General features: G+C 66.0%; 53 protein-coding genes (1 of these 53 only partly in view). 31 read left to right on the top strand and 22 right to left on the bottom strand.

The window, feature by feature from the left end; translation table 11 throughout:
- The 3 genes from AC30QB_RS23115 to AC30QB_RS23105 all read left to right on the top strand — a co-directional run.
- Positions 1-312, top strand: the 3' portion of a protein-coding gene (locus tag AC30QB_RS23115) for a TRAP transporter small permease (protein WP_489548637.1). 198 nt of this gene lie to the left of the window's left edge; the window shows 312 of its 510 coding nt (coding positions 199-510); the start codon falls outside the window, past its left edge; the stop codon is at positions 310-312.
- Entirely contained in the window at positions 305-1,606 is a 1,302-nt protein-coding gene (locus AC30QB_RS23110) for a TRAP transporter large permease (protein WP_489548634.1), read from the top strand. Before AC30QB_RS23115 ends, AC30QB_RS23110 begins: the two co-directional genes overlap by 8 nt.
- 121 nt (positions 1,607-1,727) lie before the next feature.
- Positions 1,728-4,280 carry a GspE/PulE family protein gene (locus AC30QB_RS23105; RefSeq protein ID WP_489548633.1) on the top strand — a complete coding sequence of 851 codons (2,553 nt, stop codon included), beginning with the start codon at positions 1,728-1,730 and terminating at the stop codon, positions 4,278-4,280.
- Between the two features lie 4 nt (positions 4,281-4,284).
- On the opposite strand, the gene AC30QB_RS23100 is transcribed toward AC30QB_RS23105, so the two are convergent.
- The 4 genes from AC30QB_RS23100 to AC30QB_RS23085 are packed head-to-tail and all read right to left on the bottom strand — an operon-like array spanning position 4,285 to position 8,573.
- On the bottom strand, positions 4,285-4,809 hold the full coding sequence (locus AC30QB_RS23100; protein WP_489548632.1) for a GNAT family N-acetyltransferase: 525 nt from the start codon (positions 4,807-4,809) through the stop codon (positions 4,285-4,287).
- 21 nt (positions 4,810-4,830) lie between these two features.
- Positions 4,831-6,831 (bottom strand): LTA synthase family protein, encoded by a 2,001-nt coding sequence (locus tag AC30QB_RS23095; RefSeq protein ID WP_489548631.1) that lies wholly within the window; start codon positions 6,829-6,831, stop codon positions 4,831-4,833.
- Positions 6,832-6,834: 3 nt separating this feature from the next.
- Entirely contained in the window at positions 6,835-7,473 is a 639-nt protein-coding gene (locus tag AC30QB_RS23090; RefSeq protein WP_489548630.1) for a hypothetical protein, read from the bottom strand.
- Positions 7,470-8,573: an exo-alpha-sialidase gene (locus AC30QB_RS23085; protein ID WP_489548629.1), complete on the bottom strand. Its 1,104-nt coding sequence runs from the start codon at positions 8,571-8,573 to the stop codon at positions 7,470-7,472. The genes AC30QB_RS23090 and AC30QB_RS23085 overlap by 4 nt, the downstream gene beginning before the upstream one ends.
- Before the next feature lie 186 nt (positions 8,574-8,759).
- On the opposite strand from AC30QB_RS23085, the gene AC30QB_RS23080 reads away from it, so the two are divergent.
- The 6 genes from AC30QB_RS23080 (at position 8,760) to AC30QB_RS23055 (ending at position 14,384) form a co-directional block, all read left to right on the top strand.
- Positions 8,760-9,974, top strand: a complete 1,215-nt coding sequence (locus AC30QB_RS23080) for a sigma-54-dependent Fis family transcriptional regulator (protein WP_489548628.1) — start codon at positions 8,760-8,762, stop codon at positions 9,972-9,974.
- Between the two features lie 52 nt (positions 9,975-10,026).
- On the top strand, positions 10,027-10,659 hold the full coding sequence (locus AC30QB_RS23075) for a paraquat-inducible protein A (protein WP_489548627.1): 633 nt from the start codon (positions 10,027-10,029) through the stop codon (positions 10,657-10,659).
- A complete protein-coding gene (locus AC30QB_RS23070; protein ID WP_489548626.1) occupies positions 10,656-11,372 on the top strand; it encodes a paraquat-inducible protein A in 717 nt (238 codons plus the stop codon). Before AC30QB_RS23075 ends, AC30QB_RS23070 begins: the two co-directional genes overlap by 4 nt.
- Complete coding sequence (locus tag AC30QB_RS23065) at positions 11,365-13,023, top strand: PqiB family protein (protein ID WP_489548625.1); 1,659 nt, start codon at positions 11,365-11,367, stop codon at positions 13,021-13,023. The genes AC30QB_RS23070 and AC30QB_RS23065 overlap by 8 nt, the downstream gene beginning before the upstream one ends.
- 3 nt (positions 13,024-13,026) lie before the next feature.
- The gene (locus AC30QB_RS23060) at positions 13,027-13,614 is read left to right on the top strand and encodes a PqiC family protein (protein WP_489548624.1); all 588 of its coding nucleotides are present in this window, start codon (positions 13,027-13,029) and stop codon (positions 13,612-13,614) included.
- Positions 13,615-13,700: 86 nt separating this feature from the next.
- Positions 13,701-14,384 carry a glutathione S-transferase gene (locus tag AC30QB_RS23055; protein ID WP_489548623.1) on the top strand — a complete coding sequence of 228 codons (684 nt, stop codon included), beginning with the start codon at positions 13,701-13,703 and terminating at the stop codon, positions 14,382-14,384.
- Positions 14,385-14,838: 454 nt separating this feature from the next.
- Here AC30QB_RS23055 and AC30QB_RS23050 read toward each other — a convergent pair whose 3' ends face one another.
- Entirely contained in the window at positions 14,839-15,936 is a 1,098-nt protein-coding gene (locus tag AC30QB_RS23050) for a substrate-binding domain-containing protein (RefSeq protein WP_489548622.1), read from the bottom strand.
- Positions 15,937-16,107: 171 nt separating this feature from the next.
- Between AC30QB_RS23050 and AC30QB_RS23045 the strand changes: the two genes are divergently transcribed.
- Genes AC30QB_RS23045 through AC30QB_RS23015 form a run of 7 tightly spaced genes read left to right on the top strand, consistent with a single transcriptional unit; the run spans position 16,108 to position 24,121 of the window.
- Positions 16,108-17,778 (top strand): OFA family MFS transporter, encoded by a 1,671-nt coding sequence (locus tag AC30QB_RS23045; RefSeq protein WP_489548621.1) that lies wholly within the window; start codon positions 16,108-16,110, stop codon positions 17,776-17,778.
- 10 nt (positions 17,779-17,788) lie between these two features.
- Positions 17,789-18,277, top strand: a complete 489-nt coding sequence (locus tag AC30QB_RS23040; protein ID WP_489548620.1) for a formate dehydrogenase subunit gamma — start codon at positions 17,789-17,791, stop codon at positions 18,275-18,277.
- Positions 18,274-19,830, top strand: a complete 1,557-nt coding sequence (locus AC30QB_RS23035) for a formate dehydrogenase beta subunit (protein ID WP_489548619.1) — start codon at positions 18,274-18,276, stop codon at positions 19,828-19,830. The genes AC30QB_RS23040 and AC30QB_RS23035 overlap by 4 nt, the downstream gene beginning before the upstream one ends.
- Before the next feature lie 10 nt (positions 19,831-19,840).
- Entirely contained in the window at positions 19,841-22,714 is a 2,874-nt protein-coding gene (fdhF, locus tag AC30QB_RS23030) for a formate dehydrogenase subunit alpha (RefSeq protein ID WP_489548618.1), read from the top strand.
- Between the two features lie 4 nt (positions 22,715-22,718).
- A complete protein-coding gene (locus AC30QB_RS23025; protein WP_489548617.1) occupies positions 22,719-22,943 on the top strand; it encodes a formate dehydrogenase subunit delta in 225 nt (74 codons plus the stop codon).
- Positions 22,944-22,947: 4 nt separating this feature from the next.
- A complete protein-coding gene (fdhD, locus tag AC30QB_RS23020; protein ID WP_489548616.1) occupies positions 22,948-23,736 on the top strand; it encodes a formate dehydrogenase accessory sulfurtransferase FdhD in 789 nt (262 codons plus the stop codon).
- Positions 23,737-23,740: 4 nt separating this feature from the next.
- A complete protein-coding gene (locus tag AC30QB_RS23015) occupies positions 23,741-24,121 on the top strand; it encodes a hypothetical protein (protein WP_489548615.1) in 381 nt (126 codons plus the stop codon).
- Between the two features lie 26 nt (positions 24,122-24,147).
- On the opposite strand, the gene AC30QB_RS23010 is transcribed toward AC30QB_RS23015, so the two are convergent.
- The 3 genes from AC30QB_RS23010 to AC30QB_RS23000 all read right to left on the bottom strand — a co-directional run bounded on the left by AC30QB_RS23010 (position 24,148) and on the right by AC30QB_RS23000 (position 29,256).
- Positions 24,148-26,886 carry a CHASE domain-containing protein gene (locus AC30QB_RS23010; RefSeq protein ID WP_489548614.1) on the bottom strand — a complete coding sequence of 913 codons (2,739 nt, stop codon included), beginning with the start codon at positions 26,884-26,886 and terminating at the stop codon, positions 24,148-24,150.
- Positions 26,887-27,051: 165 nt separating this feature from the next.
- A complete protein-coding gene (senA, locus tag AC30QB_RS23005; protein WP_489548613.1) occupies positions 27,052-28,275 on the bottom strand; it encodes a selenoneine synthase SenA in 1,224 nt (407 codons plus the stop codon).
- 48 nt (positions 28,276-28,323) lie between these two features.
- Positions 28,324-29,256, bottom strand: coding sequence for a LysR family transcriptional regulator (locus AC30QB_RS23000; RefSeq protein ID WP_489548612.1), 933 nt, complete (start codon positions 29,254-29,256; stop codon positions 28,324-28,326).
- A 170-nt stretch (positions 29,257-29,426) separates the two neighbouring features.
- On the opposite strand from AC30QB_RS23000, the gene AC30QB_RS22995 reads away from it, so the two are divergent.
- Positions 29,427-29,771: a putative quinol monooxygenase gene (locus AC30QB_RS22995; protein WP_489548611.1), complete on the top strand. Its 345-nt coding sequence runs from the start codon at positions 29,427-29,429 to the stop codon at positions 29,769-29,771.
- 12 nt (positions 29,772-29,783) lie between these two features.
- Here AC30QB_RS22995 and AC30QB_RS22990 read toward each other — a convergent pair whose 3' ends face one another.
- Both AC30QB_RS22990 and AC30QB_RS22985 read right to left on the bottom strand, forming a co-directional pair.
- On the bottom strand, positions 29,784-30,503 hold the full coding sequence (locus AC30QB_RS22990; RefSeq protein WP_489548610.1) for a CTP synthase C-terminal region-related (seleno)protein: 720 nt from the start codon (positions 30,501-30,503) through the stop codon (positions 29,784-29,786).
- A complete protein-coding gene (locus tag AC30QB_RS22985; RefSeq protein ID WP_489548609.1) occupies positions 30,500-30,913 on the bottom strand; it encodes a GFA family protein in 414 nt (137 codons plus the stop codon). Before AC30QB_RS22985 ends, AC30QB_RS22990 begins: the two co-directional genes overlap by 4 nt.
- Before the next feature lie 185 nt (positions 30,914-31,098).
- On the opposite strand from AC30QB_RS22985, the gene AC30QB_RS22980 reads away from it, so the two are divergent.
- The 5 genes from AC30QB_RS22980 (at position 31,099) to AC30QB_RS22960 (ending at position 35,832) form a co-directional block, all read left to right on the top strand.
- Positions 31,099-32,328 carry a DNA polymerase Y family protein gene (locus tag AC30QB_RS22980; protein ID WP_489548608.1) on the top strand — a complete coding sequence of 410 codons (1,230 nt, stop codon included), beginning with the start codon at positions 31,099-31,101 and terminating at the stop codon, positions 32,326-32,328.
- Positions 32,329-32,457: 129 nt separating this feature from the next.
- Positions 32,458-33,387 (top strand): DUF3034 family protein, encoded by a 930-nt coding sequence (locus AC30QB_RS22975; RefSeq protein WP_489548607.1) that lies wholly within the window; start codon positions 32,458-32,460, stop codon positions 33,385-33,387.
- Positions 33,388-33,400: 13 nt separating this feature from the next.
- Positions 33,401-33,841 carry a group I truncated hemoglobin gene (locus tag AC30QB_RS22970; RefSeq protein ID WP_489548606.1) on the top strand — a complete coding sequence of 147 codons (441 nt, stop codon included), beginning with the start codon at positions 33,401-33,403 and terminating at the stop codon, positions 33,839-33,841.
- A gap of 43 nt (positions 33,842-33,884) precedes the next feature.
- Positions 33,885-34,589, top strand: a complete 705-nt coding sequence (locus tag AC30QB_RS22965) for a cupredoxin domain-containing protein (RefSeq protein WP_489548605.1) — start codon at positions 33,885-33,887, stop codon at positions 34,587-34,589.
- 91 nt (positions 34,590-34,680) lie between these two features.
- Positions 34,681-35,832, top strand: a complete 1,152-nt coding sequence (locus tag AC30QB_RS22960) for an alpha-hydroxy acid oxidase (protein ID WP_489548604.1) — start codon at positions 34,681-34,683, stop codon at positions 35,830-35,832.
- 63 nt (positions 35,833-35,895) lie between these two features.
- Here AC30QB_RS22960 and AC30QB_RS22955 read toward each other — a convergent pair whose 3' ends face one another.
- Positions 35,896-36,795 (bottom strand): LysR family transcriptional regulator, encoded by a 900-nt coding sequence (locus AC30QB_RS22955; protein ID WP_489548603.1) that lies wholly within the window; start codon positions 36,793-36,795, stop codon positions 35,896-35,898.
- Between the two features lie 99 nt (positions 36,796-36,894).
- On the opposite strand from AC30QB_RS22955, the gene AC30QB_RS22950 reads away from it, so the two are divergent.
- Genes AC30QB_RS22950 through AC30QB_RS22940 form a run of 3 tightly spaced genes read left to right on the top strand, consistent with a single transcriptional unit; the run spans position 36,895 to position 38,471 of the window.
- Positions 36,895-37,536: an NAD(P)-dependent oxidoreductase gene (locus tag AC30QB_RS22950; protein WP_489548602.1), complete on the top strand. Its 642-nt coding sequence runs from the start codon at positions 36,895-36,897 to the stop codon at positions 37,534-37,536.
- 4 nt (positions 37,537-37,540) lie between these two features.
- The gene (locus AC30QB_RS22945) at positions 37,541-38,188 is read left to right on the top strand and encodes a DsbA family protein (RefSeq protein ID WP_489548601.1); all 648 of its coding nucleotides are present in this window, start codon (positions 37,541-37,543) and stop codon (positions 38,186-38,188) included.
- Between the two features lie 7 nt (positions 38,189-38,195).
- Positions 38,196-38,471 (top strand): hypothetical protein, encoded by a 276-nt coding sequence (locus AC30QB_RS22940; protein ID WP_489548600.1) that lies wholly within the window; start codon positions 38,196-38,198, stop codon positions 38,469-38,471.
- Positions 38,472-38,548: 77 nt separating this feature from the next.
- Here AC30QB_RS22940 and AC30QB_RS22935 read toward each other — a convergent pair whose 3' ends face one another.
- On the bottom strand, positions 38,549-39,412 hold the full coding sequence (locus AC30QB_RS22935) for a fumarylacetoacetate hydrolase family protein (RefSeq protein ID WP_489548599.1): 864 nt from the start codon (positions 39,410-39,412) through the stop codon (positions 38,549-38,551).
- Positions 39,413-39,437: 25 nt separating this feature from the next.
- Positions 39,438-40,205, bottom strand: coding sequence for an SDR family oxidoreductase (locus AC30QB_RS22930; RefSeq protein ID WP_489548598.1), 768 nt, complete (start codon positions 40,203-40,205; stop codon positions 39,438-39,440).
- 164 nt (positions 40,206-40,369) lie between these two features.
- Between AC30QB_RS22930 and AC30QB_RS22925 the strand changes: the two genes are divergently transcribed.
- The 5 genes from AC30QB_RS22925 to AC30QB_RS22905 are packed head-to-tail and all read left to right on the top strand — an operon-like array spanning position 40,370 to position 45,018.
- Complete coding sequence (locus AC30QB_RS22925; protein WP_489548597.1) at positions 40,370-41,062, top strand: FadR/GntR family transcriptional regulator; 693 nt, start codon at positions 40,370-40,372, stop codon at positions 41,060-41,062.
- On the top strand, positions 41,059-41,634 hold the full coding sequence (locus AC30QB_RS22920; RefSeq protein ID WP_489548596.1) for a TRAP transporter small permease: 576 nt from the start codon (positions 41,059-41,061) through the stop codon (positions 41,632-41,634). The genes AC30QB_RS22925 and AC30QB_RS22920 overlap by 4 nt, the downstream gene beginning before the upstream one ends.
- Positions 41,631-43,034: a TRAP transporter large permease gene (locus AC30QB_RS22915; protein WP_489548595.1), complete on the top strand. Its 1,404-nt coding sequence runs from the start codon at positions 41,631-41,633 to the stop codon at positions 43,032-43,034. Before AC30QB_RS22920 ends, AC30QB_RS22915 begins: the two co-directional genes overlap by 4 nt.
- Positions 43,035-43,084: 50 nt before the next feature.
- Positions 43,085-44,068 (top strand): sialic acid TRAP transporter substrate-binding protein SiaP, encoded by a 984-nt coding sequence (locus AC30QB_RS22910; protein WP_489548594.1) that lies wholly within the window; start codon positions 43,085-43,087, stop codon positions 44,066-44,068.
- A gap of 14 nt (positions 44,069-44,082) precedes the next feature.
- Positions 44,083-45,018 carry a sugar kinase gene (locus tag AC30QB_RS22905; protein ID WP_489548593.1) on the top strand — a complete coding sequence of 312 codons (936 nt, stop codon included), beginning with the start codon at positions 44,083-44,085 and terminating at the stop codon, positions 45,016-45,018.
- A 157-nt stretch (positions 45,019-45,175) separates the two neighbouring features.
- Here the strand turns inward: AC30QB_RS22905 and AC30QB_RS22900 are convergent, their stop codons facing one another.
- The 9 genes from AC30QB_RS22900 to AC30QB_RS22860 all read right to left on the bottom strand — a co-directional run bounded on the left by AC30QB_RS22900 (position 45,176) and on the right by AC30QB_RS22860 (position 54,708).
- Positions 45,176-46,705: a UxaA family hydrolase gene (locus AC30QB_RS22900; protein WP_489548592.1), complete on the bottom strand. Its 1,530-nt coding sequence runs from the start codon at positions 46,703-46,705 to the stop codon at positions 45,176-45,178.
- 30 nt (positions 46,706-46,735) lie between these two features.
- On the bottom strand, positions 46,736-47,866 hold the full coding sequence (locus AC30QB_RS22895; protein WP_489548636.1) for a mannitol dehydrogenase family protein: 1,131 nt from the start codon (positions 47,864-47,866) through the stop codon (positions 46,736-46,738).
- 8 nt (positions 47,867-47,874) lie between these two features.
- Positions 47,875-48,885 carry a zinc-binding alcohol dehydrogenase family protein gene (locus AC30QB_RS22890; protein ID WP_489548591.1) on the bottom strand — a complete coding sequence of 337 codons (1,011 nt, stop codon included), beginning with the start codon at positions 48,883-48,885 and terminating at the stop codon, positions 47,875-47,877.
- Positions 48,886-48,898: 13 nt separating this feature from the next.
- A complete protein-coding gene (locus AC30QB_RS22885; protein WP_489548590.1) occupies positions 48,899-49,228 on the bottom strand; it encodes an L-rhamnose mutarotase in 330 nt (109 codons plus the stop codon).
- Between the two features lie 20 nt (positions 49,229-49,248).
- Positions 49,249-50,088, bottom strand: coding sequence for an amidohydrolase family protein (locus tag AC30QB_RS22880; protein WP_489548589.1), 840 nt, complete (start codon positions 50,086-50,088; stop codon positions 49,249-49,251).
- Between the two features lies 1 nt (position 50,089).
- On the bottom strand, positions 50,090-51,115 hold the full coding sequence (locus AC30QB_RS22875; RefSeq protein ID WP_489548588.1) for an aldo/keto reductase: 1,026 nt from the start codon (positions 51,113-51,115) through the stop codon (positions 50,090-50,092).
- 35 nt (positions 51,116-51,150) lie between these two features.
- Entirely contained in the window at positions 51,151-52,107 is a 957-nt protein-coding gene (locus AC30QB_RS22870; RefSeq protein WP_489548587.1) for an ABC transporter substrate-binding protein, read from the bottom strand.
- 74 nt (positions 52,108-52,181) lie between these two features.
- On the bottom strand, positions 52,182-53,165 hold the full coding sequence (locus AC30QB_RS22865) for an ABC transporter permease (RefSeq protein ID WP_489548586.1): 984 nt from the start codon (positions 53,163-53,165) through the stop codon (positions 52,182-52,184).
- Between the two features lie 16 nt (positions 53,166-53,181).
- Positions 53,182-54,708 (bottom strand): sugar ABC transporter ATP-binding protein, encoded by a 1,527-nt coding sequence (locus AC30QB_RS22860; protein WP_489548585.1) that lies wholly within the window; start codon positions 54,706-54,708, stop codon positions 53,182-53,184.
- A gap of 271 nt (positions 54,709-54,979) precedes the next feature.
- Between AC30QB_RS22860 and AC30QB_RS22855 the strand changes: the two genes are divergently transcribed.
- On the top strand, positions 54,980-55,693 hold the full coding sequence (locus AC30QB_RS22855; protein WP_489548584.1) for a FadR/GntR family transcriptional regulator: 714 nt from the start codon (positions 54,980-54,982) through the stop codon (positions 55,691-55,693).
- The last annotated feature ends 77 nt before the right edge of the window (positions 55,694-55,770 follow it).

Here is a 55,770-nt window from a genome sequence, read left to right as displayed (position 1 = left end):
GAGCACATCCGCGTCACCCTGCTATTGGGCGGGTTGCAAGGCCGCTGGCGGCGCGCACTGGAGATCTGGGCGCTTGCCGCAGCGAGCCTGCTGGCGCTGCTCTTCGCGGGCTACAGCTGCAAACTCGCCTGGCAGTCTCGGGTGTTCAACGACATCTCCACCGGCATCGACGCCACGCCCCTGTGGATACCCCAGATCGGCATGGTGGTCGGCACTGTGGTGCTGGCCATCGCCTTCATCGACGAGTTGGTGCTAGAGCTGCGCGGCCTGCGCCAACACGTCAGCCTCGAAGAAGCGCTGCGCAATGAATGACCTGGCCATCACCGCGCTGCTGATCGTCTCGCTGTTTCTCATACTCGGCAGCGGCGTGTGGATAGGGCTCACGCTCTCCGGCGTGGCCTGGATAGGCATGCAGCTCTTCAGCTCTCGCCCCGCCGGTGACGCCATGGCCGTCACCATCTGGGGCGCGGCGTCGAGCTGGACACTCACCGCCCTGCCCCTCTTCATCTGGATGGGCGAGATCTTGTTTCGCACACGTCTGAGCCAAGACATGTTCCGCGGCCTGGCCCCGTGGGTGCAGCGCCTGCCCGGGCGCTTGCTGCATGTGAACGTGGTGGGCTGCGTGATCTTCGCGGCGGTGTCGGGCTCCAGCGCCGCCACCTGCGCCACCATCGGCAAAATGAGCCTGCCCGAGCTCAGGCGGCGTGGCTACCCCGACGCCATCTCGCTGGGTTCGCTGGCCGGCGCGGGCACGCTGGGGCTGTTGATCCCGCCCTCGATCATCATGATCGTCTACGGTGTGTCGGCCGATGTGTCGATCTCGCAGCTCTTCATTGCCGGCGTGCTGCCGGGCCTGCTGCTTGCGGCCATTTTCTCGGGCTACATCGCGCTGTGGGCGCTGCGCCACCCTCACCTCGTGCCACCGGCCGACCCCGCCACCAGCCTGCGTGAAAAACTGCAGGCCTCGCGCGGCCTGCTCCCGGTGGTGCTGCTGATCGCCGCGGTGCTGGGCTCCATCTACAGCGGCGTGGCCACCGCCACCGAGGCGGCGGCACTGGGCGTGCTGGGCTCGCTCATCATCTCGGCCGTGCAAGGCTCCCTCACCTGGCAGACCTTCAAAGAGGCGTTGATGGGCGGCACCCGCCTGTACTGCATGATCGCGCTCATCCTCGCGGGGGCCGCATTTCTCACGCTGGCCATGGGCTACATCGGTCTGCCCCGTCATCTGGCCGAATGGATAGGCTCGCTGGGGCTGTCGAAGTTCCAGCTGATCGTCGCACTCACCCTGTTCTACGTGCTGCTGGGGTGTTTCCTCGACGGCATCTCGATGGTGGTGCTCACCATCGGCGTGATCTTGCCCACCATCCAGAAGGCCGGCATCGACCCGTTGTGGTTCGGCGTCTTCGTCGTGGTGGTGGTCGAGATGGCCCAGGTGACGCCCCCGGTGGGCTTCAACCTCTTCGTGCTTCAGGGCATGAGCGGTCGCGACATCGGCTACATCGCCCGTTCCACGCTGCCCTTTTTCGGCTTGATGGTGGTGACCGTGCTGCTGCTGTACTTCTTCCCGCAGATCGTCACCTTCCTGCCCCTGCACATGAAGGCCTGAACAGGCCCGCCATGGCCCTGCAATTCGGGCCATCCGCCAAAGAGTGCCTCCCTACCATGAACCCGCGGAAAAGCGTTCCGCGCTTCGCCACGCGTGCGCCCCCCGCGCCCAGGGAAAAATCATGTCTGATCTGTCCGATTTCGTGAACATGGATTTCGCCACCGATGCCGCGGCGCAATTGCTGCGCGTCGAGCCGGTCGAGAAAACCCGCCACGCCCCCTTCCACTGGCCCACGCCCCCCTTCGCGGCCTACCCCGATGCGGTGGAGCAAAGCCAGGCTCAAGGCTGCGAGTTCGTCGGCACCAACGGCAAGGCCGTCGCCGGCCGCCTGATCTTCTTCGTGCCCGAAGACCAGCTGGCCCACGTGCAGGTGCCGCCCGCGCGCACCACCATGCCGCTGCGCTTCAACCAGTTTCGCTCGCTGCGCGTGATGGAGCCGCTCAAGCCCATCACCACCACCTTGCTCACCCACGAGAAGCACGCGCTGATGCTGGAGCAGCGCCCGCGCAGCAGCTACCGCGTGGTGCTGCCCGAAGGCGCGCAGATGGAGGGCAACACCATCGGCCACGTTGAAAACGCACACGGCCTCTTCCTCTTCCCGCCGGTCGACGACAAGGGCGCGGTGCAGCGCCTGTTCGTGCCCCGCGGCGGCTACACGTCGTACGAGATCGGCCCGCGCATCGGCGAGCTGCTGGTGCAGCAAAACGCCGCCACGCCCCAGCAAATCGAGCAGGCGGCCGGGGTGCAGAAACAGATGCGCGACCAGAAGCTGGGCGACATCTTGCTGCTGCGCCAGGTGGTCACGCCTGAGCAGTTGCTCGCCGCCATCGAAAAACAGGCGCGCATGCCCATGGTGCGCATAGGCGAAGCCCTCACCTCGCTGGGCATGGTCACCAACGAGCAGCTGCAAGACGCGCTAGGCCAACAACAGCAAGACCGCAGCGTGCCGTTGGGCGAGCTGCTGGTGCGCATGGGCATCGTCTCGCGCGAAGACCTGCAAACGGCCTTGGCCCGCAAGATGGGCTACCCGCTGGTCAACCTTGAGGCCTTCCCCTTCGAAGACGACGCCATACGCAAGCTGCCCTATTCGGTGGCAGTGCGTGTGCAAGTGATGCCGCTGATGATCCGCGAGGGCCGCCTGGTGATCGCGATGGACGACCCTGTGCGCCGCCGCGCCATCGTCGACGAGATCGAGTTCATCACGCAGGTGAAGTGCGTGGCCGTGCTGGCCCAGTGCGCCAGCCTGGAAGACGTGCTCTTCAAGGCCTACGAGAAAATTGGCGCCGCTAGCATTCAGAAGTTCAACGCAGTCAACGCGGCCGACCCGATTCCTTTTGAGCTGCATGACACCGACAAGCTGGTCGAAACCTTGGAGAAGGAAGACAACGATGCCTTCTCGGTGGAAGACGACCGCCAGATCGAGCAGTCTGACAATTCGCTGGTGAAGCTGATCAACAACATGATCATCGACGCGCACAAAGACGGCGTGTCAGACATCCACATCGAGAGCTACCCGGGGCGCGACAAAATCAAGGTGCGCTTTCGCAAAGACGGCCTGCTGCGCACCCACCTGGAGCTGCCGCCCAACTACCGCAACGCCATGATCGCGCGCATCAAGATCATGTGCGACCTCGACATCTCCGAGCGCCGCAAGCCCCAAGACGGCAAGATCAACTTTGCCAAGTTTTCGCCGCAGCACAAGATCGAGCTGCGCGTGGCCACCATCCCGACCAACAACAGCCTCGAAGACGTGGTGATGCGCATCTTGGCCTCGGCCAAGCCCATTCCGGTCGACAACCTGGGGCTCTCGCCGTACAACATCAAGCACCTGAAAGAGGCGATGGAACGCCCCTACGGCCTGGTGCTGTGTGTGGGCCCCACGGGCTCGGGCAAGACCACCACGCTGCACTCGGCACTGAGCCACATCAACGTGCCCGAACGCAAGATCTGGACGGCCGAAGACCCGATTGAAATCACCCAACCCGGCCTGCGCCAGGTGCAGGTCAACCCGAAGATCGATTGGACGTTTGCGAAAGCGCTGCGCGCCTTCCTGCGCGCCGACCCCGACGTGATCATGGTCGGCGAAATGCGCGACGAAGAGACCGCGCAGATGGGTGTCGAAGCCTCGCTCACCGGCCACCTGGTGCTGAGCACATTGCACACCAACAGCGCACCCGAGACCGTGACGCGCCTGCTCGACATGGGCATGGACCCGTTCAACTTTGCCGACTCGCTCTTGTGCGTGCTCGCCCAGCGCCTGGTGCGCCGCCTGTGCAACCACTGCCGCCAGTCACGCCTGGCGACCGAAGACGAGGTGAACGAGCTGCTCGACGACTACCTGCACGTGTGCCCGAGCGAGCACCCCGACTTCAAACGCGACACGCTGCACGCCGACTGGACCACGCGCTTCGGCTCGCAAGGCGCGCTGCGCATGCACCACAGCCCCGGCTGCGACCACTGCGGCCAGACCGGCCACCGTGGCCGCGCCGGCCTGCATGAGCTGATGGTCGTGTCACGCGAGGTGCGCCGGCTGATCCAGACCGGCTCACGCGCCGAAGAGTTGCAGCGCACCGCCATGCTCGAAGGCATGCGCACGCTGCGCCAAGACGGCATCGAGAAGGTGCTGCAGGGTGTGACCAGCCTGGCTGAAGTGCGGGCCACCAGCAACGTGTGAGGGCTCAGCCTGGGGAGGCTTCGTCGCCCCAGGCGTAGACCCAGGTCTCACGCGTTTCACCAGCCAACGCACGGCGGTCTTCCAGCCGCATGCCGGCGTGCACGAGCAGGCGCTGCGAGGCAATGTTGTCGGGCGAGGTGATGGCCAGCACGCGCTTGAAACCCAATACCTCCTGCCCATGCTGCAGGCAGCCCAGCACCGCTTCCACCGCGTAGCCCAGGCCACGGTAAGCCGGCAGGAACGCATAGCCCACGTCAACCTCGGGCAAGGTGTCACGCTTGATGAAGCCGCACAGGCCGATGGGCTGTGGGTCGTCGCGGCGCAGCACCGCCCAGAAACCATAGCCCTGGCGTTGGTAGCCGTCGACCAGACGCGTGGCGATCCACTGGCGCGCATCGTCGTTGCTTTGTATCCCGCGATCCCCGATGTGGCGCAGCCAGCCTGGGTCGTTGAGCAGCTCATGAATGAAGGCCGCGTCACCTTCGTCGAAGCAGCGCAGCACCAGGCGCTCGGTTTGCAAGAAGGTCATCAGCGCAGCGCTCCTCGGTGGTCAATTTCTGAAGCGGGGATTGTGCGTCTGCAGGTAAAGCGCTGCATTGCCATAGGCGGCAGGAAAGCGCCCCCAAGCCTCGACCCGCTGCGCCAGCTCGGGCGGCAGCGGCTTTTTCGCCAGCAGGTTGGTCATGGGCTGCGCCGACAAGATGTCGTAGGCCGCAAGCGGCTTGCGGTCGGCGAGCAGGTACTGGTCCACCAGCACCCCCGCCTCGCCGGGCCCGGTGAACTGGAACTCGAAGGCCACGCGCGTGGCGTCGAAGCGCGCATCGAGCAGGTCGCGCCCGAGTGTCGTGTTCCTGTAGCCGATGCCCACCAGCGATGCCAGCGTGGGCAGCACGTCGACCTGCTGCGCCCAGCTGTCCACCCGACGCGGCGCCACGCGGCCCGGCGCGTAAATCAGCAAGGGCGTGTGGCCTTGGGTGATCGCCAGGTCTTGCCAGGCACGCGGCAGGTGCGGGCCGGTCGCGCCGATGATGCCGTGGTCGCCGATGAAGGCGAACACCGTGTTCTTGAAGTAGGCCTCTTGCCGCGCGCGCAGCATGAACTGGCCTATGCACCAGTCGAGGTAGGCGAAGGCGCGGTACTCGTCATTCGAGATGAAGCCCTGCGCCTTCAGCTCGGCCTCGGTGGGCGCGGGCGGGTTGAAGGCCTGCTTGTCTTCGTCGGGGATGGTGTACGGCCGGTGGTTGCCACTGGTCTGTATGTACGCGAAGAAGGGCTGCTTCTGCTCGCGGAACACCTGGTTGGCTTCGAAGAAAACATTCTTATCGGACACGCCCCACACGTCGACCGAAGGCGATTTGTAGCGGCCCTCTTCATAGATGTCTATGCCGTCGATGTTGCCCGAGAGCACGCCCCGCACATTGGCCCACGAGGTGCTGCCGCCGATGAAGTAGAACTTCTGGTAGCCCTTGAACTCGTTGATGATGCTGTGCTGGTTGGCTGCCGCAGGGTTGCGCGAGGCGGTGGACTCGCGCGACACATCGGGCATGCCGGTCACCATGGCAAAGACGCCGCGCGCCGTGTGGGCGTGGGCGCTCATCATGCGTGTGAACAACAGGCCGTCTCTGGCCAGCGCATCGAACGACGGCGTGGCCCCGAGTGGGTTGCCCAGCGCGCCGGTTTTGTGACCGGCAAACGATTCGAGCTGCACCAGCACCACGTTGAGCGGCTGTGCGCCAGGCCGGGGCGGCACGGTGCGCAGGAACGAGATCGGCTCGCCGGGCTTCAGCGCCGGCAGGCCGACGAAAGCGCGTATGGCGTCAGCATCGGGGCGCATCTGCGCGTCGTCGAGCCGCTGCACGCGGAAGGTCCAGGTGTCGTACAGGCTGTGCAAAGGGTTCAAGGCGAGCGACTGCAAGAAGGTGTTGGGCAGCTCGGCCGCATCGCTCCAGCGCAGCGGGTATTGCGAGAACTTGCCATGCACCACGAACACCGCCAGCAGCACGACCACGGCCTCGGCCCCACGCGCCGGCCAGGGTCGAGCGGCCCGCACGCGAAGGGCCCAAGCCCACAGTGAGCCAAAGAGCGCGTGGCACAGCAGCAGCCACAGCGCAAAGCCGATGGTGATCCACACCACCGGGTAGGTTTGCCACACCATGCCAGTGGCCTCGCCCGCGTCGCGTGCCAGCGAGAACACCACGGCCGACAGGCGCTGCGCCAGGTAGGCGTAGTGGCCGGCGTCGAAGATCACCGCTGCGCCCCAGACGGCCGCCGCCAGCATCCAGCACGCCCACCACAAGCCGCGCCACCTTGGCGGGCGCAACCGCGGGCCCAGCCAGGGCAAGGCACCCAGCAGCCACACCAAGAGCACGCTGACCAGCGCCACTCGTGCATCGAAACGGGCCCCCAGCCACAAGGCACTCCAGGCATTCGATATCGGCATGCCCGCAGGTGCAAACCAGAGCCCAAACGCCATGCGCGAGAGCGTGCCGGCGATGAACAGCACGCCGGCCATGGCCAATGCGAGACGAAGGTGAGGTCGGATAGGCAGCATGGATCAGGTCGTTTGGAAACGGGCATTGACCCAGCGCCACGCGGCTGCGCGTGCGACACGTGTCAACAGGCTGAAGAGCGCCCACAGCCACAACAGAGGGTCAAGCAGTGCGTCGAAAATGTTGCCAGTGGGCAACCGGCACAGGGCGAACACCATCAGCGCGAGTACCACCGCCCACGCCACGCCTTGATGCCGCCCCTGCGCCACGAACAGCACCGTCACCATGCCGAGCAGCAGGCCGGCAAGCGCTGCCCCTGGCCCGAAACCGCGCGCATACAGACCGAGGCTGAGCCAACCGGTGCTGTCGAGGTAGAGCATTGCGCCCGCCAGCAACAGCATCAGTGCCAGGCCGACCGGCAGCACGCGCTCAGCCTCTGCCTGCCTGCCTTTCGTCCAGATGGACATGGCACAACACGCCACCAGCAGCGCACTCGGGAAGTGAAACGCCAGGCCCAACCAATACGACGGTGATGCCGGCCCAGGCAAGGCGCAGGCGGCAAAGGCCAGCAACACCCAGGCCGTTGCCCAGCGCGTGGCGAAGGGTCGCCTCAGCGCGATCAGGCCCACGCCGCACGCCGCGAGCACCATGCTCCAGGCGAAGTGCACATACAAGACCTGCAGGCCCAGCGACGGCAGGCTCATGGCGTGGCCTCTGCGTACTGAATGTCGTAGACGTGGTGCGCGATGGCGCGGCGCTGTTGCGTGTAGGTCACGTGCAATTGCTGCCCCACTTGCAGCACGCTGGGGTAGGAAAACTCGTCGCCTGACTCGCCGCGCCGCACATCCAAGCCCGGCGTCCAGTTTTGCGCATCGAGCGAGGTGGACAAGCGCAGCCACTGCCGCGGCGAGCCGCCGCCGGGCACAGCGTCGTTGTGCAGCAGCACGAAACCACCGCCTGCAAGCCGCAGGCCGGCGACCGAGCTGTCGTGGTTGGCCAAAGCCGACGGCGGCAGCGCTTGCCAGCTGAGGCCGGCGTCGTGGCTCACCGCCTGCTGCACGCGGTGGTCGGGGCCGATGTCGCGCATCACGGCGCGCAGCTCGGTGCTTGAGATGGGCAAGAGCGCTGGCTGCAGCGCCGTCACCGACCGGCCGATGCGCTGCACCCAGCGCGGCTCGCCCTGCGCGTCGAAAGAGATGACCAAGGGGTACTTGTGCCCCAGCTCGAAGTAGGCAGGCAACAGCCAGCCGCCGTCGGCCAGTGCGACCGGCTGGGTGCGCACCAACACGCTGGTGTTCAAGAGCGGTGTGAGCGGCAGCACGCGCTGCGGCGTGAAATGCTGGCCTGCATCGTCGGACACCAGTTGCACCACCCGCGCAGCGGCCCAGCCGCCCAGGCCGGTGGCCACCACATAGAGATGCACCCGCCCATCGGCGGCCACCCACAACGCAGGGTTGCCGATGCGCCGCACGCCCATGTGGAGGGCACGGCCCAGCATCGAACGGTCAGCGACAACGTGCGGATCGCTCCAGCGGCCCTGGTGCCAACGTGCCATGTACAGCTTCACGTCAGGCGCGCTTTCGCGTTGTCCGGCCCACCACGAGGCCAGCACGTCACCATCGGGCAGAGCGGCCAGCGCGCTGGCATGCGCCGCGGGCACACCGGCGGGCATGGGGATGGTGGTGCTGCTGCGCGGGATGAGCGTGAAGCTGCGCGCGGCAGTGACCCCCACGCTGAGGGGCACGGCCGCAGCCGTCGCGGCCGCTGACCAGCGCCGCCACTCGGCACCTGCACTGATGACCAAGCAGGCTGCTGCCAGTAACCATGCTCTGGAAAACCCGCCCGATCGCTTCAACACCGTGCCTTTTCGCCCCTATGGAAACGGCGCCATTGTGACAGCGGCCCGACGCCAAACTGACGCAGAATGGCGCGGCCCGGCCCCGGGCCGGATGCAGTCGCCCGCACCCTGGCCGCAAGACAAGGAGACTCCATGGACAGCAGTCGATACGCTCCGACCTCAGTGGCCGCCAACGCGCGGCCCTTCGAGATCGCGCATGGGCCAGACCACCTGCTGGCCATCGAGCAGTCGCACCAGCGCTGCCGTGCCATGGGGCTGCGCGAAAACACCATCCCCGAGCTCAACCCCGTCTCGGCCCACGGGGCGCGCCAGGCACGCGAGCAACACCAGCGCCTGTTCGAGCACGCCACGCCGGTAATGGAAATGCTGTGCGAGCAGATCCTCTTCACCAAGAGCATCGTGGCGCTGGCCGACGCCCAGGGCAACACGCTGCAGGTGATTGGCGACGACGGCTTCCTGGAGCGCGTGCAGCAGGTGGCGCTGTCGCCGGGGGTGAACTGGGCCGAGTCGACCAAGGGCACCAACGCCGTGGGCACCGCGCTCTTCACGGAAGCGCCCACGCTGGTTCATGCCAATGAGCACTTCCTGACGGCCAACCGCTTTCTCACCTGCTCGGCGTCACCCATCTTCGACCACACCGGGCAGATGATGGGCGTGCTCGACGTGAGCGGGCATCAGCTCTCGTACCACCCGCACACGCTGGCAATGGTGAGCATGGCCGCCCGCATGATCGAAAACCACTGGTTCAGCGACAAGTTTCGCAATGGCCTGCGCCTGCACTTCCACCGCCGGCCCGAGATGCTCGGCACCATGCGCGAAGCCATGATCGCGCTGTCGCCGGAAGGCAGCATCCTTGGCGCCAACCGCAGTGCGCTCGAGCACCTGGGCCTGAACATGTCGTCACTGCGCAACCTGGGCCTGGAGGCGGTGTTCGGCATCAGCGTGGGCAGCATCGCCGACCACTGCCGCCGCCGCGCCGACGAGCCCATGTGCCTGTACCCGCAACAGGGCGATGCCATTGGAGAGTTGCTCTACGCGCGCCCCCACTTGAACTGGCCGACCTTCTGGCCCACCGTCTCGGTGGCCACAGGCGTTGCGGTGCCGCAAGCGAGTGAGCCCGTGGCGGTGGTGCGCCCCGCCATGCCGCTCCAGCCGGCAACGCAGGCCATGCCCGAGCCCCAACCGCCCAGCACCACCTTGCAGGAACAGGAAATGGCCGCCATCCGCAGCGCGGTGAGTTCGGCCGGCGGCAACATCTCGCGCGCCGCCCGCCAGCTGGGGGTGGCGCGCAACACCATCTACCGCAAGCTGCGCGCCGCCGACGCAACCGCCGACACCGCCAGCTGACCAGGGCTTGCCCTAAGATGGCCGCTCACCCGTCGCCGAGGATGATGAGCGCATGACCGAGCCCGTGCTGGTGGCACGCCCCGACCTGGTGGTTTGCAATGAATGCGACGCTGTGCATGAGCGCGTGGAGCTGCTACGCGGCACCGTGGCGCGCTGCACACGTTGCAACGCCCTCATGGGCCGGGGCCACGTATTTCGCATGCAGGCTTTGCTGGCCTTCGCACTCGCCGCGCTGATGCTGATCGTGATCGGCAACAGCGCGCCCATCGTCACCCTCGACCTGGGTGGCGTGCTGAACCGGGCCACGCTGCCCGAGTCGATCCGCTACACCTGGCAAAGCGGACAGCCCCTGGTGGCGTTGGTCACGGCGGCCACGGCGCTGGTGTTTCCGCTCGTTTTCACGCTGCTGCGCATCTACGTGCTGCTGTCACTCTTTCGCGGGCGGGTGCCACCCGCCTTCGTGCCGGCCATGCGCGTGCTCGATTTCGTCACCCGCTGGAGCATGGTCGAGGTGTTCATGATGGGCACGCTGGTGGCCGTGGTGCGCGGCGCCAGCCTCACCAGCGCCACACCCGGCGTCGGCCTCTTTGCCTATGCCGCTCTGACCCTGCTGCTCACGTCGATCACCGCCGCCGGCACCCACGCCATGTGGAAGCTGAGCAGCACGCTCGGGCCCAGCCGATGAGCGAGGCGAGCCCCGACGTTGCCGTGCTGAGCGGCACACCGCCTGGTGGGCAAACCAGCGCACAGACGACCGGCATAGAGACCGGTGCGCAGCGAGGCCTGCTGAGCTGCCGCACCTGCGGCCGCGTGTCGCAGCTGGCCCGCCCCTCCGCCGCCGACGCGCCGCTGCGCTGCCCACGCTGCGCCACGCCACTCAACCACCGGCGCCCGGCCAGCCTGGAGCGCACCTGGGCCTACACCGGCGCGGCGATGCTGCTTTATGTGCCAGCCAACCTGTTGCCCATCATGTCGACCACCAGCGTGTTCGGCGACACGCAGCACACCATCCTCGGTGGCATCGAAGAGCTGCGCGCCAACGGCGACTGGGTGCTGGCCTTGATCGTGTTCGTCGCCAGCATCGTCGTGCCCTTGCTGAAGATCGGCGCCCTGCTCCTGCTCGCCACCTCGGCGCAGGTCGGTTCACGCTGGAAACAACTGGAGCGCGCACAGCTGTATCGCATGATCGAAGCGGTGGGACACTGGTCCATGCTCGATGTGTTCGTCGTGGTGCTGCTGGTCGGCATGATCCGCTTTGGCGCCTTTGGCGGCGTGCGGCCCGAAGCAGGGTTGCTCGCCTTCGGTGCCGTGGTGGTGCTGACCATGCTCGCCGCCGGCAGTTTCGACCCCCGCTTGACCTGGCCCGAGGAGCCCGCGACACCTGCGCCACATGACTGACGACACCGTAACCACCCCACCCCTTCCACCGCTTCCACCCAAACCCGTTACGCGCAAGTGGCACGGGCCGTCGTTGGTCTGGCTGGTGCCCATCATTGCCCTGGCCGTGGGTATCGCGCTGCTGATCCGCGCGCTGCTGTCCACCGGCCCGCAGGTCACCATCGACTTCCAATCCGCTGATGGCCTTCGCCCCGGCAAGACCGAGGTGCGCTACAAGGAAGTGGTGGTCGGACGTGTGGAAGCTGTCACGCTGAGCGAAGACCGCGACCGCGTGCACGTGTCGGTACGCCTGGATCGCTCGGTGTCAAACATCGCGGTCGACGACACGCGCTTCTGGGTGGTGCGCCCTCGCATCGACACCGCCGGCGTGAGCGGCATCGAGACCTTGTTCTCCGGCGCCTACATCGGCGTGGACGCTGGCGTGTCGAAGGTGCAGCGGCGCAAGTTCGTGGGCCTGGAAGCGCCGCCTTTCGTGTTGCGCGGCGAGCCCGGCCGTGGCTTCGTGCTGCGCACCGAAGACCTGGGCTCGCTGGACGTGGGATCGCCCATCTTCTACCGTCGCAACCGCGTGGGCCGTGTGGTGGGCTACAAACTCGACCCGCTGGTAGACGAGTTGTCGGTGCAGATCTTCGTCGAAGCCCCGTACGACAAGCTGGTCAACGCCCGCACCCGCTTCTGGAACGCGAGCGGTGTGGAGGTGTCGCTCAACACCAGCGGCCTCACCGTCAACACGCAGACGCTCGCCTCGGTTCTGTCGGGTGGCGTTTCGTTCGAGCGGCCGCCCGGCTCGCGCGACCTGCCAGCCGCGGCCGATGGCAGCCGCTTCTATCTTTTCGCCGACCGCAAGGGCGCGCTCGCCCCACCCGATGGCCCGCCGCAGCGCGTGCGCATGGTGTTTGACCAGTCGATACGGGGGCTGGACATCGGTGCGCCCATCGACTTCCTGGGCATAGAGATCGGCACCGTGAAGGCGATACGCCTCGACTACGACCCCAAGCGCAGGCGCTTCCCGGTGGAGGTAGAAGCCCAGATCTTCCCGACCCGGCTGGGCGCCGTGCGCGAGGCCTTGTACGACCCCACCGGCGACGAGAAGCGGCGTGACATCGACCTGCTGCACCGCCTGGTCGCGAGCGGCCTGCGTGCCCAGGCACGCACCGGCAACCTGCTCACCGGCGGCATGTACGTGGCGCTCGACTTCCCGAGCAAGGCGCCGCGCGCGGTGCTCGACACCGACACGCCCGTGCCAGCCATCCCCACAGTGCCCGGCACACTGGCCGACATCCAGCCGCAGATTGCCGAGATCGTGGCCAAGATCAACAAGGTGCCCTTCGACGACATCGGCCGCAACCTCAACGACACGCTGACGCAGGCGCGCGGCGCCATCGAAAAGCTGAGCCCCGATGCGCAGGCCTCGCTCGCCGAGGTGCGGCGCACGCTGAAGTCGGTACAAGAGACGCTGGGCCGTGCCGACCGCAACCTGCTAGACCCGAGCGCGCCCATACAGCGCAACGCCGAGCAGACCCTGCTTGACCTGCAGCGGGCCGCGCAATCGCTGCGCGTGCTCACCGACTACCTGCAGCGCCACCCCGAATCATTGCTGCGCGGCAAGCCCGACGACGCCAAGATCCCTGCCTCTTCGGAGCGCCGCTGACCCATGAAACACCTCGCCCTCGTTGCCCTCGTTCTTCTTGTTGCCGGCTGCTCTTCGACGCCGCCGGTCAAGTACCACAGCCTGCTCACCACCCGCGAGGCCAAGGCGCCCGAGGCCGGACTGCCGCCGCTGCCCCTAGACCTGGGCCCCGTGCAAGTGCCCGCCTCTGTTGACCAGATGCAGTGGGTGGTGCGCTTGCCCGACGAGACGCTGCGCATACTCGAAGGCGAGCAATGGGTGTCACCGCTGCGCGACGAGTTGCGCGCGGCCCTGTTCGAGCGGCTGGCGCAGCGCTACGCCGCGGTCGACGCCCGCAATGTCCCGGGCACCCACACCGTGCGGGTCAAGGTAGACGTGCAGCGCTTCGAGTCGATTGCCGGCAAGGAGGTGTGGCTCGACAGCGTGTGGTCGGCACACATCGACTCCAGCAAGCCGCCGCGGCTCGTGTGCCGCAGCAGCGTGCACGAGCCGGCACTCGGCGACCTCGTAGCCCTGGCCGCCGCGCACCGGCGCGCGGTGCAACGGCTGGCCGACGAGATCGGCAGCCAGTTGCTCGCGCTCACCAACGGCGCGGACACGCGCTGCCCGTGAGCAGCCTCAGCTGAGCTGGGTTTTGTCGTGGCCCAAGGCGGCGTCTCTCGAGCCGGCACGAACCCGCCCTGAGATCGCCTACTGCCATGCCCTTGCCGCTGCTCTACACCTATCGCCGTTGCCCCTATGCCATGCGGGCGCGCATGGCGCTGCTTCAGGCGAAGCTTGCGTTCCAGGCTTTCGAGATCATCTTGCGCGACAAACCAGCCGAGCTTCTGCGCCTGTCACCCAAAGGCACGGTGCCCGTGCTGCAGCTCGCCGACGGCCGCGTGCTGGAAGAGAGCTGGGACATCATCCGGTGGGCACTGGAAACAGACGACAACCAAGGCTGGTGGTACCGAGCCCAGTCGCCTGAAAATCTCGACCTGCTGCATTGCAACGATGGTGACTTCAAGCAATGCCTGGATCGCTACAAGTACCCCGACCACTGCCCAGCAGAAACGAAGCCGCGCGACGCGGCGCGTTCGCAAGCCGTGGCGGTGCTGTTGGCTCCTCTGGAAGAAAGCCTGCAACGCCAGCCCTTTCTGGGGGGCAGCGCGCCTTGCGCCACTGACATCGCGATCTTCCCCTTCGTGCGCCAGTTTGCTGCTGTGGAACCGCGCTGGTTCAGCGGCCAGCCGCTGCCTGCGGTTCAGGCGTGGTTGGCAGCATGGATGGCCAGCGATTTGTTCGCGGCCTGCATGGCCAAGCTGCCTTTCCAGTCTGTGGTGAACTTTCCTGGGGTCGTCGAGCACGCCTGCCGCAGTGGCCGCGGCAACCTTCGAGCTTGAGGAAGCTCAAATCGAAAACGGCCTGCTATGCGGCGCCTCAGCGCCTGGTCGCTTGCCGCCTTAAAGGTTGCATCGCTTCGGTAGGCCAACCGCACGAAGCAACAAGCACGGTCTTCATTTGGGGCTTCACGGCTTTCGTTGCTTCAGTCACCTGCAATTCGTTCTTCAGCGCGGGTTGTGCAAGTCGCTTGCTAAGGGGGGCTTTTTTCAGGGTAGCTGTCAAAATTTTTTCTTGTGTCCGGCTTGGGGGATGCAATTGTATTTGTGCCGGACTCTGGCTTGCCTTCCCGTGAAATCTGGCTTTGCCACTGTCATGTCATGCAAACTCAAACCCACGAAGCTGCGCTTCTTCCGAGTAAGCATGCTCTGGCAAACCGGGTCACGCCCGTCATTTCAAACGCAGGGCTTGGGCATGCATGCATTCGAGCGACAGCAGTCCTCGCGCCCTCGCGGGCTACGCCCGCTTCTTTCGCGTCGCCCCTTGCAACGTCTCGAAGGCTTCGCTCAGCGACATCACCGTACCCGAGCCTTCCGAGCGGTAACCCGGCAGCAGGTTCACGGCCGTCTTGAACGACTCGCTGCGCAAGATAGAGAGCATCTGCTGCACCAGCGGCGCGTCGATCACGCGCTCGTCGCACAGCAGGAAATAGCGCTCGGTCTGGCTGGGGATGAAGTCGAGCTTGAAGCGCCGCGCGGGCGTCTCCACGCCGAAGCCGGCGTCGGCCATGCCGCTGGCCACGTAGGCCGCCACCGCGGCGTGGGTGAACTCGCACTGCTCGTAGCCATGGATGGCGCTAGGCTCCAGGCCCTGTTTGCGCAGCATCAGGTCTAGCAGCAGCCGCGTGCCCGAGCCCGGCTGGCGGTTGATGAAGCGCACGCCGGGGCGCGCCAAGTCTTTGGGCTCGTAAAGCTTGAGCGGGTTCCCGGGCGCCACCATCACGCCTTGCTGGCGCGTGGTCACATGGATGATCTTCTGCGAGCGCGGTGACAACCAGCGGCTGTAGTGCGCCACCACCGCCGGCTCGAACTCGCCCAGCGGCACGGCAAAGCCGGCCACGTCGCAGGCCAGCCCGTGCAGAGCCGCCACGGCCTCCACGCTGCCGCAATATTTGAGCTCGTGCGGCACCTCAGCGCTCGCCAGAAAGGTGCGCAGCGTCTCCACCGCGAAGCCGTGGTTGGCATGTATGCGCAACAGCGAGTGCAGCGGAGAGCACAGCTTCTCGATCTCGGCTTCAAGCTCGGAGGCCAACGATACGAACAAGGGCGACAGGCGCGCATTGATGCGCCGATCGGCCCACACCAGCTTCTCGCCGAGGTCGGTGAGGCTCGACCCTTTGCCGCGCTCCATCGTCAACAAGGGCTGACCAAAGAGGGCTTCACCCTGGCGAATCAGCTCCCAGGCATGGCGATACGACATGCCGGAGTGTTTGCACGCTCGCGAGAGGCTGCCGTGTTCGTGCACATCGACCAGCACGTCGACCAGGCGAGCCGCCAAGGCCATGCCATCGGGCCGCTCGATGCTCCAGCGCGGCTGGATCGTCACCTTGTGCACGGGTTCGTCCTTATGTCTTGCAACGCCTATGGCTTGCGCTGTGGTGCCCCTATTGTGTCGAAGCAAGGTGATCAATACATTCGCGTTTAAGCGTATGCCCTGTGTGCATCGCTTATGCCTGCGGCCGCCTATATGAGCGCAGGTTCACCACAATAGTTTGGAGACAAAAACATGTCGTCTGTCGGATTGGGAACGGTGGGTGCCGCTGGCGGCGCCCCAGGCTTGCTGGACAAAGAACGCACGATCGCCGGGCCGGGCTTCAACCGATGGCTGGTGCCACCGGCGGCGCTCGCCATCCACCTGTGCATCGGCATGGCCTATGGCTTCTCGGTGTTCTGGCTGCCGCTGTCCAAGGCACTCGGCATCAAGGAGGCCATCAAGTGCGGGCCTGATGTCGGCTTTTTCGCCGAGCTCTTCACCACCACTTGCGACTGGCGGATCTCTACCTTGGGCTGGATGTACACCCTCTTCTTCGTCTTCCTCGGCTGCTCGGCTGCGCTGTGGGGCGGTTGGCTAGAGCGCGCCGGCCCGCGCAAGGCCGGCGCCGTCGCGGCCGTGTGCTGGGGCGGTGGCATGCTGATCTCGGCTTTGGGCATACACCTGCACCAGTTCTGGCTGATGATTCTCGGCTCGGGCGTGATCGGTGGCATCGGCCTCGGGCTGGGCTACATCTCACCGGTGTCGACGCTGATCAAGTGGTTCCCTGATCGCCGCGGCATGGCCACCGGCATGGCCATCATGGGCTTCGGCGGCGGCGCGATGATCGGCTCGCCCTGGGCCGCCGACCTGATGAAGAGTTTTTCCAGCGCCACCGATGTCGGCGTGATGCAGACCTTCGTCGTGATGGCTCTCGTCTACTTCGTCTTCATGCTGGGAGGTGCCTTCGGCTACCGCGTGCCGCCCACAGGCTGGAAACCTGCAGGCTGGACGCCCCCTCCGGCGCAGACCAGCAACGCGATGATCACGCAGCGCCATGTGCACGTGAAGAAGGTCTGGGGCATTCCCCAGTTCTGGCTGGTGTGGGTGGTGCTGTGCATGAACGTCTCGGCCGGCATCGGCGTGATCGGCATGGCAAGCCCAATGCTGCAAGAAGTGTTCGGAGGCAGCCTGATCGGTGTGGCCAAGAAGTTCGGTGAGCTCGACAAGACGCAGCTCACAGCGATCGCCGGTGTGGCAGCGGGCTTCACCGCGCTGCTGAGCCTGTTCAACATCGGCGGGCGCTTCTTCTGGGCCAGCCTGTCGGACAAGATGGGCCGCAAGATGACTTATGTGGTCTTCTTCGTGCTCGGCGGCATCATGTACTTCAGCGCCCCGGGCAGCGCTGCAGCTGGCAACAAGCTGCTGTTCGTTGCCGCTTTCTGCATCATCCTCAGCATGTACGGCGGCGGCTTCGCCACCGTGCCGGCCTACCTGGCCGACCTGTTCGGCACGCAGATGGTGGGCGCCATCCACGGCCGCCTGCTCACCGCCTGGGCCACGGCCGGCATCCTCGGGCCGGTGGTGGTGGGCTACATGCGCGAGTACCAGCTGGGGCTGGGCATCCCGCGCGAGCAGGTCTACAACCAGACCATGTACATCCTGGTCGGCATGCTGGTGATCGGGCTCATCGCCAACCTGATGATCAAGCCGGTGGCCGACAAGTGGTTCATGACCGACGCCGAGCTGGCCGAAGAAAAGCGCCTGGCGCATGAGCGCGCCAGCGCGGCCGAGGTGGGCAGCGGCCCGGGCTCGGGCGGCAACACACCCACTGGCGTGGTGCTGCTGGCCTGGGCGGTCGTGGGCATCCCCCTGGCCTGGGGCGTGTACCGCACGCTGCTGAGCACGGCGAAGTTCTTCAACTGAAAGGGGATAGATGACGACGAGCACCGTGACTTCAGCCGAGCAGATGGCCCGGGTGCGCGAGGTGCTCGCGCGCCGAGCCAGCGAGCCCGGCGCGCTGCTGCCCATCCTGCACGAGGTGCAGGATGCCTTGGGCCACATCCCCTCCGACGTGGTGCCCGAGATCGCCAGCGTGCTCAACCTGTCTCGTGCCGAGGTGCACGGCGTCGTCACCTACTACCACCACTTCCGCGACCAGCCGGCCGCGGGCAAGGTGGTGCAGATCTGCCGTGCGGAGTCGTGCAAGGCCATGGGGGCCGACGCGCTGCTGGCGCACGCGCAGAAGCAGCTCGGCTGCGAGGTGCACGGGCACTCGGCCGATGGCGCGTTCACGCTGGAGCCGGTGTATTGCCTGGGGCTGTGCGCTTCTTCGCCCGCCATGGTGATCGGCGACGAGGTGCATGCGCGCATCACGCCACAGCGCTTTGATGCGCTGATTGCCCAAGCGCGGAGCAGTGCATGAGCATCACGGTGTATGTACCGCGCGATTCGGCGGCGCTCGCGGTGGGCGCTGACCACGTGGCGCGTGAGATTGCCGATGAGGCCGCACGGCGCCACATCGACATCACCCTGGTGCGCAACGGCTCGCGTGGCCTCTTCTGGCTGGAGCCCTTGGTGGAGGTGGCGACGCCGCAGGGCCGCATCGCCTATGGCCCGGTAGCCGCGGGCGACGCGGCGAGCCTGTTCGACGCCGGCTTCTTGGTGGGTGGTGCGCACGCGCGGCGCCAGGGGCCGACCGAAGAGATTCCCTACTTGAAGAAGCAGGAGCGCTTGACCTTCGCCCGCATGGGCGTGACCGACCCACTCTCGCTGGACGACTACACCGCGCACGAAGGCTTTGCCGGCCTCAAGCACGCGCTCGCGATGGCGCCCGCGCAGATCGTGCAAGAGGTGATGGACGCGGGGCTGCGTGGCCGCGGCGGCGCGGCCTTTCCGGCCGCCATCAAATGGAAGACGGTGCTCGCCACACCCGCCGAGCAAAAGTACATCGTGTGCAATGCCGACGAAGGCGATTCAGGCACCTACTCCGATCGCATGACCATGGAGGGCGACCCCTACGTGCTGATCGAAGGCATGGTGATCGCGGCCATTGCCACTGGCGCGACCGTGGGCTACATCTACGTGCGCTCCGAATACCCGCACGCCATTGCCACGCTGAACGAGGCGCTGCGTCGTGCCGAATCGGCCGGCTACCTGGGCCGCAATGTGATGGGCTCGACGCACCACTTCACGCTGGAGGTGCGCAAGGCCGCCGGCTCCTACGTGTGCGGCGAAGAAACTGCCCTGCTCGAAAGCCTGGAGGGCAAGCGTGGCATCGTGCGCGCCAAGCCGCCGGTGCCGGCGGTGGCGGGCCTCTTCGGCCAGCCGACCGTCGTCAACAACGTGATCACGCTGGCCACGGTGCCGATCATCCTGGCGCGCGGTGCGGCGTACTACAAAGACTTCGGCATGGGCCGTTCGCGCGGCACCTTGCCCATCCAGTTGGCCGGCAACATCAAGCATGGGGGCCTGGTCGAGCGCGCGTTTGGCGTGACGCTGCGCGAGCTGCTGTACGGCTACGGCGGCGGCTCGGCCTCGGGCCGCCCGATCAAGGCCGTGCAAGTGGGCGGGCCGCTGGGCGCCTACCTGCCCGAGTCTCAATGGGACGTGCCACTCGACTACGAGGCTTACGCCGCGCTCGGCGCGGTGCTCGGCCACGGCGGCATCGTGGTGCATGACGACACGGCCGACCTGTCGCAGCTGGCGCGCTACGCGATGGAGTTCTGCGCCATCGAGAGCTGCGGCAAGTGCACGCCCTGCCGCATCGGCTCCACCCGCGGGGTGGAAGTCATCGACAAGATCACGATGAACAAGAACCGGCCACAGCAAGTCCAACTGCTGCGCGACCTGTGCGACACCATGGTTCATGGCTCGTTGTGTGCCATGGGCAGCATGACACCTTACCCGGTGCTGTCGGCGTTGAACCACTACCCGCAAGACTTCGGCTTGACGGCGCCAGACGCCCAGGCCGCGTGAAGGAATCATCATGCTCGAGCACCTGAAAGAAACCGACTACGGCACGCCCAAGCGCGAGTCAGAGCAAGAAGTCACGCTGACCATCGACGGCGAGCAGGTCACCGTGCCCGCCGGCACCTCGCTGATGCGCGCCGCGATGGACGTCGGCGTCAAGGTGCCCAAGCTCTGCGCCACCGACAGCCTGGAGCCCTTCGGCTCGTGCCGCCTGTGCCTGGTGGAGATCGACGGCCGCAAGGGCTACCCCGCCTCGTGCACCACACCGGCCGAGAACGGCATGAACGTGCGCACCCAAACGCCGAAGCTGCAGGAGCTGCGCAAGGGCGTGATGGAGCTGTACATCAGCGACCACCCGCTCGACTGCCTGACCTGCAGCGCCAACGGCAACTGCGAGCTGCAAGACATGGCTGGCGTGACCGGCCTGCGCAATGTGCGCTACGGCTTCGATGGCGCCAACCACTTGAAAGACAAGAAAGACGAGTCCAACCCCTACTTCAGCTACGACCCGAGCAAGTGCATCGTCTGCAACCGCTGCGTGCGGGCGTGTGAAGAAACACAGGGCACCTTCGCGTTGACGATTCAAGGAAGAGGCTTCGAATCGCGCGTGGCAGCAAGCCAGAACGACAGTTTCATGGACAGCGAGTGCGTGAGCTGCGGCGCCTGCGTCGAGGCCTGCCCCACCGCCACGCTGCAAGAAAAGAGCGTGATCTGGCTCGGCCAATCGGAGCACAGCGCCATCACCACCTGCGCCTACTGCGGCGTGGGCTGCGGCTTCAAGGCCGAGATGAAAGGAAACGAGGTCGTGCGCATGGTGCCGTGGAAAGACGGCAAGGCCAACGAGGGCCACTCGTGCGTGAAGGGCCGCTTTGCCTGGGGCTACGCGTCGCACAAAGACCGCATCTTGAACCCGATGATCCGCAAGAAGATCACCGACCCCTGGCAAGAGGTGAGCTGGGATGTGGCCATCAACCACGCCGCCAGCGAGTTCAAGCGCTTGCAGGCCGAGCATGGGCGCGACTCGATAGGCGGCATCACATCTTCGCGCTGCACCAACGAAGAAACCTATCTCGTGCAGAAGCTGGTGCGCGCCGCCTTCGGCAACAACAACGTCGACACCTGCGCCCGCGTGTGCCACTCGCCCACAGGCTACGGCCTGGGGCAGACCTACGGCACCTCGGCCGGCACGCAGACCTTCAAATCGGTGGAGCAAGCCGACGTGATCATGGTCATCGGTGCCAACCCGACCGATGGGCACCCGGTGTTCGCCTCGCGTATGAAACGCCGGCTGCGAGGCAACGGGAAAGGGCCGGGCGCGCAACTGATCGTGGTGGACCCGCGCCGCATCGACATCGTGAAGTCACCCCACATACGCGCCGCGCACCACCTGGCGCTCAAGCCCGGCACCAACGTCGCCATGATCAGCGCCCTCGCGCACGTGGTTGTCACCGAAGGCCTGGTCAACGAGGCCTATGTGGCCGAGCGCTGCGACCCGAAGTCGTTCAACGAATGGCGCGAGTTTGTGGCACGCCCCGAGAACTCGCCCGAGATGATGGAAGAAGTGACTGGCGTGCCCGCGGCCGAGGTGCGCGCCGCCGCCCGCCTGTATGCCCGCCCCGGCAACTCGGCCATCTACTACGGCCTGGGTGTCACCGAGCACAGCCAGGGCTCGACCATGGTGATGGGCATTGCCAACCTGGCCATGGCCACCGGCAACGTGGGCCGCGAAGGCGTGGGCGTGAACCCGCTGCGCGGCCAGAACAATGTGCAGGGCGCCTGCGACATGGGCTCCTTCCCGCACGAGCTGCCGGGTTACCGCCATGTGTCGGACAGCACCGTACGTGCTTCGTTCGAAGACGCATGGGGCGTGACCATCCAGCCCGAGCCAGGCCTGCGCATACCCAACATGTTCGACGCCGCGCTCAGCGGGAGCTTCAAGGGCCTGTACTGCGAGGGCGAAGACATCGTGCAGAGTGACCCCAACACGCAGCACGTAGCGCAGGCCTTGATGGCCATGGAATGCATCGTGGTGCAAGACCTTTTCTTGAACGAAACGGCCCAGTATGCGCACGTGTTCTTGCCGGGCTCGTCGTTCCTGGAGAAAGACGGCACTTTCACCAATGCCGAGCGCCGCATCTCGCGTGTGCGCAAGGTGATGCCGCCCAAGGCCGGCCTGGCCGACTGGGAGGTGACGGTCAAGCTCTCGAATGCGCTGGGCTACCCGATGAACTACACCCACCCGTCGCAGATCATGGACGAGATTGCTGCGCTCACGCCCACCTTCAAAGGCGTGAGCTTCGACAAGATCGACCAACTGGGCAGCGTGCAATGGCCTTGCAACGACACCGCACCCGACGGCACGCCCACCATGCACGTCGACAAATTCGTGCGCGGCAAGGGCCGCTTCATCATCACCAAGTACGTGGCCACCGACGAGAAGGTGACGCGCAAGTTCCCGCTGTTGCTGACCACCGGGCGCATCCTGTCGCAGTACAACGTGGGGGCGCAAACGCGGCGCACTGAAAACAACCAGTGGCACAGCGAAGACCGGTTGGAGATCCACCCGCACGATGCCGAAGACCGCGGCATCAAGACCGATGACTGGGTGGGCATACAAAGCCGGGCCGGCGACACGGTGCTGCGTGCCACCGTCACCGAGCGCATGCAGCCGGGCGTGGTCTACACCACCTTCCACTTCCCCGAATCGGGTGCCAACGTGATCACCACCGACAACTCCGACTGGGCCACCAATTGCCCAGAGTACAAGGTGACGGCAGTGCAAGTGATGCCGGTGATGCAGCCTTCGGCGTGGCAGCAGGAGCACAGCCGCTTCCATCGCGTGCAACAGGAGTTGCTGAATTCGGCGAGCCAGGAAGTGGGCGCCAAGTAGGCCTATGCACACCGATAACCTCATCAAGATGGCCAACCAGATCGGCGACTTCTTCGAGTCCATGCCCGACCCTGTCGAAGCTGAAGAAGGCATCGCCATCCACATCAAGAAATTCTGGGAGCCACGCATGCGGCGTGCGCTTCTGGCCCACATCGACGCCGGCGGCAACACCGGCCTGCACCCCGCGGTGCAGCACGCCATCACCAGCCACCGCAGCGTGCTGGCCTGATGCGATGACAGTGCCCGCGCCCACGCGTGAGGTCTCGGTGCTGCGCGCGGGCGATGCGCATTCTCAGCTTGACCGCATCGCCGCCGAAGTACCTGTGGCCTTGGTGTTCAACGGCATTTCTCACGCCGTGATGATGGCCACGCCGGCCGACCTGGAGGCGTTTGCACTGGGCTTCGCCCTGTCCGAGGGCTTGCTCGCTTCGCGCGACGAATGCCGCGGCATCGACGTGGTCGCCAGTGCGGAAGGCGTGGAGATTCAGCTGGCGGTGGGCAGTGGTGCCGCGGCTCGCCTGCAAGAGCAGCGCCGCAACCTGGTGGGCCGCACCGGCTGCGGGCTGTGCGGCATCGACAGCCTGCAGCGCCTGGACTTGAAGCCCGAGCCGATGGCACCGCCCACCTGGGTGGCGGGCCTGTCAGCAACCACGGTGCTGCGCGCTTTCGCGCAACTGCCCGACCGGCAGCCCCTCAACGCGCTCACTGGTGCCCACCACGCGGCGGCCTGGGCCACGCCAGAGGGTGACGTCGTCAACGCGATGGAAGACGTGGGCCGCCACAACGCACTCGACAAGCTGCTCGGTGAACGCGCCTTGGCCAACCGAGCCAACGACCAGGGCTTCATCGTGATGTCCAGCCGCGCCAGCTACGAGCTGGTGCGCAAGTGCGCCCGCATGGGGGTGCCAGTGCTCGCCACCATTTCGGCACCGACCACGCTGGCAGTCGACATCGCGCGGCAAGCCGGCCTGCAGCTCTACGGCTTCTGCAGAGGGGACCAGGCGGTTCGCTACGCGCCTTGAGCCCTTGGGCGCAGACGCTTCATCGCACATCGCTCGCAGAGATCGCGGCGGCGACGGCCGCACCACCGGCGTCTTCATCAACGGCCGCGAGCTGCATACGCTAGACGTCGCCGGCCTGCGCCGCTACGGCCCGGTCTACCCCGGCCGCTACTGGTGGGATCGGTTCGGCAACGTCGGCCTCGAAGGGGGGCCGATGCTCTTCAACTTCTACGCCGTGCTGCAGGCGAGCAGCTCGGGCGGCGCGGGCGGCGCGGGCGGCTCCACCTACAAGCCCGGGTCACGCTCCGGCGAAAGCACCTATGTCGGCAAGGGCTGCGCCGCGGTGCACGCCAGGCTGCGCGCCAGCGACGAAAGCAGCAGCTACTCTTACTACGTTGGCTGCTGAGCGAGCGGTGTATGACGCGTTGGCGTTCAAGCCGAACGCGTGCCTGACCCGCCTAGCCACTTGCGCAAGATCTTGTAGAACTCGGCCGGGTCTACAGGCTTGGTGACGAAGTCATCCATGCCGGCGGAATAGCAGGCCGCTCTGTCGTTGCTGTAGGCGTTGGCCGTCATCGCCAGGATGGGGGTGTCGGCACGGCCGGGCACCTTGCGGATGGCGCGTGTGGCCGTCAGGCCGTCCACCAGGGGCATCTGCATGTCCATCAGGATCAGGTCGTAGTCGGTGGCTGTCGCCATCTCGACGGCCTCGAAGCCGTTGTGGGCAAGGTCCACCTTCAGGCCGACGCTTTCGAGCAGGGCCAGGGCAACCTCCTGGTTGATGGCATCGTCTTCGGCCAGCAGCAGCCGGGCGCCACTGTGATGGCTGCGCAGCGCCATCTCGCTGTCTTCGCTGCTGCGTTCACCGGCATGAGGCGACATGGGCTCGAGGGCGCGTTGCAGGCGGGCGGTGAACCAGAAGGTGCTGCCATGGCCAAGCTCGCTTTCGGCACCGGCATCACCGCCCATCAGCAGGGCCAGGCGTCGGGTGATGGCCAGGCCCAACCCGGTGCCGCCGTACTGGCGTGTGGTCGACGCGTCGGCTTGCTCGAAGGCCTGGAACAGGCCAGACAGCTTGGCGGCCGAAATGCCGATGCCGGCGTCTTGCACCTGGAAGCGCACCAACAATTCGTCGCCCTGCTCGCTCAGCAGCACGGCGCGCAACCCCACCACACCACGATCGGCAAACTTGACGGCGTTGCCAAGATAGTTCAGCAAGGCCTGGCGCAGGCGGGTCGGGTCGCCACGCAACCAGATCGGCACCTCGCCGGCATCGACCTCGATGACCAACCCTTTGGCCTGTGCCTGATCGGTCATCAAAGATCGCACGTGGTCGAGGATCGCGCCCAGATGGAAGCTGGTGTCTTCGAGCTCGAGCTTGCCGGCCTCGATCTTCGAGATGTCGAGCACGTCATTGATGATGGACAACAGGTGCGTGGCGGAAGCCTGGATCTTGTCGAGCCGATCGGCCTGCCCCGGCGCCGGTTGGTCGCGGCGCAGCAGGTGCGTGAGCCCGAGGATGGCGTTCATGGGCGTGCGAATCTCATGGCTCATGTTGGCGAGGAAAGTGCTCTTCGCCTTGTTGGCCTTCTCGGCCTGGTACAGCGCCGCCTTCAATGCCCGCGTGCGCTCGCCCACGAGATCTTCCAGGCGCTCGCGATGCGCGGCCAGCTCTCTCTGCACCCGCCGCCGCTCGGTGATGTCGATGAAGCTGCCGCGTATGAGCCGGCGCGCCGGGTCGGGCAAGCGCACGACGCGCACTTCGCAGAGCACCGTCATGCCATCGGCGCGCACCAGCGTGCGCTCGAAGGTGAGCTCTTCGCCGGCCAGCACGCGCTCGTTGTTCGTGCGCATGCTCTCGGCAATCTCCTGCCCATCCGCTTGCACGCCGGCGTAGATCTGCCCGGGCGGGATCTTCAACAGCGCTTCGAGTGAGTAGCCCGTGAGCTCGCTTGCCTTGGGGTTGGCAGCGGCCCACATCCAGGCATCGACATCGAGGATCAGCAGCGCCTCGGGCGCACGCTCGAACAGCGTGCGGTAGCGCTCCGCGCTTTCGCGCGTGCGCAAGGTTTCTTGCTCCAGCAACTGGGTGCGCTCGGCCACCTGGGCCTGCAGCCGCGACTGCAGGCTGAAGCCGGCCCGCAGATAGCTCACCGAGATGAGGCTCAAAAGCAGTCCACCCGGCAGCACCAACCAGTAGATCCACGACACGTTCGCACTCAGATAGGTGTCGCTGGGTGAAAAGACGGTCTGCCATTCGCGGCCGCCGAAGTCGTAGCTGTCGGTGACGTTCATGGCGGCTGCATCGGCCCCCAGGTGCAAGCTGGAGGCCGATCGTGCCGATGCGTGGCGAAAGATCGTGCGCGTGGCTGGCGGAGCCTCGGCGTCCACCAGATCGAAGTTCAGCCCCTGCAACCCCTGGTCGCCAAACGCCCGTCGCACCAGCCGGTCTGACTGGAACACCACCATGGCAAAGCCGCGCAAGGCGATGCGTCTGTCTACTGCTGTGGCCGTGGGCAGGCCTTCACGGTAAACCGGTGCGACCGCAAAAAAACCAGGCTTCTGATTGCCCGCCAAGACGATGGGCAGGCTGCCGGCGACCTGACCGCTGTCGCGTGCTCGCTCCAGGGTCTGCAGGCGCTCTGGCGTGCTGCCCATGTCGAAGCCCAACACGGGCCGCGTTTCCTCGGGGCGCGACACCTCCAGCAGGCGCATGGGGTAATAGACGCTGCGGCCTTGGGCGCGGATCGGGCGTTTGTTGGGGCCGATTTCGAAGATCTGTGCGCCCGCCTGCTGCTCGGCGCTCATCTGCCGCTCAATTTCAGCGCGCCTATCGGCCGGCACCTCGGGCACCCAGGCGATGGTGGCGATTTCGCTGTCGGGTGGCATCAGCGGCTTGACGAAAGCGGCAAAGCGCTCACGCGTCATGTCAGGCGAGCTGGCCAGGAAGAGGCCCAGGCTGCGGGTGATCAGCAGCGCCTCTTCGAGCTTGTGTTTGAGCAGCTCACTGGGCAGCGCGGTATCGCGCTCCAGGCGGGTACGCACCCGCTCCAACTCCACCCCCCGCAGGTACAGGAAGATCACCGCCGTGATCACCAGCCCCGCGCTGAACACCGACGCCAAGACGAGGCGGCCCCGCGGATACCCGCTCAGTCTGGCTCTCAGCCCCATGGGCGCCCCCAAATTGAAACCAAGCTGTCTGCGAAATTGAAGCAGCTTTGCGGGAGTGTAGGCCTGCTGGACTCTCAAATCGGGGTGGTTGAGGAGCCGTGGGGGTGTCGTCGTGCACTCGTCTTTCGGTGCCTTTGTCAAACCGGGAATCGGCTGTGCGGCCCCCTAAACCGCGCAACTCCGAAACCCACTGAACACATCATCCCGATGCGGCAGCAAGAAGCGCCGGAACTTCGGATTGCGCATGCGCTCGCGCGTGGCAAACGACGCCCCGCGCAACACCTTGTGCGTGCCGAACGAGCTCGCCGAGTAGCCGCGATCAGGCCCGGGCACAAAGCCCGCATACGGCCGAAAGCTGCTGGCCACCCACTCCCATACCTGCCCGTAACGCAAGCCGCGTGACAAGCCCGTGTGGGCAGCCGCCTCCCACTCCAACTCGGTGGGCAGGCGCCGGCCGGCCCAGCGGCACCAGGCATCGGCCTCGTACCAGCTCACATGCATGGCGGGCTGGCTCATCGGCACGCGCGTGAGCTTGCCGAAGCGCTGCAGCATCACGCTCTGGCGCATCTGGTCGACATGGCGCGGTGTGCGGCGGCCTTCCTGCTGAACCCAGGCCCAGCCTTCGGATGACCAGAAGCGCGGCTCGTCGTAGCCGCCGTCTTCGACGAACTCGCAGTACTGCGCCCAAGTGACGGGCTGGGCATCGATCTCGAACTCGGGCACTTCGTGCTCGAACGCGGTGCGCTCGTTGTCGAATGCGAAGCCGCCGGGCGCCGTGCCCATCGTCCAGCGCGAGGCCGGGAAGCTGAGCGAGTCGCGCGGCGCCAGCGTGCTCAGCATGGGCAGCAAGCGGGAGTCAAAGCCGAGCGTCTGCGACATCTCGGCAAAGGCTTCGCACTGCATGTCTTCGCGAAACAGCGCCAGCCGGTAGAAGTAAAGCGCGTCGTCTTCTTCCGGGGTGTGCTCCAGCAATTCGAGCGTGGTCTCAAGCGTGTCGGCCAGGTAGTGGCGCGTGGCCTGCGCATGCGGCAGCGGCAATTGCCATCGCGCCCCATGCGGCGCCAGCCGTGGGTCGTACCACTCGTCGGCAAAGGGGTCTATGGAGGCGAGCCGCAGCGAGTCGCGGTCGCCTTGCTCGCCACGCTGGCGCTGCACGTTGCGCGAAATCCAGTACTCCTGAAACCAACCCAGGTGGCCGAACGACCACAAGGGCGGGTTCAGCTCGGGCTGCATGGGCACGCTGAGCGGCGGGTCGGCAAGAGCAGCTTCGAGCGCGCTCATCCAGCGCAGCGTGTGGTTGCGTGCGTCCATCAAGGCGAGAGACAGCAAGCCCTTGCCGGCCCGCCGCATCTGCGACGACTCAACCGGAGGGACTTCGAAATCGAGCATTTGCGGTGTCTGCAGACCAGGCGGGATTGAGGGGTGGCGCGAGCCCCATCATGACTCAAGTGGCGCCAGTGCGAGTTGGTGATCCCAGTGCGGTGGGTCGGCGAATGCGGCACTCAGCAGGTCGACCACGGCGCGAACCTTGAGCGACAGTTGGCGCGCCGACGGAAAGACCGCAAACATGGCGGTCGGCTCGAATTCATACTCAGGCAACACACGCACCAGCGCCCCCGAGCGCAGCGCGCCGTGTGTTGCAAAGGTCGCGCCCATCGCGATGCCCAGGCCGTCAAGGGCGGCTTCAACCAAGGCCTCGGCATTGTTAGACGCCAAGCGCGCATTTACCGGCGCCGAGACCAGACCATCGCGCCCCACAAGCTGCCATTCGCGTGGGCGGTTTAGCCCGGTAAAGATCAGGCACTCGTGCCGTGCGAGATCGGCAGGCGTCTCGGGCCGGCCGTGCAGCTCCAGGTAGCTGGGCGCGGCCACCAGCAGGCGTCGGTTGGCACACAGCCGCCGCGCGACCAGGCGCGAATCGCTGAGCGTGCCGATGCGAATGGCAAGATCGACACCCTCCTCCACCAGATCGACGAAGCGGTCGCTCAGGTTGAGATCGATCGACAAATCGGGGAAGCGCTGCAGCAGCGTCGACAGCAAAGGCGCCACGTACAACCGGCCGAAGACGGTAGGCGCACTGAGCCGCACCACCCCGCGCGGCCTGAGCGATGCCATCGACACCTCGGCTTCAGCCTCAGCCAGGTCAGCGAGTATTTGAACCGCGCGCGCGTGAAAAGACTGGCCCACGTCGGTCAGTGCCAGCTTGCGTGTGGTGCGCTGAAGCAAGCGAACTCCGAGGTGCTCTTCGAGCCGAGACACCAGCTTGCTCACCGCCGATGGCGTGAGCTCGTGTTCGTCAGCCGCCTTGGCAAAGCTGCCATGCCGGACCACGCTGGTGAAGATGACGAGCTCACTGGTTTCTGTCGGCACGGCAGCGGCCTTGATGCGGGTCGTTTCATGACGCCGAGGCACGGCTGCATGTCCGCGGCGGGCATTACTGCGGCGAATGATTATCTCTATCTTCCCTCTGCCGTTCGCACAGAAGCACTGCGCGAGCAGGCACTCAACCCCACCCCATCGTTCACCTGGAGTCTCGCGTCATGAACACCACTGCCCCCAGCACCACCACCACCGAAAGCGAAGCAGCAGCCAACGTCGTCAAGGTCGTCGCCATCTTGAAGACAAAGCCGGGCCGCGAAGCCGAGGTGAGGCAATCGCTGCTCGACTTGGCCGAGGCCACACGCCGCGAAAGCGGTTGCATCCACTACGAAATCGCCCAGCCCGACAACGAGGCCTCGACCTTCGTGTTCTATGAAACCTGGCGCTCGCGCGCCGACCTCGACGCCCACTTCGGCAAGCCCTACTTCCAGGCCTTGCTGGCGCGTGGGCCCGAGTTGCTGGCCGCACCCAGCGACGTGAAGATCATGTCGCCGGTCACGCGCTGAGCAACGTGCCCTTCAGCCCGACGACCGCACCGGCGCGCGCGCCGAGACGGCCCGCACCAGGGCGTTCACCAGCGGGGGCAAGCGCCCGCGTAGCGCGGCGCGCTCGGGCTGGAACAGCGTGGCCACGAAGAAAGGGTGGTCGTCCAACTCGATCGCGCGCACGTCGCCGGCCTCGTCTTCGGCGGTGACGCGCAGCGGCCCCGAGGCCAAGGCCGCCCTGAAATCGGGGTTGAGGCCGTAGCGGCAGTGGTAGCCCTCGGCCGCCTCGGCCACGCCATACGCCGCGGCAATGCGCGATCGAGGACGAAAGCGCACCACGCCCGAAGCCTCGACCAGCGCGCAGGCCAAGGGCGTGATCACGGCTCGAGCCGCATCGGGCGAGGTCTCGGCATGCTCGGCATCGGCCCAGCCCATTGCGTTGCGCGCGTACTCGATCACGGCATGCTGGAAGCCGCCGCAGGTGCCGAGAAATGGGCGCAGGTGCTGGCGGGCGAACTCGATGGCGCACAAGGCGCCGTCCATGCTTCGGTAAGGGCTGGCGGGCACGCACCACAGCGCGTCAAATGGGATCACGCGAGACGCATCGACGATCTCTTCGGTGGGCACCCATTCGTGCTCGATGTCGACGGCCAGGGCATTGGCCGCCAGCTGCAATGCCATCGGGATGGCTTGGTGGGCGGGCACGGCGGGGTTGTAGTCACCCACCAGGCCGATGTGGCGTACGGTGCTCATGTCTTGGGCGGAACGAAGGCATCTGGAAATTGCGGCAGGTCGTCATCGATGGGCCACCAATTGGCCTTCGATGCGGTGCAGAAATGCGCCATGGGCCGCACCGGCAATTGCTCGTTGATGAGGCCCACGCGAACGCGCAGCGTCTCGGGCTGCGCATCGCGCCGGCTGTACACCGGAGAGCCGCAACGGCTGCAGAAAGCGCGCTTCTTTCCCGGCGACGATTCGTATTCGGTCAGCAGCTCGGCACCTCGGTCGAGCTGAAAGCTGGCGCGCGCAACGGGCATGTTGGTGGCAAACGCCGAACCCTGGGCGCGGCGGCATTGCGAGCAATGGCAAACCTGGATGGGCGCCAGCTTGCCGGTGATCTGAAACGCGACGCCTTCGCACAGGCAGTGGGCGGTGTAGGGCATGGCGGCATGGTAAGCCGAGCTCCCGGGCAAGGCGCCGCGGACTGACCTGACACCTATGAGAAGTCGTGCCCCTCTACCCAAGTCGGCGCAGGCATCGTAGAGTACTGGATGGGCATCCAGTCATTGCGTCGAACTGGGACTAGACAAACTCGCCTTATGAACATACAGCCTGCTTGCCGCCTCCCATGGACCCGCCCTCTCAGCGCCTGATCGCCCACCTCGACATGGACGCCTTCTATGCGTCGGTCGAGCTGCTGCGCTATCCCGACCTGAAGGGCCTGCCGGTGGCCATTGGCGGTGGAGGTGACAGCCGGCCCGTGCTGCTGCCCGATGGCACACGGCGCTACGCCCGGCTGCGCGACTACACCGGCCGTGGCGTGCTCACCACCAGCACCTATGAAGCGCGTGCGCTCGGCGTGTTCTCGGCCATGGGCACGATGAAGGCGGCACTGCTCGCACCCGACGCCGTGTTGCTGCCGGTCGATTTTGAGGAATACCGCAAGTACTCGCGCCTCTTCAAGGCCGCCGTGCGCAACATCGCACCCGTGGTGGAAGACCGCGGCATCGACGAGATCTACATCGACCTCACCGACCACCCCGGGGCGCAGCAAGACCAAGGCCGAGCGGCTGGCCAGGCCTTGAAAGACGCGGTGCGCAAGGCCACCGGCCTCACCTGCTCGGTGGGCGTCACACCCAACAAGCTGCTCTCCAAGCTGTGCTCCGAGCTCGACAAGCCCAACGGGCTGACGCTGCTCGGCTACGACGAAATCCCCGCACGCATCTGGCCGTTGGCGGCCAAGAAGGTGAACGGCATAGGCCCCAAGGCCACCGAGAAGCTGGCCAGCTTCGGCCTGCACACCGTGGGAGACATCGCCGCGGCCGACCCGGTGTTTCTGGTCGCCAATTTCGGCAAGAGCTACGGCGCCTGGCTGCACGAAGCGGCGCACGGGCGAGACGAGCGGCCGGTGGTCACCTACAGCGAGCCGGTGTCGATCAGCCGCGAGACCACCTTCGAGCGCGACCTGCACGCCGTGCGCGACCGCAATGTATTGAGCGAGATCTTCACCGAGCTGTGCATAGCGCTGGCCGGTGACCTCTCGCGCAAGGGCTACGCCAGCAAGACCATCGGCATCAAGCTGCGCTTCGACGACTTCAAGATCGTCACCCGCGACCTCACCCTGCCGGCCCACACCATGGACGCACGCAGCATCCGCCGGGCCGCGGGCGAATGCCTGAAGCGGGTCGACCTGACGCGCCGGCTGCGCCTTTTGGGCGTGCGCGCAGGCAAGCTGGCCAAGCTCGCCGACCTGCTCGACCCGCACCAGGCACTCGACCCCCCACTGGTGGCGCAAGAGCCAGCGGCTGCGTACCATGCCCCAATGCCCTTGTTTGACGCCGCACCGCCCGAGGTTTGACCCTCTGTGTGCCAACTTCTTCACGCAACGCACCGCTCTTTCGCGGCCCTGCGCGTTGAACGCATCCAAGCTTTGCGACACGGCGTAAAACAAAGCTGAGACCCATAAACACGACTCAGGAGAACGCGCATGTCTTTCCGATCCTCCCGCACAGCACTGCAAGCGCTGGTTTGCACCTTGCCCCTGGCCATGGCGCCAGCCCTGGCGCAAACCACGCCCAGCACTCACAGCGGCAAGCTCTTGCTAACGGGTGGGGTGAGCAGCATCGACGGCGCGGCCGGTGGCGGCCTCACGCCATGGGCGGTGACCGGCGGCTACGCCACCGAAGGCGAGGTTGGCGGCTCGGCCTTCGCCACGCGGGTGAAGACCAAAGATTTCGCGCTCAACGACTACGGCGTGGCCCTCAGCTACGGTGACCGCGTCGAGGTGTCGTTTGCACGGCAAGACTTCGACACCGGCCCGGTGGGCCCCGCGCTCGGCCTCGACGGCCTGCGCCTGAAGCAAGACATCTTCGGCCTGAAGCTGCGCGTGGCGGGCGATGCGGTGCTCGACAGCGACAGCTGGATGCCGCAGATCGCTGTGGGCCTGCAGCAAAAGAAGGCTCACCCCGATCGCTTGGCCAGCACGCTCACCGCGCTCGGCGCCAAAGACAGCGGCACCGACATCTACGTGAGCGCGACCAAGCTGTTCCTGGCACCGGGCATCCTGGTCAACGGCACCCTGCGCGCCACCAAGGCCAACCAAAACGGCCTGCTTGGCTTTGGCGCCACCGACCACAGCGGCTACAGCCTGCAGCCCGAGGTATCGGTGGCCTGGCTGCTCAGCAAGCGCATCGCCATCGGCGCCGAGTACCGCGCCAAGCCCGACAACTTCCGCGACTTCAGCGGCTTAGGCGCCGGCGCGCTGAAAGAAGACGATTGGGCCGACCTGTTCATCGCCTGGGCGCCGAGCAAGTACTTCTCGCTCACCGCGGCCTATGTCGACCTGGGCAAGATCGTGCCGGGGGTTGCCACGCGCCGCCAGACCGGCACCTACCTGTCGGCCCAGATCGCCTTCTGAATTGGAGCTACACATGAAACACCTCACCACCCTCTTTCGCAGCCTCGCCGTCTGCATCGCCCTCTTTGCCGGCAGCGCCCACGCACAAGCCACCGACGACAGCCTCTACCAAAAGCTAGGAGCCCAGCCCGGCCTCACCGCGCTGATGGACGACTTCATGACGCGGCTGCTCGCCGACTCGCGCATGGGCCCGTTCTTCAAAGACGTGGACCACAAGCACGTGAAGGCCCAGCTCGTGGCGCAGTTCTGCGAAGTCTCGGGCGGCCCCTGCAAGCTCAAAGGCCCCGACATGAAGAAAGCCCATGCCGGCATGGACATCACCAAGAGCAACTTCAACGCCTTGGTCGAAGTGCTGCAGCAAAGCATGGACGCGCAAGGCATTGCCTTCAGCACCCAGAACCAGCTGCTGGCCAAGCTCGCCCCCATGCACCGCGATATCGTCAACACCCCGTGAGCACCACCTTCACGGCCCCCCCCTACACGCCTATCATTCCGCGATGAACAAACACACCTCTTCCGTGGCCGCACTGGTGCTGGCCCTGGGCGCCGGCTGGGCTCACGCTGGCACTGTGCAACTCACCGTCACCGACAAAGACGGCAAGCCCGCCGCCGACGTGGTCGTGCTCGTTCAGCAGACCGTGAAGACCGCGCCCAGCCCGGCGGGCAAGCCCGTGATCATCGTGCAAGAGAGCTCGCGCTTCGTGCCCTTCCTGACCGTCGTGCCGGTGGGCAGCACGCTGCGCTTCGTCAACAAAGACAGCTACGACCACCACGTGCGCTCGCAGCCCAGCGGCCCGCTGGGCAGCATCACACCGGCCAAGACCTTCGAGCTGCGGCTCGATGCCGACGCCATAGCCGAAGCGCGTGGCGGCACCGACGCCTACCCCAGTGGCCCGGCCAAGAAGCGCTCGGGCACGTCCACGGCTGACGTGAAGGTCGACACCGCCGGCCCGATCGGTCTTGGCTGCCACCTCCACGGCTCCATGCGCGGCCAGGTTTACGTGGCCGACACGCCCTGGTTCGCCAAGACCGACAGCAACGGCGTGGCCACCATTGAGGGCGTGCCCGATGGCGCAACCCAAGTCACCCTGTGGCACCCCGACCAGCTGCAAGACCAGGCAGTGGTGCCCGTGCAGGTGAGCGCCACGCCGGTCAAGGCGAGCACCCAGCTCAACTTCGTGCCCCGGCGCCGCCGCGGGTGAGCGCCGCACGGCACGGGCGCCGGGCCGCTCCCAAGCCGGCCAGCATCCCCTCGGGGGATCGTTCGACGTACCGGTCTGACGGCGGGCTGTCGTGACCCGCATTACCTGCATCGAAGACCTGCGCCTGCTCGCCCAGCGGCGAGTGCCGCGCATGTTCTACGACTACGCCGACTCCGGCTCGTGGACCGAAGGCACCTACCGCGCCAACGAGAGCGATTTTCAGAAGATCCTGCTGCGCCAGCGCGTGGCGGTCAACATGGAGAACCGCACGCTCAAGACCACCATGGCCGGGCAGGCGGTGGCGATGCCTGTGGCCATAGCGCCTACCGGCCTCACCGGCATGCAGCATGCCGATGGCGAAATTTTGGCAGCGCGCGCGGCTGAAAAATTCGGCGTTCCGTTCACGCTGTCGACCATGAGCATCTGCTCGATCGAAGACATACGCGCACACACAACGGCGCCATTTTGGTTTCAGCTCTACTGGATGCGCGACCGCGATTTCATGGACAGGCTGATGGACCGCGCCAAAGCCGCCGGCGTGTCGGCGCTCATGCTCACGCTCGACCTGCAGGTGCTGGGCCAGCGTCACAAAGACATCAAGAACGGCCTCACCACACCGCCCAAGCCCACTCTGGCCAACATCCTCAACCTGATGACCAAGCCGCGTTGGTGCCTGGGCATGGCGCGCACGCGCCGCCACAGCTTTGGCAACCTCATCGGCCACGCAAAAGGCGTGAGCGACGTGACCTCGCTGGGCGCCTGGACGCGCGAGCAATTCGACCCCAAGCTCAACTGGAGCGACGTCGAGTGGATCAAGAAGCGATGGGGCGGCAAGCTCATCCTCAAAGGCATCATGGACGCCGAAGACGCGCGCCGCGCCGCCGACAGCGGGGCCGACGCCATGATCGTGTCCAACCACGGCGGGCGCCAGCTCGACGGCGCACCTTCGTCCATCTCGGCCCTGCCCTCCATCGCGCAAGAAGTGGGCTCGCGCATCGAGGTGTGGATGGACGGCGGCATACGCTCTGGCCAAGACGTGCTGAAAGCGGTGGCGCTGGGCGCGCGCGGCACGCTGATCGGTCGCTCGTTTCTTTACGGCCTGGGCGCGATGGGTGAAGCCGGTGTCACCCAGTGCCTGGAGCTCATCGCCAAAGAACTCGACGTGACGATGGCGTTTTGCGGCCACACCGACATACGCAACGTCGACCGCCGCATTCTGTTGCCGGGTACGCTGCCGGGCTGAGCTGCGGGCTTCGCGGTACCAGATGTCGTGCATCGCGCGCACGACAAGTTGAATCGGGTCTGTTCAGAGCGCGCCCGGCGCAACACTCAGGTAGCTCCGCAAAGCCGCGATGGCGTGCCGCACCTTGGCCGGCTGGTTGCCGCGCTGGGGCGTGACGGCCCACACCGGCATCGGCGTCAGCTGCCAAACCGGCAGCACTCGCTGCAGCCGGCCGGCTTGCAGGTCTTCGTACACGTCGAGATGCACCATCAGGCCCAGGCCGAGGCCGGCAATGCACATCTGCTCCAGGCTGAGCTGGTTGTTGCTGGCAACGCGCGCCTCCACGCGCACCGCCTCGCGTTCGCCACCAGGGCCTTGCAGGTCGAAGCGAAGCGCCGAGCCGTCGCGCGAGCCCACCAGCCACTGGTGTTGCAGCAACTGCGCAGGCGATTCAGGCGTGCCGTGGCGACGCAGATAGTCGGGCGAAGCGCAAAGCATGCCTTCGACGGCGCACAGGCGCTGCGCGGCCCAGCTCGAATCGGGCAGGTTGCCTACGCGCAATGCCAGGTCGATGCGGGCGTCGATCAGGTCGATCATGGCGTCGTCAACCAACAATCGCAGCTTGAGCGCAGGGTGGTCGGCCAGCAGCGGTGCGAGTGCCGGCGCCACATGCCGCGCAAAGCCCACCGGGGCCGACATGCGCAGCTCGCCAGTGGGGGCGTCGTGCGCCAGCACCAGCTGTTGCCGGGCTTGCGCGGCGGCGGCCACCAGCGCCGCGCAGTGCTCGGCGAAGCGCGCACCGGCGTCGCTGAGCGTGAGCTTGCGGGTAGACCGGTGCAGCAGCGTCACGCCACTGGCCTGCTCCAGCAGCCGCACCTGCTGGCTGACGGCCGAGGTGCTCATGCCCATGGCCCGCGCAGCCGCACTCATAGAGCCGTGCTGCACCACCGAGGCAAACACCGCCATCCGCTTCAGATCGTCCATTGTGAAGTTCAGCTAAAGAATCTTGTTCTATTTGACAGACTTCCGCTGCCATTGTGAAGCTCATATCGTCACCCCATCGCAACTTGATTGGAGATGGACATGAAAATCGCACTCATCGGCGGCACCGGCTTCGTGGGTTCCGCGGTGCTGGAAGAACTGCTCCAGCGCAGCCACACCGTGACGGCCTTGGCCCGCAACCCGGCCCGGTACGCCCCGCGTGAGCACCTGACGGTGGCCGCGGCCGACGCGATGGACGCCCGGCAGGTGGCCCAGGCCGTAGAAGGCGCAGACGCCGTGGTCAGTGCCTACAACCCGGGCTGGAAGGAGCCGCAAATCCAGGCGCTGTTCGTGCAAGGCACCCGCGCCATCGTCGACGGCGTGAAGCGCAGCGGGGTCAAGCGCCTGCTGGTGGTGGGGGGCGCCGGCAGCCTGTACGTGGCCCCGGGCGTGCAGGGCGTGGACACGCCGCATTTCCCCGCCGAGTGGAAAGAAGGCGCCTTGGGCGCGCGCACGGCACTGAACATGATCCGCGAAGAGACTTCGCTCGACTGGAGCTTCGTCTCGCCCGCCGTGATGCTGGCGCCGGGCGAGCGCACCGGCAAGTTCCGCATCGGCGGCGACGAGGTGCTGATGACCGGCGACCAGCCCGCCGGCATCTCGGTGGCCGACCTGGCGGTGGCCATCGTTGACGAAATCGAAACACCCCGGCACCTGAAGAGGCGTTTCACTGTCGCATACTGACTGGATGGCGATCGACCATCTGATCTACCTCTACGACCCGATGTGCGGCTGGTGCTACGGCGCCATGCCCGCCATCCACGGCTTGGCCGACCTGGGCGGGTGCATCGTCGAACCGGTGCCCAGCGGCCTTTTTGCGGGTGACCCCGACAAGCGCGTCGACAAAGAGCTCGGCCAGCACATCGAAGCAACCGACGCGCGCATTGCCGCCATGAGCGGCCAACGCTTCAGCGACATGTACCGACGCAAGGTACTGCGCAATCCCGAGCTGCCCTTCGACAGCGGCCCTGCCACGCAGGCGCTCACGGCAGTGTCGAAGTGGAACGTGCTGCGCGAGCTCGATGCGCTGCACGCCCTGCAGCGCGAGCGCTTCGTGGCCGGCCGCGACATCACAGACCAAGAGGTGATCGCCCAGGCGCTGGCCGCATCGGTGGGCGAAGAGCCCGAAACCTGGCTCACGCGCATGGCCGACCCGCAGTTGCCGAGCCTCACGGCCAAGCGCATGGAGCGGGCGCGCCGCGTCATGAAATCGATCGGTGTGCAAGGCGTGCCAGCCTTGGTGTGGCCCAGCGACAAAGGCCTGCGCCTGCTGCCCGGCCAATGGTTGTTCAACGAAAAATCGCTGGCACGCCAGCTGGCCACGCTCGACGAATAGGTGCGCCGTGACGCTGAGCCAGCTTCATGCCGTCAAGCTCTGGCACGAGACGCACAAGCGCGAAAGCCCGATCGAGTACCACGCCTGGGACGGCGTGCTGACCGCGTGGGTGGCGGGCTGGATGGGCGAGCCGGCCGCGCTGATCCTGTGGTGGCCGGGCGCGATGCTGGGCTGCTTGCTGCTCTGCATGACGCCCACGCTGTACGTGCTGCTGCGGCGCTGGCTGCACCTTGCGGGCCTGCTGCGCTGCGACTGGCTCGGGTCGCTGGGCAGCCGGCGTTGAAGGCACACTGCCCGCGCACCGTCAGCCGTCAGCCGTCAGCCGTCAGCCGTCAGCCGTCACCCGTCACCCGTCACCCGTCACCCGTCGATCAAGACCGGGTCCCAAGCGTAGACGCGCTGGTGCTGCTGGCCCAGGCCTTCGATGCCGAGGCGGATCTCGTCACCCGCCTTCAGATACAGCGGGGGCTTCTGTCCCAGCCCCACACCGGGCGGCGTGCCCGTGCTGATGAGGTCACCGGGGTATAGCGTCATGAAGCGGCTGATGTAGCTCACGAGCTGAGCCACACCGAACACCATGGTCGAGCTGCTGCCATTCTGGTAGCGCTTGCCGTTGACCTCCAGCCACATGCCCAGCGCCTGCGGGTCAGGCACCTCGTCGGCAGTGACCATCCACGGGCCCACGGGGCCGAAGGTGTCGCAACCCTTGCCCTTGTCCCAGGTGCCACCGCGTTCGAGCTGGTACTCACGCTCCGACAAATCGTTGACCACGCAGTAGCCGGCCACGTGCTTCAACGCATCTGCCTCGCTGACGTAGCGGGCGACGCTGCCGATGACCACACCCAGCTCCACCTCCCAGTCGCTCTTCAGCGAGCCCTGGGGCAGCACCACCGGGTCGTTGCAGCCGATGAGCGAGCTGGTGGCTTTCAGGAACAGCACCGGCTCGCTCGGCACCGGCACGCCCGATTCGGCGGCGTGGTCGGCGTAGTTCAAGCCCACGCAAATGAACTTGCCCATGCCGCGCCACGGTGGCGCGGCGCGCCCGGGTTGCGCCACAAGGGGCAAGCGGCCCACGTCGATGTCTTGCAGGCGCCGCAGCGCAGCAGGCGTCAAGGTCTCGGCGGTGATGTCGGGCAGCACGCCCGACAAGTCTCGTACCTGGCCTTGCGCATCGACGAGCGCAGGTTTCTCGGCGCCCTTGGCGCCATGTCGCATCAACTTCATGGGAAGTACTTCTCGCTGTGAAAGATCAGTTGGACCAGCCGCCGTCTATGACCTGCGAGGTGCCGGTCGTGAAAGCCGATTCGTCGCTGCCGAGGTACACCGCCAGGGCCGCGATCTCGCTCGCGCGACCGATGCGGCCCACCGGCTGGCGAGCCACGAAGGCGGCTTCGACCTGCGCGAGGGTCTGCCCACCGGCCTGGGCCTGGGCCTCGATGCGCTGCCGCAGAGAGGGCGACTCGACCGTGCCCGGGCAAATGGCGTTGCAGCGAATGCCACGGCTCACGAAGTCGGCAGCCACCGATTTGGTGAGGCCTATCACGGCGGCCTTGGTGGTGCCGTAGACGAAGCGGTTGGGCGCGCCCTTGATGCTGCTGGCCACCGAGGCCACGTTGATGATCGAGCCGCCACCTTGCGTGAGCATGCCCGGCAGCACGGCGCGGATCAGCCGGTACATCGAGCGCACGTTGAGGTTGAACGAGAAGTCCCACGCCGCCTCGTCGCAATCGAGGATGGTGCCGGCGTGCACATAGCCGGCGCCGTTGAAGAGCACCTGCAGCGGGCCGATGGCGGCCACCGCATCGCGCACGGCATCTGCATCTGTGACGTCGATCACGCGTGTTTCGCAGCCAGTGTCGCGAGCCAGTTGCGCCAGCAGATCGACGTTGATGTCGGCGCCGATGACGCGCGCGCCTTCGCGCACATAGGCCTCGACGGTGGCACGGCCGATGCCCTGCCCGGCAGCGGTGATCAAGGCGGTCTTGCCGTGCAGGCGGCCAGGCGTGGAAGCGCTCATCAAGGGTCTCCGAAAGGTGCGCCGATTTGAACCATGGTCAGACCAATTTACAAGCGCCTTCAGCAATTCTTTCATTGGCAGAAACCCTGTTGGAGTTTTTTTGAATCGCTGCAATGCTGAATTGGTAAGACCAATTTCACAACCGCCTCACGCCCTTGCAATCGATGGACAACCGCCGCCTCTACCGCCACATTGCAGACCAGTTGATGCAGATGATCGGCAGCGGCGACTACCCGCCCGGCACCCGCCTGCCTGCCGAACGCGACCTGGCGACGCAGCTCGGCGTCAGCCGCCCTTCGGTGCGCGAAGCGCTGATCGCGCTGGAAGTGGAGGGCGTGGTCGAGGTGCGCGGCGGCGCCGGCGTGTTCGTGCTGCAGCACCGTCGCAGTGCGCTCGTCGACCCGCTCGCCCCGCTGCCAGGCCCTTTCGACCTGATACGCGCCCGCTGGGTCGTCGAATCCGAATGCGCCAACCTCGCTGCCACCCATGCCACGCCGGAGCAACTGGCCGGCATGAAGCGCGCCCTCGACGACATGCGCAGCGCGCCCTCGCACAACGAAATCTCGCTCGAAGCCGACCAGCGCTTTCACCTCACCATCGCCGAGGCCAGCGCCAACAGTGCGCTGGTGATGGTCACGCGCCAGCTGTGGGACGCGCGCCGCGGCCCGCTCTACATGCAGCTTGAATCGCACTTCTCCGGCAAAAAGATCTGGCGCCAGGCGGTGGACGAACACGCCGAGATCCTCAACGCCATCGTCTCGCGCGACGGCATCGCGGCGCGCAATGCCATGCGCCGCCACATGAAGAACGCCGAATTGCGGTTCGCCTCCAACTGGCACTCAGGAGAAAGTGCATGAGTTCACCCGCCACCACGCCGAGCGCCGCAACACCGCTCTTGAATGCGCAAGGCGAATTCGAGATCCACGACGAAGCCATCGACCTCTCGCAGTACAGAGTTGAAGACTGGCTTGCCGTGGCCTTGTTCTGGGCCCTCGGCCTGATCGTCTTCTATCAATTCTTCACCCGCTACGCGCTCAACGACTCGGCCGCCTGGACTGAAGAGATCGCGCGCTACTTCCTCATCGGCACGGTCTTCATTGGCGCGGCCGTCGGCGTGCGCAAGAACAACCACATCCAGATCGACTACTTCTACCGCGTGCTGCCGCACCGCCTGATGCGGGTGATGTCGACTTTGGTCGACGCGGTGCGCATCAGCTTCTTCATCGCCTGCGTGGCCATGACCGGCCAGCTCATCATGAAGATCGGCGGCAGCCGCATGGCCGTGGTCGAGCTGCCCATGGGCCTGGTGTACGGCGCGGTGATGCTGGGCTTTGCGCTCATGACCTGGCGTGCGGTCGACGTGGCCATCGCCAACTGGAAACGTGGCGCCTCGGTGCTCGAACAGCCCGAGCTGGCGGAGCTGCCATGAACGCCGCTGCCTTCAAGTTGCTGTTTCTCGCGATGATGGGCGCCGGCATCCCGGTCGCCATTGCGATGGCCGGCGCGGCCCTGGTGTACGTGGTCGCCACCGGCAACCCGCCACCCTTCGTGGTGATCCACCGCATGGTCAGTGGCATCGACAGCTTCCCGCTGCTGGCCGTGCCCTTCTTCATCTTCGCCGGCAACCTGATGAACAGCGCGGGCATCACCACGCGCATCTACAACTTTGCGCTCGCCCTGGTGGGCTGGCTGCGCGGGGGGCTGGGCCACGTGAACATCGTCGGCTCGGTGGTCTTCGCCGGCATGAGCGGCACGGCCGTCGCCGATGCGGCCGGCTTGGGCACCATCGAGATCAAAGCCATGCGCGAGCACGGCTACGACGCCGAGTTTGCGGTCGGCGTGACAGCCGCTTCGGCCACCCTCGGGCCCATCATCCCGCCCTCGCTGCCCTTCGTGATCTACGGCATGTTTGCCAACGTGTCTGTGGGTGCGCTGTTTCTCGCCGGCCTGATGCCGGGCTTGGTGATGACGATCATGATGATGCTCACCGTGGCCTGGTTCGCGCACCGCAAAGGCTGGGGCCGCGACGTGGCGTGGCAGTGGCCGCGCGTGCGCAAGGCGCTGATCGAACTCGGCCTGGTAGCGGTTACGCCGACGGCCCTGTGGCTGGCGGCCAAGGCAGGTGCCAACATGACCCTCGCCGTGCCTTTCACCCTGGCCCTGCTGCTGGCGGCCGACTGGAAGTTTCGCTTCAACGCCGTGCTGCCCATCATGACGCCGGTGCTGCTGATCGGCGGCATGACCACCGGCCTCTTCACCGCCACCGAGGGTGCCATCGCGGCCTGCGCCTGGTCACTCTTTCTCGGCCTGCTGTGGTATCGCACGCTCAACTGGAAGATGTTCGTCAAGGCCTCGATGGACACGGTGGAGACCACCTCGACCGTGCTGCTGATCGTGGCGGCTGCGTCGATCTTCGGCTGGATGCTCACCGCCACGCGCACCACCGAAATGATCGCCACCTGGATCCTCACCTTCGCTGATGCACCGTGGAAGTTCTTGCTGCTGGCCAACGCACTGATGCTCTTCGTCGGCTGCTTCCTGGAGCCCACCGCGGCCATCACCATCCTCGTGCCTGTCTTGCTGCCCATCGTGCACCACCTGGGCATCGACCCAGTCCACTTCGGGCTGGTGATGGTGCTCAACCTGATGATTGGCTTGCTGCACCCACCGATGGGCCTGGTGCTGTTCGTGCTGGCGCGCGTGGCCAAGCTGTCGGTGGAGCAAACCACGATGGCCATCCTGCCCTGGCTGATCCCGTTGTTGCTCTCGCTGGCGCTGGTCACCTTCGTTCCAGCCATCTCGCTGTGGCTGCCCCGCCTGCTGGGCTGAGCTTCATCATCGTGGCCTTGCGAGCCACACACCACACACCGGAGACAAGCATGAACACCAAGAGACTGAGCCTCAAGACCGTCACCACCGCACTGCTGCTGGCACTCGGCAGCACCGCCGCATGGGCGCAAACCCAGCTCAAATGGGCGCACGTCTACGAGATCGGCGAGTCGTTCCACAAGCAAGCGCTGTGGGCCGCCGAAGAAATCAAGAAGCGCAGCGCCGGCCGCTACGTGATCGACGTGTTCCCTGCCTCCACCCTGGGCAAGGAGACCGAGATCAACCAGGGCCTCACGTTGGGAACGGTGGACATCATTTACACCGGCGCGGCCTTCGCGGGCCGCACCTACCCGCCACTTTCCATCGCAGCGGGGCCCTTCATCTTTCGCGATTTCGCACACTGGCAAGCCTTTCGCAACGGCCCCATCTTCAAGGAACTGGCCGGCGAGTACGAAGCCAAGAGCGGCGGCCACCACATCGTCGGCTACACCTACTACGGCCTGCGCCACATGACGGCCAACAAGCCCATCCTCAAGCCCGAAGACATGAAGGGCATGAAGCTGCGCGTGCCCGATGCGCCGCTGTTCACGATGTTCCCCAAGGCCGTGGGCGCCAACCCGACACCCATCGCCTTCGCCGAGGTCTACCTCGCCTTGCAGAACGGCACGGTCGACGGCCAGGAGAACCCGCTGCCGACCATCGAGGCCAAGAAGTTTTACGAGGTACAGAAACACATCATGCTGACCGGGCACATCACCGAGTCGCTGCTCACCATCGTCGGCAGCTCGACTTGGTCCAAGCTGTCCGACGCCGACAAGAAACTCTTCTCCGACGTGATGTGGGAGGCGTCCACGCGCTCCACCAACGACATCGTGGAAGCCGAGACCCGTCTGGTCACCGACTTTCAAAAGCGTGGCGTGTCGGTGCTGAAGGTCGACCGCGCCCCCTTCATTGCCGCGGTACAGAAGGCCTTGACCAGCCCTGATGCCCCCTGGCCAAAATCGCTCTACGAGCGCGTCGAAGCCATCAAGTAGAACAAGCGATTCCCATGCCCTCTTCGCGCGTCGCCTGCCTTGGCGAATGCATGATCGAACTGCGCGAACAAGCCCCTGGGGTGCTCGCGCAAGGCTTTGCCGGTGACACCTACAACACGGCGGTGTACCTGCGTCGCCTGGTGCCGGCCGATGTGATGCAGATCGACTACGCCACTGCGGTTGGCGACGACATGTTCGCTGAGCCCATGTTGCAGGCGTGGCAGGGCGAAGGCATAGGCAACGCTTTGGTGCGGCCGGTGCCAGGTCGCAGCACCGGGCTGTACAGCATCCGCACCGATGCCGATGGCGAGCGCCACTTCAGCTACTGGCGCGAGCGCAGCGCGGCGCGCGCTTACTTTGAAGGCGCGCCGTCGCCACTGGAGGCACAGGCCGAGCACATCGACGTGCTGTACCTGAGCGGCATCAGCCTCGCGATCATGGGACCAGACCTTCCACCGCGGCTGATGGCACTGCTGGCGCGGCTGCGTGAGCGAGGGGCACGCATCATCTTCGACAACAACTACAGGCCGCGCTTGTGGGCGAGCCGCGAGAGCGCCCAGGCCGCATTCGCCAGGCTCTATGCGCTGGCCGACATCGCGCTCATCACGCTCGATGACGAGGCGGCGCTGCGCGGCACGGCTTCGGCCGACGAGACCTTGCAGCAGGCACTGGCGCTGCCTTGTGCGGAGGTGGTGGTCAAGCGCGGGGCTTCGCCGACGCTGGTACGCGTGAAGGGTGATGCCGTGATCGAAGTACCCGTCGAACGAGTAGCGCAGCCTGTGGACACGACCGCGGCTGGCGACTCGTTCGCTGCGGGCTATCTGGCGCTGCGGCTGCAAGGCGGGTCTATCGCTGCTGCCGCGGCGCTCGGCAACCGGCTCGCCGGCACGGTAATCCAGCACCTGGGGGCGATCATTCCTCGGGAGGCGATGGCCTGGGCGCTGTCGTGACGGGTCTGGGAGTGAAGAGGACGCAGAGGTCGCAAAGTTGACGCAAAGGCCGCCAAGAAAAATCTTAGGCGCCTTCTTCGCGACCTTTGCGTCTTCCCTTGGCGACCTTTGCGTCCAAAAAGACGTCGCCCTTGCGTTCCTCTGAGTCAACGACGGATCACATCACCGCACCCAGCTGCCACGGCACGAACTCGTTGTCGCCCATGCCGTGCTTCTCGCTGCAAGTCGCGCTGCCCGACGCGGTGGCGAGCATCAACTGGAACAGCGCCGCGCCGGCCTCGGCCACGCTCTGCCGACCTTCGACAATCTCGCCGCAGTTGAAGTCCATGTCCATGCTCATGCGTTTGAACAACGAGTTGTTGGTCGCAATCTTGAGCGAGGGCGTGGGCTTGCAGCCATAGGTCGAGCCCCGGCCGGTCGTGAAGCAGATAAGGTTGGCGCCGCCCGCCACCTGGCCTGTGGCCGACACCGGGTCGTAGCCCGGCGTGTCCATGAACACCAGGCCGTGGGTGCGCACCGGCTCGGCATATTCGTACACCGCCATCAGGCCAGTGCTGCCGCCCTTGGCGACGGCGCCCAGCGACTTTTCGAGGATGGTGGTGATGCCGCCCGCCTTGTTGCCCGGCGAGGGGTTGTTGTTCATGTCGCCGTGGTGCTGCTGGGTGTAGCCCTCCCACCAGTGAATACGCTGCATCAGCTTGTCGGCCACGGCCGGTGATGCGGCACGCGCTGTCAACAGATGCTCGGCGCCGTAGATTTCAGGCGTCTCAGACAAGATGGCCGTGCCGCCGTATGACACCAGCAGATCGACCGCGGCGCCGAGTGCGGGGTTGGCGCTGATGCCCGAATAGCCATCAGAGCCACCGCACTGCAGACCCACCGTGAGTTGGCTCGCGCTCACTGCACTGCGCGACACCGCGTTGGCCAGCGGCAGCATGTCGCGCAGCAGCGCGATGCCCTGGTCGACCGCCTCGCGCGTGCCGCCCTCTTCTTGAATCGTGAGCCCGGCAAAAAGGCCCGGCTCGCGTGCACTCAGGCTGTCGATCAGCGGCGCGATCTGGTTGACCTCGCAACCCAGGCCGATGACCAGCACGCCAGCGAAGTTGGGGTGGTCGGCATAGCCACGCAAGGTGCGGCGCAAGAGGTCGATGCCCTCGCCGCTGCCGCCCATGCCGCAACCGCTGCCGTGGGTGATGGCCACCACGCCGTCGACCATGGGGTAGTCACGCAGCGCATCGCCCTTGAAGGCCTCAGCGATGTAGCGGCACACCGTGGCCGAGCAATTGACGCTGGAGATCACACCCAGGTAGTTGCGCGTGCCCACGCGGCCATCGTGCCGCACGATGCCCATGAAGCTGGCGTTCGATGCGGCGCTCGGCGTCGGCTGGTAGCTCGCGCCGATGTGGTGGTCGTGGCTGTCGCCGCCCATGCCGAGGTTGTGCGTGTGCACGTGGGCGCCGGCGGCGATGGGCTCGGTGGCCAGCCCGATCACCTGGCCGTACTTGCGCACCACCTCGCCCTGGGGAATCGCACGCAGCGCGATCTTGTGGCCCGAGGGGATGACGCTCTCGCTGACGACGCATTCAGCACCAACCGAAAGCGCCGTGCCCGCAGGGATCTCATGGCGCGCCACGGCGACGTTGTCAGAGTCGCTGAGCAAGATGAGGGGAGCGGGTTCGAAACTCATGGGCTTGTCTGAACAGAGTCAAGGGTGAGGTCACGCAAGGTTAGTGCTTTCCAGCGCCGCGTGCAGGCGCTTTTGTGCCAACGGCAGCTTGAGTTCGCGCGCCAGCGCCACCGCGGGGGCGAAGCGGCGCTGCTTCTTCTGCTCGTGGTTCTGCGCGATGTCGGCGAGGCGGTGTGCCAGAAAGGGGTTGAGCAGGCGATCGCGCAAGTCGATGAGGTAGTCACGGGCCTCGTCTCCCTGGCCCAGCGCATCGAACAGAGGCAGCACCTCGTCGGCCCACAGCGCTTCGAGTTCGCCGCGCAGCACCGGGTGGTTCATCGCCCGCAGCACGGTCTCGTCGCTCGCGCCACCCGAGCGCAGCCAGCGCTCGGCGAGGAAGCTGTGGCCCAGGTTCAGCAGCAACAGCTTGAGCCGCTCATGGCGCGGCAGGTCGTCGGTCAGCAGCACGGCCTCGTGCGTGCACGGCAGCACCAGCCCGGTCTGACGCTCGATCGCCCACAAGGCGTACGGCTCGGCCACCGCACCGATGGGCTGCAGCGCTTCCGACACGATGCGGTCGACCAGCGAATTGGCCCACATGCAGTGCGATTGCAGGTAGGCCTTGAACGCGGCCGGCTGCCCCCACCGACCCGCGAGCTGCGCCACGATGCCGCGCAAGGTGTCGCCATTGCGCGAGATCAGCTCGCAGGGGTAGATTGACAAGGGCGCCTCGGGTCGCTCGCGCCAGCGCGCATGCAGCAGCACCAAGAGCTTGGCCGGGAAGCTGTGCGGCACGCGATCCGCATCGGCCAGCAAGCCGACATCGTCGCGCGCATCCAGCTGGTAACCGCTGTCACCAGTGTTCGAGACGATCACCTGCGCGCTGCACGCCAGCTCGCGCACGCGCGGCCACTGCGCGTCGGCGCTCAAGGCTTCGCGTACTGCCTCGCCATGCACGGTGTCGTCGATCGGTGCGCCGCGGCGTACACCGCGAATGCGCACTGGGTACCCATTGCCCTCGGCCAGCGCCGCGACACGGGCTGCGCTCTCGGCGCTGCCCGTGGTCTGCACGACCGCAATGCCGCCCAGGGCCTGGCCGCTCGCCATCGCCTGCGAGACGAACAAGTCCACATGCGCTTGCAAGAACCGACTGGTACCGAACTGAAGAATCTCTGAGCTCACGCCAACCTTCAGCATTCAACGATCGCCTTGACCACGCCGTTGGCCGGGTCCAGCAGCGTCGCGAAATCGGTGGGTACGCGGCTCAGCGGCATGCGATGCGTGTTGAGGGCCGCATCGGGGATGTGCCCGGCACGCATCGCCGTCAGCACGGTCTCGAAGTCTTCCATCGTGGCGTTGCGGCTGCCCACGAGCGTGGCCTCGCGCTTGTGGAACTCTGGGTCCGAGAAGCTGATGGTGTCGCGCACCACCGAGACCATTACGTAGGTACCACCGTGGGCAATGAACTTGAAGCCGCGCTCCATGGCCTTGGGGTTGCCGGTCGCATCGAACACCACGTCGAAGAAATCACCATCGGTCAGTGCCGACAGCTGGGACTCATCGTCAGCACCGATCTGCACCGCCGATGCCACGCCCAGGTGCTGGCGGCAGAAATCGAGCCGGTCGCAGCGCTTGTCGAGCGCGGTGACCTCGGCGCCGCGCAGGCGCGAGAAGATCAACGCGGCCATGCCGATGGGCCCAGCCCCCACCACCAGCACGCGTTGCTTGGCACGCACGTCGCCGCGCCGCACGGCATGAGCGCCGATGGACAAGAACTCAACCATCGCGGCCTGGTCCAGCGACACGCCTTCGGCCTTGTGCACGAACTGCTGCGGCACGCTCAGGTACTCGGTAAAGGCGCCGTCGCGGTGCACGCCCAGCACCTGGATGTTGACGCAGCAGTTGGTCTTGCCCCTGCGGCAGGCGATGCAACGGCCGCACGACAGATACGGCATCACAAAGGCCGCGTCGCCGGCGCGCAAGGCGCTGCCGGCGGGCGCCTCTTCGACCAAACCCGAAAACTCGTGGCCCATCACGCGCGGGTAGGCAAGAAAGGGCTGGTCGCCGGTGAAGATGTGCAGGTCGGTGCCGCAGACGCCGACACGCTTCACGCGCAGCAGCACCTCGTCGGCGCCGCGCTCGGGGCGGCTGCGTTCCTCGGCTCTCAGCGTGCCGGGGGTCTGGCAAATGACGGTGAGCATGGGTCTCCTCTGATCAGTTCACATGAAACACCGAAGCCATCGAGGCCCAGTGTTCACCGGGTTGGCGTGAAGCAAGCGGCACCTGGCAGGGGCCGCACACGCTCCACCAGCGTTGGGTTTCAGGATCGGCCGCAATGGCGGCCATGTCGGCTTCGAAATCGCTGCCGTGGTACTCCCAGTAGCCGAACAACAGGTTCTCGGGCTCGCGCAGAAAGATGCTGTAGTTGCGGATGTTGGAGCGGTGGATGCGCGCCAGCACCGCCGGCCACACACCGGCATGCAAGCGCGTGTATTCGTCGATATGCTGCGGCGCGATGCCGATGACCATTCCCATTCGTTGCATGAGTGTGTCGTCTCGTCGTATTAATCGAGCTTGTAGAAGCGGCGTGCATTGCCGCCGAAGATGGCACTCAGCGTGTCATCGCCAGAGCCGTCTTGCGCTTCGCAAAAGCGCAGCGCCATCGCAAGCCAGGCCTCGTAGCTGTCGGCGAGCTTGAGCACCGGCCAGTCGCTGCCCCACATCAGGCGCTTGGGGCCGAAGAGGGCGTAGATCGCATCGAGATATGGCGTCACCCGCGGGGCATGTGGGTAGGGCCCGGCCTCGGTGAGCAGGCCCGAAAGCTTGCAGTGCACGTTGGGCAAGGCAGCGAGTGAGCGCATGTCATCTAGCCAGGGCGAAAACTCCCCAGTCGTGATGGCGGGCTTGGCGGCATGGTCGATGACGATGGGCAGATGAGGGTGGCGACGCGCAAACCACGTCAGCGCGCCAAGTTGCCGCGGCAGCACCAGCGCGTCGAAACACAGGCCGTGACCGCACATCGCGGTGGCCGCGGGGTCTAACGCAGGGTCGGCAACCCAGCCATCGTCACCGAGGTCTTGCAGCATCGGCCGCAGGCCTTTCAGACGGGGGTGGCGTGCGAGCCTGTCGATCTGTGCAGTGGCATCAGCGGCCTTCAGCTCGACCCACCCCACCACGCCGCGCACAAAGGGGTGGTGGTCGGCCTGTTGCAGCAAGAAAATGGTGTCGGCCACGGTGGGCAGTGACTGCACGAGCACCGTGCCGTCGACGCGGCAGCAGCGCAAGGTCGGGAGCAAATCATCGGGCATGAAATCACGGTAAATCGCTCCCAGCGTGGCCGGCGGCCACTGGCCCTGGCGGTCGGCCAGGCGCCAGAAGTGCTGGTGCGAATCGATCAGCTGCATGTCAGGCCGTGGCAGGCGCTGCGATCGGCAAGGGCGCACGCTCGTCGACCAGCCCCCGCTTGCGCAACGCGACCCAGAACGCAGCGGGCAAGCTCATCTGCAGCCACGCGATGTTCTGCTGCAGTTGCGCCGCGCTGTGCGCACCGGCCACGCACGACACCACTGCCGGGTGGGCCAGTGGAAATTGCAGCGCCGCTGCCGGCAACGGCACATCGAACTCGCGGCACACGGCCTGCAGGGCCTGCACACGCAGCATCACCTCAGGCGGTGCCTTGCCGTAGTTGAAGGTGTCGCCGCCCGCCAGCACGCCCGAGTTGAACGGCCCCGCCACCACGATGGCATGGCCGCGCTTGACGCTCTCGTCGAGCAGTGGCGACAGTCTGGCCTGCTCCAACAAGGTGTAGCGGCCGGCGAGCATGCTGATGTCGAGGTCGAACTCTTGCAGCGCCTCGTGCACGGCCTGCCACTCGTTGACACCCAGGCCCACCGCGCGCACGCGACCATCGCGGCGCAGCTGGTCGAGCGCACGAAAGCCGCCGCCCTGCGTGAGCTGCCGCCAGTGGCTTGCGTGCAGTTCGCCATGGGTCACGCGGCCGATGTCGTGGATGAAGAGGATGTCGATGCGCGCCAGGCCCAGCCGCTGCAGGCTGTCTTCTAGCGAACGCATCACGCCGTCGAAGCTGTAGTCGTACTGCGGCCTGAACGGCGAGGGGTTTGCAAAGCCGTCATCACCGGGCCGCACGCTGGCGTCGGGCTGCATCAGCCGGCCGGCCTTGGTACTGAGTATGAAATCGTCGCGCGGTCGCTCGGCCAGCTCAGCGCCGAGCCTGCGCTCCGACAGCGTGTAGCCGTAGTACGGCGCAGTGTCGAAGAAGCGCACCCCGGCGGCCCACGCGGCTTGCACCAGCTCGGCGGCCTGCTCAGCCGTACTGGCCTGGAACAGGCCGCCGAGTTGGGCACAGCCCAGGCCGAAGACGGGCACGGACAAGTCAACCCGGGGGAGGCGTCGGCTGTCCGTGACCTTCATGCCTGTCTCTCACTTCTCTGCGGTCGGGGTTCAGTTCAGTAGAGAACGTTCTTGGCTTCGGGCTTGTCGATGTTGTCTTTGGTGACCATCACGACGCCGGTGTCCAGGAACGCAGGAACCTTCTTGCCTTGCGACGCTTCGATGGCGGTCTTCACGCCCAGGGCGCCCATCTGGTAGGCACTTTGCACAGCGATGGCCTCAAGCGTGCCGTCCTTGATGAAGCCTTGCAAATCGGAGTTGCCATCGAAGCCGATGGCCACGACCTTGCCAGCCTTGCCCGACTGCACCAGCGCGCGGCCCATGCCGATGGCGGTGGGTTCGTTGGCGCCGAAGATGCCCTTCAGGTCGGCATTGGCAGCCAGCACGTCGGTGGTCTGGTTGAGCGCCGTGCCCATCTGCGAATTCGAATAGAACGGGCCGACGATCTGCAGCTTGGAGTGCTTGGCGATGTAGTCCTTGAAGCCGCCCACGCGGCCGATCTCGGAGCCCGAGCCGGCGGTGTACGACATGATCGCGATCTTGCCGGTGGTGCCTACCTTGGCGATCAAAGCCTTGGCGCACAGCTCGCCGGCAGTCTTGTTGTCGGTGGCCAGGAAGGACTGGTAGTACTTCTTGCCCGCATCAGACGCGGCCGAGTCGATCAGGATCACCGGGATCTTGGCTTCCCAGGCTTTCTTGATTGCCGGGATCAACGCGTCAGGGTCGGAAGGTGCCAGCACGATGCCCGCCACCTTGCGGTTGACGGCGTTCTCTACCAGCGCCACCTGGCCGGCCAGGTCGGTGTCGGAGGCCGCGCCCTGAAAGGTGGTGGTGTAGCCCTTGGCGCCTGTGATGCCATCGTTGGCGCCCTTCTTCACGTTCTGCCAGAAGTCCGAGTTCGCCGTCTTGACGATCACGGCGATCTCTTTGTCGGCGGCCGAGGCAGAACCGGCCGCAACGCTCAAGGTGGTGGCCAGCGCAGAGGCCAGCAGGGTCTTCAGAAGGGTGCTCATTTCAAATCCTTTGCGTGAATGAAAAGTTGTCTCTAGTCTTTCTGGGGGCCGGGCTGTGGTCGCCCGGTGGGGTTTCATCGTCGATTGCGCATCTGGTCGATCCATACGGTGAGCAGGATGACCAGACCGATGATGATTTGCTGCACAAAGGCGGACACGCCGCCCATGTTCAATCCGTTGCGCAGGATGCCGATCACGAAAGCGCCGATCAGCGTGCCGCTGATGGTGCCGACGCCACCCGTGAGCGAGGTGCCGCCGATCACGGCCGCGGCAATCGCGTCCAGCTCGTACATCAGGCCTTCACTGGGCTGGGCCGTGACCAGGCGCGACATCAGCACGCAGCCAGTAAGACCGGCCAGGGTGCCCGACAGCACATAGGCGAACACGGTGACGCGGCTCACGTTGACGCCCGAGAGCCGCGCGGCTTCGCTGTTGGAGCCCACGGCGTAGAGGTGGCGCCCGAGCGTGCTGCGGTTGAGCATTACCGCCACCACGATGGCCAGCACCACCATCAGCAGCACTGGGTATGGGATGCCGGGGAAGATGACGTCGGGGAAGCCGTCGGCACCGTCACGGACCACGCGCCACAGCGAGCCATTGCCCAGCTCGGCGAAGCTGTCGCCCAAGCCGCCGATGGCCTTGGCTTCAGTGATCTGCAGGGCGACGCCGCGCGCCACCAGCATCATGCCCAGCGTGGCGATGAAAGGCGGCAGCTTGAGCTTGGTGACGCACAGGCCGTTGACCAGGCCGCACAGCCCACCGACCACCAGGCCCGCCAACATGCCCGCCGGCACCGGCCAGCCGGCCTTCACGGCCAGCGCCGCCACCACGCCCGAGAGCGCCAAGATGGAGCCCACCGAGAGGTCAATGCCGCCAGTGATGATCACGCAGGTGGCACCGATGCCGAGGTAGGCGATGGAAGTCACCTGCAAGGCCACGGTCAGCGCGTTGCCCATGGAGAAGAAGGCCTCGCTGACGAACGAGAACACCAGCATCAGCATCAGCAGGCTGCCGAGCGCCGCAAACTTTTGAAGCAAGTCTTTTTGTCGGTCGTTCATGTTCTTCTTCGGTACTTCACTGCATGACGCTCTCGAGGCGGGCGCGCCCCGAGGCGTGGTGCATCAGTTCTTCTTGCGAGGTCTCGCGGGTGTTGACGACGGCGGTGAGCCGGCCTTCGTGGAACACGGCCACGCGGTCGGTCATGCCCATGATCTCGGGCAGCTCGGAGCTGATCAGCACCACGCCTATGCCTTGTGCGGCCAGCTCGTCGAGCAACTGGTAGATGGCGAACTTGGCGCCCACGTCGATGCCGCGCGTGGGCTCATCGAAGAAAAGCACGCGCGAATCGCGGAACAGCCACTTGCCGATCACCACTTTCTGCTGGTTGCCGCCGGAGAGGTTGCGCACCATCTGCCGCACAGAGGGTGTGCGGATCGACAGCGCGTCGACATAGCGTTGCGCCACGGCCTCTTCTTCAGCGAAGCGGATGAAGCCCATGCGGCTGGACACCGCGGCCATGTTGGCCAGCGTGGTGTTGTGGGCCATCGTCATGTTCAGCGCCAGGCCATGGGCCTTGCGGTCTTCCGACAAGTAGGCAATGCCATGGCGTATGGCGTCTTGCGGCGACTGGATGGAAAGTGCCAGCTCGCCCAGGCTTACCGTGCCGGAGTCGAGCGGGTCGGCGCCGAAGATGGCCCGGGCGACCTCGGTGCGGCCGGCACCCATCAGGCCGGCAAAGCCAAGAATCTCGCCGCGGCGCAGCTCGAAGCCTATGTCGTTGAACACGTCTTTGCGCGTCAGCCCGTGCGCTTTCAGCAGCACCTCTTCGGTGGGCACGCGGGTGACACGCGGAAACTTGTCTTCCAGCGAGCGGCCGACCATGCGCTCGACGATCTCGTCGACCGTGGTGTCGGCAAAGTCATGGGTGGCGATGTAGCGGCCGTCTCGCAGTACCGTCACGCGGTCGACGATCTCGGCCATCTCGTCCAGGCGGTGCGAGATGTAGAGAATGCCCACGCCGCTGCGCCGCAGCTCGTGGATCACCTTGAAGAGCTGGCCCGTCTCTGATTCGGTGAGCGACGAGGTGGGCTCGTCCATGATCAGCAGCTCGGCATCGAGCGACAAGGCCTTGGCAATCTCCACCATTTGGCGCTGCGCCACCGAGAGCGTGCGCACGATGGCTTCAGGCCGGATGTCTACGCCCAGGCGTTGCAGGCAGCGCATGGCATCGGCGCGCAGCCGGGCGCGGTCGACGAACCAGCCTTTGCGCGGCTCACGGGCCAGGTAGATGTTCTCGGCCACCGACAGGTGCGGCACCAGGTTCAGCTCCTGGTGAATGATGGCAATGCCGGCAGCCTCGGCCTCGTGTGAGGAACCGAAGCGCCGTACCTGCCCTTTGTAGGTCAACGTGCCTTCGTCAGGGGCGAACTGGCCGCTGATGACTTTCATCAAGGTCGATTTGCCAGCGCCGTTTTCTCCGCACACGGCATGCACTTCACCGCGCCGCAACTCCAGGCTCACGCCATCGAGCGCGACTACGTTGAAGAAGCGCTTGGTGATGCCATCGAGCTGCAACAGCATCTCGGCTGAGGCTTCTGGCATGGCGCGGACGACTTGAACAGGCAACGAGATCCCCTTTGACCGAATCGGTCGATGCTAGCCAGACTTTGTATTTTGGTAAAGCCACCTTACCAATAAAACTAGATTGGCCTTACCAAATCACAATCGAACCCGCTTGATTCGTCGAGGAAGCGGTGCTCATTTTTAGGTGTTTTCCATAGGTATGACCCTCGCACTCCCGCGTTGGCCGATGCAAGGGTTGCATGCTGGCACCCTGAGGTATCATGGTCAGGCCACTTTTGAACCCTCCCCCGTGCCCACGTCTGCCCTGACCCCGCCCACCCAGCTCAAGCCGATCGAAACGCGCCGCCTGTACCAGCAGATCGCCGACCAGATTCGCGACCTGATCCAGCGCGGCGAGTTCAAGCCCGGCAGCAAGCTGCCCGCCGAGCGCGACCTCGCCCAGCAACTGGGCGTGTCGAGGCCCTCCTTGCGTGAGGCGCTGATTGCACTCGACATCGAGGCCAGCGTCGAAATCCGCAGCGGCTCAGGCGTCTACGTGTGCAACCCGCCCGAGCGCCCGGCCAAGGGCACGGCTGCAATGGGCGAGAGCCCCACGGAGTTGATGCAGGCGCGCGCCGCACTCGAAGGCGACGTGGTCGTGCTGGCCTGCGCGCACGTGAGCGCAGAAGCGCTGTCGCGCTTGCGCGAGAGCATCGAAGGCATGCGCTCGCAGATTGCCCACGGCCACTCGCCGCTTGAGCACGACCGCCAGTTTCATCTGCAGATCGCCGAGATGAGCGGCAACTCGGTGATGGTGCGCCTGGTGGCCGAGCTGTTCGACGAGCGCCACAGCCCGATCTCGGCGCACCTGAGCGTGCGCTTCGAAAACACTCGCACCTGGAACACCGCGCTGAAGGAGCACGAAGCCGTGTACCGCGCGCTGGAGGCGCGTGACCCGCTGGCCGCGCAGTCGGCCATTCGCTCGCACCTCAAGGCCTCGGAAGAGCGCTGGGTGGGTGGCTGAGGCAACGCCCTGCTACTCCTTCACCGACCCCGTGAGCCCTGACACGTAGTACTCGACGAAGAACGAGTAGATGAAGG

Source organism: Rhizobacter sp. (assembly GCF_046595475.1).
Lineage (GTDB): Bacteria > Pseudomonadota > Gammaproteobacteria > Burkholderiales > Burkholderiaceae_C > Rhizobacter.
The sequence above is the reverse complement of the archived record's forward strand: the minus strand, read 5'-3'. Positions and strand labels throughout refer to the sequence as shown.

Excerpts from the sequence above, each read along its gene's own strand:
- AC30QB_RS22930 (WP_489548598.1), bottom strand. The coding sequence starts at position 40,205 with ATGAGCGCTTCCACGCCTGGCCGCCTGCACGGCAAGACCGCCTTGATC.
- AC30QB_RS22985 (WP_489548609.1), bottom strand. The coding sequence starts at position 30,913 with ATGCCCTACACCGCCCACTGCCTGTGCGAAGGCGTCGCGTTTCAGATC.
- AC30QB_RS23045 (WP_489548621.1), top strand. The coding sequence starts at position 16,108 with ATGTCGTCTGTCGGATTGGGAACGGTGGGTGCCGCTGGCGGCGCCCCA.
- AC30QB_RS22880 (WP_489548589.1), bottom strand. The coding sequence starts at position 50,088 with ATGCAGCTGATCGATTCGCACCAGCACTTCTGGCGCCTGGCCGACCGC.
- AC30QB_RS23080 (WP_489548628.1), top strand. The coding sequence starts at position 8,760 with ATGGACAGCAGTCGATACGCTCCGACCTCAGTGGCCGCCAACGCGCGG.
- AC30QB_RS23070 (WP_489548626.1), top strand. The coding sequence starts at position 10,656 with ATGAGCGAGGCGAGCCCCGACGTTGCCGTGCTGAGCGGCACACCGCCT.
- AC30QB_RS22915 (WP_489548595.1), top strand. The coding sequence starts at position 41,631 with ATGAACGCCGCTGCCTTCAAGTTGCTGTTTCTCGCGATGATGGGCGCC.
- AC30QB_RS22875 (WP_489548588.1), bottom strand. The coding sequence starts at position 51,115 with ATGAAGGTCACGGACAGCCGACGCCTCCCCCGGGTTGACTTGTCCGTG.
- AC30QB_RS23055 (WP_489548623.1), top strand. The coding sequence starts at position 13,701 with ATGCCCTTGCCGCTGCTCTACACCTATCGCCGTTGCCCCTATGCCATG.
- AC30QB_RS23060 (WP_489548624.1), top strand. The coding sequence starts at position 13,027 with ATGAAACACCTCGCCCTCGTTGCCCTCGTTCTTCTTGTTGCCGGCTGC.
- AC30QB_RS22900 (WP_489548592.1), bottom strand. The coding sequence starts at position 46,705 with ATGAGTTTCGAACCCGCTCCCCTCATCTTGCTCAGCGACTCTGACAAC.
- AC30QB_RS22860 (WP_489548585.1), bottom strand. The coding sequence starts at position 54,708 with ATGCCAGAAGCCTCAGCCGAGATGCTGTTGCAGCTCGATGGCATCACC.
- AC30QB_RS23095 (WP_489548631.1), bottom strand. The coding sequence starts at position 6,831 with ATGCTGCCTATCCGACCTCACCTTCGTCTCGCATTGGCCATGGCCGGC.
- AC30QB_RS22905 (WP_489548593.1), top strand. The coding sequence starts at position 44,083 with ATGCCCTCTTCGCGCGTCGCCTGCCTTGGCGAATGCATGATCGAACTG.
- AC30QB_RS22890 (WP_489548591.1), bottom strand. The coding sequence starts at position 48,885 with ATGCTCACCGTCATTTGCCAGACCCCCGGCACGCTGAGAGCCGAGGAA.
- AC30QB_RS23090 (WP_489548630.1), bottom strand. The coding sequence starts at position 7,473 with ATGAGCCTGCCGTCGCTGGGCCTGCAGGTCTTGTATGTGCACTTCGCC.
- AC30QB_RS23035 (WP_489548619.1), top strand. The coding sequence starts at position 18,274 with ATGAGCATCACGGTGTATGTACCGCGCGATTCGGCGGCGCTCGCGGTG.
- AC30QB_RS22965 (WP_489548605.1), top strand. The coding sequence starts at position 33,885 with ATGAACAAACACACCTCTTCCGTGGCCGCACTGGTGCTGGCCCTGGGC.
- AC30QB_RS23075 (WP_489548627.1), top strand. The coding sequence starts at position 10,027 with ATGACCGAGCCCGTGCTGGTGGCACGCCCCGACCTGGTGGTTTGCAAT.
- AC30QB_RS22995 (WP_489548611.1), top strand. The coding sequence starts at position 29,427 with ATGAACACCACTGCCCCCAGCACCACCACCACCGAAAGCGAAGCAGCA.
- AC30QB_RS22885 (WP_489548590.1), bottom strand. The coding sequence starts at position 49,228 with ATGCAACGAATGGGAATGGTCATCGGCATCGCGCCGCAGCATATCGAC.
- AC30QB_RS23040 (WP_489548620.1), top strand. The coding sequence starts at position 17,789 with ATGACGACGAGCACCGTGACTTCAGCCGAGCAGATGGCCCGGGTGCGC.
- AC30QB_RS23110 (WP_489548634.1), top strand. The coding sequence starts at position 305 with ATGAATGACCTGGCCATCACCGCGCTGCTGATCGTCTCGCTGTTTCTC.
- fdhD (WP_489548616.1), top strand. The coding sequence starts at position 22,948 with ATGACAGTGCCCGCGCCCACGCGTGAGGTCTCGGTGCTGCGCGCGGGC.
- senA (WP_489548613.1), bottom strand. The coding sequence starts at position 28,275 with ATGCTCGATTTCGAAGTCCCTCCGGTTGAGTCGTCGCAGATGCGGCGG.
- AC30QB_RS22945 (WP_489548601.1), top strand. The coding sequence starts at position 37,541 with ATGGCGATCGACCATCTGATCTACCTCTACGACCCGATGTGCGGCTGG.
- AC30QB_RS22980 (WP_489548608.1), top strand. The coding sequence starts at position 31,099 with ATGGACCCGCCCTCTCAGCGCCTGATCGCCCACCTCGACATGGACGCC.
- AC30QB_RS22865 (WP_489548586.1), bottom strand. The coding sequence starts at position 53,165 with ATGAACGACCGACAAAAAGACTTGCTTCAAAAGTTTGCGGCGCTCGGC.
- AC30QB_RS22950 (WP_489548602.1), top strand. The coding sequence starts at position 36,895 with ATGAAAATCGCACTCATCGGCGGCACCGGCTTCGTGGGTTCCGCGGTG.
- AC30QB_RS22870 (WP_489548587.1), bottom strand. The coding sequence starts at position 52,107 with ATGAGCACCCTTCTGAAGACCCTGCTGGCCTCTGCGCTGGCCACCACC.
- AC30QB_RS22910 (WP_489548594.1), top strand. The coding sequence starts at position 43,085 with ATGAACACCAAGAGACTGAGCCTCAAGACCGTCACCACCGCACTGCTG.
- fdhF (WP_489548618.1), top strand. The coding sequence starts at position 19,841 with ATGCTCGAGCACCTGAAAGAAACCGACTACGGCACGCCCAAGCGCGAG.
- AC30QB_RS22970 (WP_489548606.1), top strand. The coding sequence starts at position 33,401 with ATGAAACACCTCACCACCCTCTTTCGCAGCCTCGCCGTCTGCATCGCC.
- AC30QB_RS22975 (WP_489548607.1), top strand. The coding sequence starts at position 32,458 with ATGTCTTTCCGATCCTCCCGCACAGCACTGCAAGCGCTGGTTTGCACC.
- AC30QB_RS23065 (WP_489548625.1), top strand. The coding sequence starts at position 11,365 with ATGACTGACGACACCGTAACCACCCCACCCCTTCCACCGCTTCCACCC.
- AC30QB_RS22925 (WP_489548597.1), top strand. The coding sequence starts at position 40,370 with ATGGACAACCGCCGCCTCTACCGCCACATTGCAGACCAGTTGATGCAG.
- AC30QB_RS23105 (WP_489548633.1), top strand. The coding sequence starts at position 1,728 with ATGTCTGATCTGTCCGATTTCGTGAACATGGATTTCGCCACCGATGCC.
- AC30QB_RS22990 (WP_489548610.1), bottom strand. The coding sequence starts at position 30,503 with ATGAGCACCGTACGCCACATCGGCCTGGTGGGTGACTACAACCCCGCC.
- AC30QB_RS23100 (WP_489548632.1), bottom strand. The coding sequence starts at position 4,809 with ATGACCTTCTTGCAAACCGAGCGCCTGGTGCTGCGCTGCTTCGACGAA.
- AC30QB_RS22935 (WP_489548599.1), bottom strand. The coding sequence starts at position 39,412 with ATGAAGTTGATGCGACATGGCGCCAAGGGCGCCGAGAAACCTGCGCTC.
- AC30QB_RS23025 (WP_489548617.1), top strand. The coding sequence starts at position 22,719 with ATGCACACCGATAACCTCATCAAGATGGCCAACCAGATCGGCGACTTC.
- AC30QB_RS22955 (WP_489548603.1), bottom strand. The coding sequence starts at position 36,795 with ATGGACGATCTGAAGCGGATGGCGGTGTTTGCCTCGGTGGTGCAGCAC.
- AC30QB_RS22920 (WP_489548596.1), top strand. The coding sequence starts at position 41,059 with ATGAGTTCACCCGCCACCACGCCGAGCGCCGCAACACCGCTCTTGAAT.
- AC30QB_RS23010 (WP_489548614.1), bottom strand. The coding sequence starts at position 26,886 with ATGGGGCTGAGAGCCAGACTGAGCGGGTATCCGCGGGGCCGCCTCGTC.